The organism is Streptomyces sp. NPDC058751 (assembly GCF_042746485.1).
Lineage (GTDB): Bacteria > Actinomycetota > Actinomycetes > Streptomycetales > Streptomycetaceae > Streptomyces.
Map to the genome: position 1 here is coordinate 57,672 of NZ_JBHYPZ010000003.1, position 50,012 is coordinate 107,683.

Consider the following 50,012-nt stretch of genomic DNA (forward strand, 5'->3'; position numbering starts at 1 on the left):
CGCGAGCAGCGGCAGGACGGACCCGGCAGCCAGCTCCTCGTGCTCGACGAGGGACCTGCCCCGCCGCCGGGCGACGGACAGGGCCTGTTCGGCCTGCTTGTAGGCGGCGCGGGCGGCGATCGGCCCGGCGGGGGCCGACAGCCCGACGACGAGTTCGTCCTCGTCACCGCCGGTCCCGGCGGGCTGCTCGCGCGGGACGGCGCGCGCCGACTCCAGCCCCACGGCGTAGTCCCCGCAGGCCGCGACCGCGGCGCCGCCGTCCACGGCGAGCACGACGAGCCGCTCCCCGTCGGGCACGACGAGCACGGACTCGCCCGAACGCACGGCGGCGGACTCGACGACCTCCGCGAGGCCGCCCAGCGGATCTCCCTTGGCCGCGGGCGCGACGACGGCGGCCTTCGAGGGCACGGGGGCGCCCGCGCGCGCGTGGACGTCGGCGTGCACCCGGCCGGCCGACGCGGACACCGACTCGGCGATGATCAGCCGGAAGGGCGCGTCGAGCAGTTCCCCGTACAGGTCCCCGGCGACGGTCCGCGCGTGGTCGGGTTCGCCGGCGAGCAGCATCCCGAGCACGGCCGCGCCGATCCGCTGCTCGGCGGCGTGCAGCGACCGCGAGCGTTCGGTGGTGAGGGTCAGCAGGGCGATGGCCGAGTGCACGGCGTAGCGCTCGGCGGTGCCGAGGGCGCCCGCGGTGCCGACGGCGAGCGCGGCGCGCGGCCGGCGGCCCGTGCCGAGGGAGTGCAGTTCGACGCGGTCCTCCCCGCCCACCACGGAGCTCGCGGGGGCGGCCCGCTCGCGCAGCCGTTCCACGTCCGGGGTGAGCCGCGCCGCACGGCGTCCCGCCCAGTCCGGGGCGGCGGCGACGACGGAGCCGGACGCGTCGTAGAGGGCCGCCCATCCGTCGACCTGTCCGGCGAGCGCGGAGAGCAGTCCCTCGGGCCCCTCGCTCAGCGCCTGCTTGGTGAGCTCGCGCTGTGCGGCGAACCCGGCGGTGACGGCGCGGTACTGGTCCGCGGCGATGGCGGCGGACACGGCCTTGCTGATGGCGAGGAAGGGGGTGCGCCGGGGCACTTCGAGGAGCGGCAGTCCCTCCTCCTCGGCCGCGTCGACGAGCGCCTTCGGGATCTCGTCGTAGGTGACCCCGACGGCGAAGCCGATCCCGACGACCCCGGCGCCGGCCAGCCGTTTCACGTACCGCCGCATGACCTCGGGGTCGTCCGCGTCCAGTTTGAGCGCGGTGATCAGCAGCAGTTCCCCGCCCTCCATGTACGGGACGGGGTCGGCGAGCTCGCTGACGTGGGCCCAGCGGACGGGCACGTCCAGGCGGTCCTCGCCCGCACGCACCGTGAGCTTGAGCGCGGAGTGGTGGACGAGCGAGGCGAGCGTGGGAGGCATGGGGCCTTCCGGTCGGTGTGATCTCTGTGATCTTTTGTCCGCCGCGTATGAACGGCCTGTGTCGATTCTGCCTCACCGTACGGTCGCCTCGTGCGTTCACACTCGTACGCCCTGGCCGACGGGTCCGCATATCCATGCGTTCCCCCCGATACGCGCCAGCCGATACGTACCACTCGCCGGCTCCCCTGCGTCAGCTCCGCAGGTCCACCAGCAGCGGCGGGGCGTGCTCCCCCTTCACGCTGGTCAGCGACAGCACGGCGTGGCCGGGCGGGACCGCGTGGGCCAGTTCGGAGGCGGACCAGCGCTCCCGCTCGACCTGGCGCACGGTCACGGCGTCGGTGGTCACGGCCTTGCCGGTCACCAGCTTGCGCAGCGCGTGGATGGCGCGGGTCATGGGCTGGTCGGCGAAGACGGTGTGCTGGGCCACGTCGCGCGTCTCCACCCACTCGGTGCCCCAGGACTCGGCGAAGCGGCCGCCGTCCCAGGTCGTGACGCCGGAGAAGGCCATGCGGCAGCCGACCGCGCCGTACAGCGGCCCGTGCAGGGCCTCGGGGATGTCCCCGATGGTCCGCAGGGCGAGGACCACTCCGGCGTTGTGGGACCGCAGGCCCTGGATTCGCCGTACGGTCTCGGCGGTCAGGGCGCCGGTCGCGTCGTCGAGGACCAGGCAGGCGAAGTGCCCGCGCCGGTCGCCTCCGCGGACGACGGCGGCGAACTGGGCGAGCAGGAGCCGGGTGACGAGCTGGGACGCCTCTTCGTAGCCGCGTTCCGGCAGGTCGACGCGGACGCGCAGCGGATGGTGGGCCACCGCCCGCAGCGAGAACGGCCGGGCGCTCGTGCCCGAGCCGAAGAAGTCGGCGAAGAGGGGCCGGTCCAGCAGCGCGAGACGGTCGGCCAGGACCGGGCCGGGGTCGTTCGGGCCCCCGCTCTGCCGCAGCCGCGCCTCCAGTTCGCGGAGCATCGCGGGGTGGCCCCCGGCGGACAGCTCCCGCCGCAGGGGCTCCAGCAGCGCGGGCACGCCTTCGAGCAGCTCGCGCAGCACGGGGATCGTGGGGAACGTGCCGTGCACGGCGCGGTAGGGGCCGAGGAGCTGGGCCAGGGCCGTGGCGGCGCGCCGGACGTCGACGCCGTCGGCGCTCGCGACCAGCCCTTCCGCGAGGAAGGCCGCGGCTTCGTCGGGGTCGTCGCAGTCGGCGTACAGGTCCAGGTCGTGGACGGAGTCGGGGTCGCCGAGCTTCACGACGACGTCATACGACGCGTCGGGGCCGACCGGTGTCCCGGCGGCGGCCACGACGACGACGGCGCAGCGGGCGGTGAGGGCCTGCAGGCCGAGGGACTCGGCGACGGGCCCGACGAGGTGGCGCGTCTTGCCGGAACCCGCCGGTCCGACGGCGAGCAGCGAGGTGCCGAGTGCCGCCGGGCCGAGGGCCGCGCCCGCGCCGGAGTAGGCGAGCGGGGTGCGGTCCCGGGCGACCCACCGGCCGAGCCGCACCTGGGCGGCGAGCAGGTCGTGCGAGGCGGAGCGGACGGGCAGGTCGCGGTCTCCGGAGGGATGGGTCCAGGCCGCGGCGCCCCGGCGCAGCACGGTGTCGCCGAAGACGGCGAGCCGTCCGTCGCGCCTGGCCGTGGTCCAGGCGCGCAGGATCCTGGCGCAGTCGACGTCGTTGATGCGGTTGGTCAGCACTTCGGAGTGCAGCAGTTCCGCCGCCTCGTGCTGTCCGGCAGCCCTCAGTTCGGGCCATTCGGCCGGAGGGCCGGACGGCTGGGGCGGTCCGGCCGGGGACGCGGGCGCGGCGGGCGCCGCGGCCTGCCGGGAGGCGAACCGTTCCCTGGCGAGCGGCCACCATCCGCCCAGTCTGGCGAAGGGCAGCAGGACGAGCCCGGTGATCAGCGCGTAGAGGCCGTAGGTGACCGCCAGGGACTGGAAGACGTCGCCGCCGCCGGCGATCAGTGCCACCAGGGACAGCACCGGGTCGACGATCGGCAGGGGTTCCCATCCGACGCCGGGAAAGGCGTCCGGCCAGACGAACGTCAGGGTCAGCAGGGCCGCGAGGGCCGCGATGACGGCCCGGCGGGGCTGGGCGCGCCTGACGACGAGGTGATGGGCGATCTCGCGCCAGCTTCCGAGGCGTCCCATCGTGTAGACCAGCGCGGCGAAGAAGAGGCCGTCGTAGACGATGCGGGCCTCGCCGCCCTGCCAGGACTTCGGGGCGGTCGTCCCGCCCCACCACCAGTCCTCCGGCGTGAACAGTTTCAGCACGACCAGTTGGTAGGGGAAGTTCCCCCGGCGCCACAGGGACCAGACGACGAGTCCGAGCACCAGGGGGATCAGCAGGCCGACGATCGTCACGGAGGGCAGCCGCTCCCGCTCCTTCGGGGCCCGGGGGGCGGCGTATCCGTACCGCCAGATCCCCAGGGGCGCGTCGGGGCGCGGCTCGTTGAGCCAGTCCCGTACGGCGGGGCGGGAGGCCGGCGGGGTGGTGGGCACGGGCGGCGGGGCCGAGGGCCTGGGCGGAGCGCCACCGGGGACGGCCCCGGGGGGTGCGGCCGGACGAGGCACGGGGTCGGCATGCGTGCCACGTGCGTCGCGCGTACCGTCGAAGTCCATCGTGTGCGCCCCCCTGACCAGCCAGTCCGCCTGTCGCTCTCAGGCCAATCTAGTGGTCCCGCGGGGCGAGTTCACCGTTTACACGGCCGGGCCCGCGACGGGACGGGGCGCCGCGCGTCCGCTCCTCTATGTCCACCGCGGACAACGAATTCCTCCGACAACGCCCACATGGCGCATGCCGAGCCCCCCTCCTCGGCTCTAGCCTGCGAAGAAAAGAAGGCAAGCGTCCGAAAACCCCCCGCCCGGACCGCCCCGCATCCGCCGGGGACCGTCCGGTTCGCAAGATCATCAGGGAGCCCCTCATGACCGCAGTTCCGCAGGAGCGCCGCGTCGTCACCGCCATCCCCGGCCCGAAGTCGCAGGAGCTGCAGGCCCGGCGCCTCGCCGCGGTCGCGGCCGGTGTGGGTTCGACGCTCCCGGTCTTCACCGCGCGCGCCGGCGGCGGCATCATCGAGGACGTCGACGGCAACCGCCTCATCGACTTCGGCTCCGGCATCGCCGTGACGTCGGTCGGCGCGAGCGCCGAGGCGGTCGTGCGCCGGGCCTCCGCCCAGCTGCAGGACTTCACCCACACCTGCTTCATGGTCACGCCGTACGAGGGCTACGTCGCCGTCGCCGAGGCGCTCGCCGAGCTGACCCCGGGCGACCACGCCAAGAAGTCCGCCCTGTTCAACTCGGGTGCCGAGGCCGTCGAGAACGCCGTCAAGATCGCCCGCGCGTACACCAAGCGCCAGGCCGTCGTCGTCTTCGACCACGGCTACCACGGCCGTACGAACCTCACGATGGCGCTGACCGCCAAGAACATGCCGTACAAGAACGGCTTCGGTCCGTTCGCGCCCGAGGTCTACCGCGTGCCGGTCGCCTACGGCTACCGCTGGCTGACGGGCCCGGAGAACGCCGGCGCCGAGGCGTCCGCCCAGGCCATCGACATGATCAACAAGCAGATCGGCGCCGACAACGTCGCCGCGATCATCATCGAGCCGGTGCTCGGCGAGGGCGGCTTCATCGAGCCCGCGAAGGGCTTCCTGCCGGCGATCCGCCAGTTCGCCGCGGACAACGGCATCGTCTTCGTCGCGGACGAGATCCAGTCCGGCTTCTGCCGCACCGGCCAGTGGTTCGCCTGTGAGGACGAGGGCATCGTCCCGGACCTGATCACGACCGCCAAGGGCATCGCGGGCGGCCTGCCGCTCGCCGCCGTGACGGGCCGCGCCGAGATCATGGACGCCGCCCACGCGGGCGGCCTGGGCGGCACCTACGGCGGCAACCCGGTGGCCTGCGCCGGTGCGCTCGGCTCGATCGAGACGATGAAGGAGCTCGACCTCAACGCCAGGGCGAAGCACATCGAGTCGGTCATGAAGACCCGTCTCGGCGCCATGGCGGAGAAGTTCGAGATCATCGGCGAGGTCCGCGGACGCGGCGCCATGATCGCGATCGAGCTGGTCAAGGACCCGGCCACCAAGGAGCCGAACCCGGAGGCGGCCGGCGCGCTCGCCAAGGCCTGCCACCAGGAGGGCCTGCTGGTCCTGACCTGTGGCACCTACGGCAACGTCCTCCGCTTCCTGCCCCCGCTGGTCATCGGCGACGACCTCCTGAACGAGGGCCTCGACATCATCGAGCAGGCCTTCACCCGCATCTGACGCGCACACCGCCGCAGCACCGGAGTCCCGGTAACCGCCCACGGGCGGATTCCGCCGGACTCCGGTGCTGCGGCGTTCCCGTGGGGGCGTGTGAAGAAGGTGTGCGAGGTGCATGGCGGGACGCGAATCCGTCTGTCGGAGCCCCACCCCCTGCCGTAGGTTCTAACCGGATCAGGGACACACCCGTCCGCAGGGGACTGCGGGCTGCACCGGGCCGAGACCTCCCGGCTCCGCCCTGGCCGTGCCCTCGCGCACACACCCGGAGCTTGCGGCTCCGGTTCTCCTCACCGATCGGACGCCGCCCGCCCCAAACCCCCCGGGGCGCGCGGTATTCCGGTCCGGACGGCCGCCTCGGAACCACCCCCCCTGTTCCGAGGCGGCCGGCTCCTTCCTCCCGTCCCTCCCGCCGGCGCCGGACCATGGCAGTCTGTCCCCCATGTCCCGCACGCCCCTCCTGCTCGGCCTGCCCGCCCTGTGCTTCGCGCTCATCACCTGGCAGGTCGCGGCGGACGGCCCGCTCGTGGGCCTGGACGAGCGGCTGAGCGACGGCCTGGTCCACCCCGACCGGTTCTCCGAACTGCTCGCCGACCTGGGCAGTGTCCAGGTGGCGGTGCCGGTCCTCGCACTGGCGCTGCTCCCCGTCGCCCGGCGGAACCGCGCCGCCGGCCTGGACCGCTGGTGGCTGCCCCCGGCCGCCGCCGCGGTCCTGATGCTCCTCGTCCCCGCGGTGATCGTGCCCCTGAAGGAACTCGTCTCCCGGCCGGGCCCCCCGGTCATGGGGCCCGGTACCGGCTTCTATCCCTCGGGGCACACCGCCACCGCCTTCGTCGCGTACGGGGCGGCGGTCCTGCTCCTCCTCCCGCTGCTCCGCACCGCCGGAGCCCGGGGCGCGCTGCTGTTCGCCTGTGTGGCCCTGAACGCGTGCGTGGCCTTCGGTCTGGTGCGGCGCGGCTACCACTGGCCACTGGACGTCGTGGCCAGTTGGTGCCTCTGCGCGGTGCTGCTGTCCTGTCTGTGGCTCTTCCTCAGCCGAAGTACGCGTCGAAGTTCCGCGAGAACTCCCAGCCCCCGAACCGGTCCCAGTTGACCGACCACGTCATCAGACCGCGCAGGCCCGGCCAGGTGCCGTGGGTCGCGTACGAGCCGCAGTTGGTCCTCTTCGTCAGGCAGTCGAGGGTCTTGGTGACCTCGGCCGGGGACACGTAGCCGTTGCCCGCGTTGGTGGTGGCGGGCATGCCGACGGCTATCTGGTCGGGCCTCAGCGGCGGGAAGACGTTGTTCGCGTCGCCCGCGACCGGGAAGCCGGTCAGGAGCATGTCGGTCATCGCGATGTGGAAGTCGGCGCCGCCCATGGAGTGGTACTGGTTGTCGAGGCCCATGATCGACCCGGAGTTGTAGTCCTGGACGTGCAGGAGGGTCAGGTCGTCCCGCAGGGCGTGGATCACCGGGAGGTACGCCCCGGCGCGCGGGTCCTGGCCGCCCCACTTGCCGGTGCCGTAGTACTGGTAGCCGAGCTGGACGAAGAACGTCTCCGGGGCCATGCTCAGCACGAACTTCGAGCCGTACTTGGCCTTCAGGGTCTTCAGGGCCGAGATGAGGTTGACGATCACCGGGGTGGTCGGGCTCTTGAAGTTCGTGTCGCTCGCGTCGAGGGAGAGCGAGTGGCCCTCGAAGTCGATGTCCAGGCCGTCCAGGCCGTAGGTGTCGATGATCTTCGAGACCGAGGAGACGAAGGTGTCACGGGCGGCCGTGGTGCTCAGCTGGACCTGTCCGTTCTGGCCGCCGATCGAGATCAGCACCTTCTTGCCGGCCGCCTGCTTGGCCTTGATCGCCGCTTTGAAGTCGGCGTCGCTCTCGACCGTGGGGCACTCGGTGACCGGGCAGCGGTTGAAGCGGATGTCCCCCGAGGTGACCGAGGTCGGCTCGCCGAAGGCCAGGTCGATGACGTCCCAGCTGTCGGGCACGTCGGCCATGCGCGTGTAGCCGGCGCCGTTGGCGAAGCTCGCGTGGAGGTAGCCGACGAGCGCGTGCGCGGGCAGGTCGGAGGAGCCTCCGCCCCCGCCGCCGGATCCGGCCGAGGTGGTCGCGGTGACGGTCGCCGACTTCGCGGACTCGCCCGCGTCGTTCACCGCGGCGACCTGGAAGGAGTACGCGGTGGAGGCGGTGAGCCCGCTCACGGTGGCCGAGGTCCCGGTGACCGTCTGGACCTTCACCCCGTCGCGGTAGACGGCGTAGCCGGTCGCGCCGGACACCGCCGTCCAGGACAGGCCGACCGAGGAGGACGTGACCGTGCCGGTCCTCAGACCGGTGGGCGCGGCCGGCGGCTGCCCCGCGTCGGCTCCGGGACCTGTCAGCGACAGGTCGTCGGCCCAGTAGGCGCCGGTGCCGTACCAGCCGTGCGTGTAGATCGTGACCTGCCTGGTGGAGGCACCGGTGCGGAAGGTGGTGCTGAGCTTCTGCCAGTCCGCGGCGGACGGGGTCCAGGTGCTGACGTCGGTGGTGCCGGTGCCGGTCGCACCGAGGTAGACGTAGGCGCCGCGGACGTGGCCGGAGAGGGTGTACTGCGCGTCCGGCTTCACCGTCACGGTCTGCGAGCACTGCGCGTGGTCACTGCCGGCCGGGGTCGCCATCATCGCCGAACTACCGCTGTGAACAGGCGAGTTGACGGTCGTGGACGCCGTACAGGTCCAGTTGCCCAGGCCCGACTCGAAGCCGCCGTTCTTGACGAGGTCGACGTCCGCGGCCCGGGCGGCCGAGGAGAGCGCCACCAGGCCGGGCACGGCGAGGACGGTGGCCGCACAGGCTGCGAGCAGCCTTCGGCTGCGGTGTGCGAGGGGTCTGTCGTGTGGAGCGGGGGCCATGACTGCCTCCGGGCATGGGGGAGTTGGGGGAGAAAGCGCGCGCCCAACTTGGTCCAGACCAATTCGGTTGTCAAGTCCTCCGGCAGGCAACGGAGTTCGGACCGGGTCCGGGATCTCCTCCTCACCGGCGCCGGTCCCCGTCGCCGGCGAGGCCCGCCGCGGCCTCGTGCATGGCCAGTTCGAGCAGCGCCGGGTCGGTGAGCGTGCCCGAGCCGTCCGGCTCGACCAGCCAGCGGACCCCGCCGGCCACCCGTCCCGGGTAGGGCACCACGATCCAGGTGCCGGGGCCCGCCGTGCGCACCCCCGTGCCCAGCCACCTGGCGGCGGTGCCCGCGGGCACGAAGAAGCCCATCCGGGCGTCGCCGAAGTCGACGAGCACCGGGCCGGGCCGGTCGAGCACCCGGGTCAGCACGTCGAGGGTCGGATAGCCGAGCTCGGCCGGCAGGATCAGGACGTCCCAGACCTTTCCCGCCGGCAGCAGCGCGACCCCTCGGGGGCCGCGCTCCCACTCCCAGCGGCACGCCTCGGGGTCCGGAGCCACGGATGCCAGCCACTCGACCGCCGCCTTGGGCCCTGTCATGACGGAACCTCCCTCTCGTGTCGACGCGGGTCGCGTCACAGGGGGAGAGGGAGGTCCGGGCGGTTCATTACGCGGGTTCCGGAGAAGAATCGACAAGCATCCAACTCACCGGCCGCCGCTCCTCAAAGGGCGAACCTTGGCTGACGCGGCACTAGCTGTCGAAGCCGAGGCCCAGTCTGTCCATCGCCTTCAGCCACAGGTTGCGCCGGCCGCCGTGCGTGTCCGCCCGTGCCAGCGACCACTTGGTGAGCGCGATGCCGGTCCAGGCGAACGGCTCGGGCGGGAACGGCAGCGGCTTCCTGCGGACCATCTCCAGCTCGGTGCGTTCGGTGCGCTCCCCCGCCAGCAGGTCGAGCATCACCTCCGCGCCGAACCGGGTGGAGCCCACGCCGAGGCCCGTGTAGCCGGCCGCGTAGGCGACCTTGCCCTGGTGGGCGCTGCCGAAGAACGCCGAGAACCGGGAGCAGGTGTCGATGGCGCCGCCCCAGGCGTGGGAGAAGCGGACGCCCTCCAGCTGCGGGAAACAGGTGAAGAAGTGCCCGGCGAGCTTGGCGTAGGTCTCCGGGCGGTCGTCGTACTCGGCGCGCACCCGGCCGCCGTAGTGGTGGATCGCGTCGTAGCCGCCCCACAGGACGCGGTTGTCGGCGGAGAGCCGGAAGTAGTGGAACTGGTTCGCCGAGTCGCCGAGCCCCTGGCGGTTCTTCCAGCCGACGGAGGCGAGCTGTTCGGGGGTGAGCGGTTCGGTCATCAGCGCGTAGTCGTAGACCGGGACGGTGTACGGGCGGACGCGCCTGACCAGGCTGGGGAAGATGTTGGTGCCGAGGGCCACCCGACGGGCGCGGACCGAGCCGTACGGGGTGCGGACGGCCATGCCGGCGCCGTACGGCTTCAGGTCGAGGGCGGGCGTGTGCTCGTACACCCGCACCCCGAGCTCCACGCACGCGCGCTTGAGGCCCCAGGCCAGCTTCGCCGGGTGGAGCATGGCGACCCCGCGGCGGTCGTGCAGCCCCGCCAGGAAGGTCGGGGAGTCGACCTGTTCCCGTACCGCCGCGGCGTCGAGGAACTCGATGCCCTCGGCGAGGCCCCGCCGCTCCAGCTCCTGGTACCACTCGCGCAGTTCGGCCGCCTGATGCGGCTCGGTGGCGACGTCGATCTCGCCGCTGCGCTCGAAGTCGCAGTCGAGGGAGTAGCGGGCGACGGCCGCCTCGATCCCGTCGAGGTTGCGGGCGCCCAGCTCCTCCAGCTTCCCGATCTCGCCCGGCCAGCGGGCGAGCCCGTTGGCCAGGCCGTGCGTGAGGGAGGCGGCGCAGAAGCCGCCGTTGCGGCCCGAGGCGGCCCAGCCCACCTCGCGGCCCTCCACCAGGACGACGTCCCGCCCGGGGTCGCGCTCCTTGGCGATCAGCGCGGTCCACAGCCCGCTGTAGCCGCCGCCGACGACGAGCAGGTCGCAGGTCTCGGCACCGGTGAGCGCGGGCTCGGGGCGGGGCCTGCCGGGGTCGTCCAGCCAGTACGGGACCGGCTGGGCGTCGGAAAGGGATTTCGTCCACTGATTACCACGGGTCATGGCGCTTGGGGCCATGATTTCAACTCCCCACAAGGGTGACGGGTGTTATGCCTTCTGCCTGTTCCGGCGATTTCCGATGATCATTCCGGACAGGACGAACAGGACGGCGACGAGGAACATGGCCGTACCGATGACATTGATCTGGACGGGTGTTCCGCGCTGTGCCGAACCCCAGACGAACATGGGGAACGTGACGGTCGAGCCCGCGTTGAAATTGGTGATGATGAAATCGTCGAAGGAGAGCGCGAAGGCGAGCAGCGCGCCCGCGGCGATTCCGGGGGCGGCGATGGGCAGGGTGACCCGCAGGAAGGTCTGCGCCGGTCCTGCGTAGAGGTCCTGGGCGGCCTGTTCCAGCCTCGGGTCCATCGACATGACACGGGCCTTGACGGCCGTGACGACGAAGCTGAGGCAGAACATGATGTGGGCGATCAGGATCGTCCAGAAGCCGAGCTGGGCGCCCATGTTGAGGAACAGGGTGAGCAGCGAGGCGGCCATGACGACCTCGGGCATCGCCATCGGCAGGAAGATCAGCGAGTTCACGGCGCCGCGCGCGCGGAAGCGGTAGCGGACCAGCGCGAAGGCGATCATCGTGCCGAGGACGGTGGCCCCGAGCGTCGCCCAGACGGCGATCTGGAGGCTGAGCCCGAGCGAGCCGCACATGTCGGCGACGCCGCACGGGTCCTTCCAGGCGTCCGTGGAGAACCGCTGCCACTCGTAGTTGAAGCGCCCCTTCGGTTTGTTGAAGGAGAACACCGTGACGACGACGTTGGGCAGCAGCAGATAGGAGAGCGTCAGCAGTCCCGCGATGACGACGAGATGGCGCTTGAGCCAGTTGACGAAGGGCATTTAGACCAGGTCCTCCGTCCCGGACCGGCGGATGTAGACCGTGACCATGAGGAGGATCCCGGCCATGAGGATGAAGGAGAGGGCGGCGGCCGTCGGATAGTCCAGGATCCTCAGGAACTGGGTCTGGATGACGTTGCCGATCATGCGGGTGTCGGTCGAGCCGAGGAGTTCGGCGTTGACGTAGTCGCCGGACGCCGGGATGAAGGTCAGCAGCGTTCCGGAGACCACGCCCGGCATCGACAGCGGGAAGGTGACCTTGCGGAAGGTCGTCCAGGGTCTGGCGTACAGGTCGCCCGCGGCCTCGTGCAGCCGGCCGTCGATGCGTTCCAGCGAGGTGTAGAGCGGCAGGATCATGAACGGCAGGAAGTTGTACGTCAGACCGCACACGACGGCCAGTGGCGTCGCGAGGACGCGGTCGCCCGCGGTCCAGCCGAGCCAGGTGGTGACGTCGAGCACGTGCAGCGTGTTGAGCGCGCCGACGACCGGGCCGCTGTCGGCGAGGATCGTCTTCCAGGCCAGGGTGCGGATCAGGAAGCTGGTGAAGAAGGGCGCGATCACCAGGATCATGATCAGGTTGCGCCAGCGGCCCGCGCGGAAGGCGATCAGGTATGCCAGCGGGTAGCCGAGCAGCAGGCACAGGACCGTGGCGGCGGCCGCGTAGGAGACCGAGCGCAGGAACTGCGGCCAGTACTCCGTGAGCGCGTCCCAGTAGGTCGCGAAGTGCCAGGTGACCTTGTAGCCCTCCTCCAGGGAGCCCGTCTGCACGGACGTGGAGGCCTGGTAGATCATCGGCAGCGCGAAGAAGACGACCAGCCAGAGCAGGCCGGGCAGCAGCAGCCAGTACGGGACGAGGCGGCCCCGCTTCTTCGGCGGCTTCGGGTCGGCCGGCGGCGCGAGGGGTGGCGCTTCGGCCTCGGTGACGGTGGCCATCAGGCGGCCTCCTCCTCGGCCGTGTCGACACCGGCGTCGATGTCCTGGTTCGCGTCGAGGCCGAACGTGTGCGCCGGGCTCCAGTGCAGGACGACCTCCGCGCCGGGGACGAGCCGGGAGTCGCGCTCGATGTTCTGGGCGTAGACCTCGAACTCGGGGCAGACGGCGCTGTCGACGACGTACTGCGTGGAGACGCCGATGAAGCTGGAGTGGGCGATCCTGCCGGTGATCCGGTTGCGGCCGGCGGGTATCTCGCCCGCGTCGTCGGCGTGCGTGAGGGAGATCTTCTCCGGGCGGACGCCGACGAGGACCTTGCCGCCGGCCTGCGCAGGGGCCGAACATCGCGCCCGGGGCAGCACCAGCTTGCCGCCGCCCGCCTTCAGGACGACGTCCTCGCCGCTCCTGGTGTCCACCTCGGCCTCGATGAGGTTCGAGGTGCCGAGGAAGTTGGCGACGAACGTGGTCCGCGGGTTCTCGTACAGGTCGGCGGGCGAGCCGAGCTGCTCGACACGGCCCCCGTTCATCACGGCGACCGTGTCGGCCATGGTCATGGCCTCCTCCTGGTCGTGCGTGACGTGCACGAAGGTGATGCCGACCTCGGTCTGGATCCGCTTGAGCTCCAGCTGCATCTGGCGGCGCAGCTTGAGGTCGAGGGCACCGAGCGGCTCGTCCAGGAGCAGCACCTTGGGGTGGTTGATCAGCGCGCGGGCGACCGCGACGCGCTGCTGCTGGCCGCCGGAGAGCTGGTGGGGTTTCTTGCGCGCCTGCTCACCGAGCTGGACCAGGTCGAGCATCTCCTCGACCTGCTTCTTGACGCTCTTGATGCCGCGCCGGCGCAGGCCGAAGGCGACGTTCTCGAAGATGTCCAGGTGCGGGAAGAGCGCGTACGACTGGAAGACGGTGTTCACCGGACGCTTGTAGGGCGGCAGGTGCGTCACCTCCTGGTCGCCGAGGTGCACGGTGCCGGAGGAAGGTTCCTCCAGACCGGCGATCATGCGCAGGGTGGTCGTCTTGCCGCAGCCCGAGGCGCCGAGCAGGGCGAAGAAGGAGCCCTGCGGCACGGTCAGGTCGAGCGGGTGCACGGCGGTGAAGGAGCCGTAGGTCTTGCTGATCCCGGTGAGGCGGACGTCGCCGCTGTTCTCTGTCGTCATCATCGTCACGCCCCTGTGAGCTTCGCGAACTTCTCTTCACAGGCCGTCTCTTCCTTCTGGCTCAGCGCGCGGAAGGAGTGGGACCTGGCCTGCATGGCCTTGTCGGGAACGATCAGCGGGTTGTTCGCCGCGCCCTCGTCGATCTTGGCAAGGTAGGGCTTCACGCCTTCGACCGGAGTCGCGTAGTTGATGTACGCGGCGAGCGCGGCGGCCTGCTCCGGCTCGTAGTAGAAGTCGATCAGCCGCTCGGCGTTCGTCTTGTGACGCGCCTTGTTGGGGACCAGCAGGTTGTCGGTCGACGTCATGTAGCCGCTGTCCGGTATGACGAAGTCGATCTCCGGGCTGTCGTTCTTGAGCTGGACGACGTCGCCGGCCCAGGCGACACAGGCCGCGATGTCGCCCTTGGTGAGGTCGGAAGTGTAGTCGTTGCCCGTGAAGCGGCGGATCTGGCCCTTGTCGACGGCCTTCTGCAGCCGGGCGATCGCCGCGTCGAAATCGTCGTCGGTGAACTTCCCCGGGTCCTTGCCCATGTCGAGCATGGTCATGCCCATGGTGTCGCGCATCTCCGAGAGGAACGAGACGCGGCCCTTGAGCTTCGGGTTGTCGAGGAGGTCGGAGACCGACTTCACCTCGATGCCGTCGAGGGCCTTCCTGTTGAAGGCGATGACGGTGGGGATGCCCTGCCACGGGTAGGAGTAGGCGCGTCCCGGGTCCCAGTCCGGGTTGCGGAACTGCGGCGACAGGTTGGTGTAGGCGTGCGGAAGGTTGGACGGGTCCAGTTTCTGGACCCAGCCCAGCCGGATCACGCGGGCGGCCAGCCAGTCGGTGAGGACGATCAGGTCGCGGCCGGTGTCCTGGCCCGCGGCGAGCTGCGGCTTGATCTTGGCGAAGAACTCGCTGTTGTCGTTGATGTCCTCGGTGTACTTGACCGAGATGCCCGTCCGCTTGCGGAAGGTGTCCAGCGTCGGATGGTGCTTGCCGCTGTCGTCGAGGTCGATGTACTCGGTCCAGTTGGAGAAGCTGAGGGTCTTCTCCGTGGCCGAGTGGTCCTGGGCGGAGGTGCCGCCCTGGGTCCGGCCGGCAGCGGGGATCCCGCAGCCGGTCAGCGCCCCGAGTCCGCCGACGGCCAGCGCGCCGCCCGCCGAGGCGCGCAGCAGCGAACGGCGGGTGAGGGACGCCCTGCCGCTGCGGAGGCTGCGCCGCATGGCGGCCAGTTGTGCCGGGGACGGGCGTTCGGGCTCGTACTGCTCCATGCTCTGGTGCCCTTTCGGATGGATCGCGGCCGTGGTCGCGGCCTGGTCTGCCACAAGGTCGTAGCCGGTCCGCCGGCTACGACCGGTCCCCGAAGACGGTGCGGTGCCAGTCCTTCTCGGCGACCGCGGTGTTGTCGAACATGACGTGCTTGACCTGGGTGTATTCCTCGAAAGAGTAGGCGGACATGTCCTTGCCGAAGCCGGATGCCTTGTATCCGCCGTGCGGCATCTCGCTGATGATCGGGATGTGGTCGTTGACCCACACGCAGCCGGCCTTGATCTCGCGGGTCGCGCGGTTCGCCCGGTAGACGTCGCGGCTCCAGGCGGAGGCGGCCAGTCCGTACGGGGTGTCGTTGGCCAGCGCGATGCCCTCGTCGTCGGTGTCGAAGGGCAGCACCACGAGCACCGGGCCGAAGATCTCGGCCTGCACGATCTCGCTGTCCTGCGCGGCGTCCACGACGAGCGTGGGGGCGTAGTACGCGCCCTTCTCCAGCTCTCCCCCCGGGGCCTCGCCGCCGGTGACCACGCGCGCGTGGCCGCGGGCCCGGTCGACGAATCCGGCGACGCGGTCGCGCTGGGCGTGCGAGATCAGCGGTCCGAGGTCGGTGCCGGGCGCGAACGGGTCGCCCACCCGGACGCTCGCCATCAGGGCGGCGGTGCGCTCGACGAACGCCTCGTAGAGAGGCCGCTGCACGTACGCGCGCGTGGCGGCCGTGCAGTCCTGCCCGGTGTTGATGAGCGAACCGGCGACCGCGCCCTGCGCGGCGGCCTCCAGGTCCGCGTCGTCGAAGACGACGAAGGGCGCCTTGCCGCCGAGCTCCAGGTGGAGGCGCTTGACGGTCGAGGTGGCGATCTCGGCGACGCGCCTGCCGACGGCGGTCGAGCCGGTGAAGGACGTCATGGCGACGTCGGGGTGGCCGACGAGGTGCTCGCCCGCCTCCTTGCCGAGGCCCGTGACGATGTTGATCACACCGTCCGGGATGCCCGCGTGGGTGGCCGCCTCGGCGAACAGCAGGGAGGTCAGCGGGGTCGGCTCGGCGGGCTTCAGCACGATCGTGTTGCCGGCCGCGATCGCGGGGAGGATCTTCCAGGCGGCCATCTGGAGCGGGTAGTTCCAGGGCGCTATGGAGCCGACGACACCGATGGGCTCGCGGCGTACGTACGAGGTGTGGTCGCCGGAGTACTCACCGGCCGACTGGCCCTGCAGGTGCCGGGCGGCGCCCGCGAAGAACGCGGTGTTGTCGATGGTGCCCGGGACGTCGAACTCACGGGTGAGCTTGAGGGGCTTTCCGCACTGCAGCGACTCGGCCTGCGCGAACTCCTCGGCCCGGTCGGCGAGCACGGCGGCGAACCGGTGCAGCGCGTCGGACCGCTCCCCGGGGGTGGTGGCCGCCCAGCCGGGGAACGCCGCGCGGGCGGCCGCGACGGCGGCGTCCACGTCGGCGGTGCTCGCCAGCTCGTACGTGTACACCTCCTCGCCGGTGGCGGGGTTCACGACCGCGTGCGTACGGCCGGAGGTGCCCTTCGTCAGGCGGCCCCCGATGTACTGCGCGCCGTCCGCGAGGCGGTCCTGCGCCTGGAAGCGATGGCCCGGATTGTGCATGTCGCTCTCCTCCGCCGTCCTCCCGTCAAGACGAGGGTAGGCGTAGCTCCAGCTCGATTTGAGTGCCGATCCTGACAGAGCAAAAGGACTCCAACAAGTGATTCCGTTGTTGCCTTTTGGTTACGCGACGGAATCCTTTGACCAGGTGTCGAGTCCTCCCGGAAAAGGCGGGACGGTGTGTCAGTGGTGCGTGCCAAAGTGGCGTGCATGGTGAAGATCGATACACGCGAGGCGCTGGTCAGCGCGGTAGCCTCGGGGGCACCGGTGAAGTACCTGCACTTCTGGGGGCACCGCCCGAGGCCGGACGGCTCGGTGGGACCGAGCTGTCTCAGCCAGTGGTGGCCGTCGCCCTTCGTCGTCGAGGGAGTCGAGTACGCGACGGCGGAGCACTGGATGATGGCGTCCAAGGCGCGCCTCTTCCGTGACGCCGAGGCCGAGCGGCAGGCGGTCGCCGCGGAGAACCCCGCGCTCGCCAAGAAGGCCGGGCGGCTGGTGCGCGGCTTCGACGAGACCGTGTGGCAGCGCGAGCGGTTCGGGATCGTCGTCGAGGGCAGCGTCCACAAGTTCGCCGCCCACCCCGACCTGCGGGCGTTCCTGGTGGGCACGGGCGGGCGGGTGCTGGTCGAGGCGAGCCCCATGGACCGGGTCTGGGGCATCGGACTCTCCGCCACCGACCAGGGCGCCTACGACCCCCGCCGCTGGCGGGGCGAGAACCTGCTGGGCTTCGCCCTGATGGAGGCACGCGAGCGACTGCGCTAGCCGCTGGGCTCGGCAGCGGGGCGGCGGCTCCACGGGCGCCCTCGACGGTTCTCCGCGGGTGCCCTCGGCACCTCTCGGCACGTGCCCGGCAGCGCGACGGCCCGGATGCAGCGGCGGACGATCCGGCCGAGACTGTGCGCGTGACCGGCACCGATACGGAGCGGGACGACACCGCGCCCCCAGGCCCCCGCACCCCGAACCAGTCGCTGGCACTGACGGCGATGCTCTTCGCGGTGTCGATGACGTTCATCGACCAGACGATCGTGTCCATCGCGGCACCGGACATCGTCCGCGAACTGGGACTCTCGGCGTCCGGCATGCAGTGGGTGGTGAACGCCTACCTGCTGTCGCTGGCCGCCTTCTTCGCCCTCGGCGGACGACTGGCCGACCTGCTCGGACCACGCCGGATCGTGGTCACCGGCACCCTCGTGTTCGTCGTCTCGTCGGTGCTGTGCGGCTGTGTGCCCGAGGGGGACCTCGCCCAGCCCTGGCTGATCGTCTTCCGGGCGACCCAGGGCCTGGGGGCCGCCCTCCTCTTCCCCGCGGCGCTCGCCGTGGTCGTGGCCGTGTTCCCGGTGGAACGGCGTGGCCGGGCCCTGGCCCTCTTCTTCGGGCTGTCGGGAGCGCTGACGGCCGTCGGTCCGCTGCTGGGCGGCTGGCTCACGGCGTGGACCTGGCGAGCGATCTTCTGGGTCAACGTGCCCGTCGCCGTCGTGGCCCTCGTCCTGACCGTGCTGGCGCGCATTCCCGACCGGCGGCGCGACGAGTCGCTGGACGGCGTCGGGGCCGTGCTCATCGCAGTGGGCATGGGCCTGAGCGTGCTCGGATTCCAGCAGGCCGCGTCCTGGGGCTGGGACAGCGTGGCGACCTGGGCCTGCATCGTGGGCGGCCTCGTCGTCCTGGTCCTGTTCTGCCGCTACGAACGGGACCGGCGCCATCCGCTGGTCGACCTGACGGTCTTCCGGGACAAGGCGTTCACCGTGGACGCCCTGGTGCTCTTCTTCGCCATGCTGGCCTTCGTCCCGGTCTTCTTCTTCGCCTCGGTCTACGCCCAGGTCTCCCTCAGCGCCTCCCCCAACCAGGCGGCGCTCTACCTGCTGTACTTCTTCGCGGGCTTCGCGATCGCCTCCCAGTGGGGCGGCCGCATGCTGGACAAGAAGGGCGCGCGGCCGCCCATGAAGATCGGCACCGCCCTGGGCGCGGTCGGGTTCTACCTCTGGGCCGGCAAGCTGACCGACCTGTCGATGCACGACCAGTGGCCCTACGTCGCCCTCGCGGGCGCCGGCATCGGCTTCGTCCTGGCGCCCGCGTCCACCGACGCCGTCAACCGGTCCATCGGCGCCTCCTACGGCGAGGTCACCGGCATCACGCAGACCGTCCGCAACTACGCGGCGAGCGTGGGTCTCGCCGTCTTCGGGACCGTCCTGACGCACACGATGACGGACAGGGTCGTCTCGACGCTCACGTCCCACGGCTTGTCGTCGTCCGCGGCCCACGGCATCGCCGACGACATCGCCCAGGCCGTCACGGGCAACTCCGACGCACGGCAGCCCACGGGCACCGGCGCCACGGCGTCGACCATGCGCGACGTGATGGCGAGCGTGCGGACGGACTTCGCCGAGGCCAACCAGTACGTCTTCTACGGCATGGCGATCGCGCTCGCCGTCGGATTCCTCTGCGCCCTGCGCCACCCCGGGGGCCACGGGAGGGCGACGGCGCGGGACGATCCCCCGCCGGCCGGCTGACACCGCCGCCGGAGCGGTCCGCGGACGCGCCGGCCGCGGGTCCGGATCATCGCCGGTGTGTCACCAGGGAGGTGGAGAAGCCCTCGTCGCCGCCCGTGTCCCAGCCGTCGTCGTCCTCCGGGGCGTAGACGATGACCAGGACGAACACGGCGACGGCAAGGACCAGCCCGACGGCTCCGAGGATGACCCCGGCCAGCGCCTGCCCGGGGTTCGTGGCCTCGCCGCGACGGGCCTTGGCCCCGCCGATCAGCCCGAAGACCACCGCGAGGACGCCCAGCACGATCGCCAGCGGCCACAGGATGAACAGGATCGCCGCGAGGATGCCCAGCACGAGCCCGGCGGTTCCCATCCCGTTGCTCGGCATGGGCTGCCCCGCGGGCCAGAATCCGTAGCCCTGGCCCGGATAGGCGGTACCGGTGGGATGGCCGGGGTACTGCGGATAGCCGTATCCGTAGCCGTACGGGAGGCCGGGACCGCCGGGGGCGATCGGCGGCGGGGGAACGGGCTCGCCGGGGAAGGGCTGCGGGTAGGGGGTGCGGGCCGTCGGCGCGGCGAAGGGGCTGTCCCAGGGCCCGCCGGGGTGCGCGGGTCCGGGCGGGACCGGTGCGCCGGGCAGCGCGGTGATCGTCGGAAGCCCGTACGCCGCGGGAGGCGCGGCCCCTCCCCGCGCGGTCCCCGGGGGCGGGGAGGTCTCCTCGGGCGGGGCCCAGGGATCGAACCCGGACTCCCGGTCCGCGTCGCGCTTCCCGAAGGAGACCCGGGGGACGGGGGCGGCGAAGGGCGCGGCGCCCTGCGCGGGCACGGAACCCTGGGGTGCCTCCCCGAAGGCGCCGGCCGCCGGGGGCACCGCGTGTCCCGGTCCGGCGTCGAACGCGCCGTCCACCCACCGCGCGGCCTCCTCGGGCCCGGCGGCCGGTCCGGCGTCCCGGTCCGCGACGGGTGCCGGGCGCTCCGGACCCGCGGTGGGCGCGCGGTCCGCCCCGGGTATCGCGCCGGCCGCGGGACCGGGGTCCGGTGCGGCGCCCGCGCCGGACGGCCCGCTCCCCCCGGACGACGCGTCCCGCCGGGAGGCCCCTGTCCCCTCGGAGGCCGCGGCCTCCTCACCCGGCGGAGCCCACGCGCCCGCGTCGTGCGGGGCTTTTGGCCTCTGGGCGTCGTCGGACATGCGCGAGGTCCCCTCTCTCGTACGTTCCGTCATGCTACGGCCCGGGCCGCTTCCCGGATCTCTGTCGTACGACGCCTGGCCAGTTCCGCGCGGGCGCGCCGGACCCGCGGGAGGAAGGGCGCCTACGATGATCCCGGACCGTCGATCAGCCGATCACCCGCGTCCGGCCGGACACGGCCCGGGGCGCCGTTCCGGGGAGGAACCCGTTGACCGAGCACATCACCGCACGCGACGACGCCCGCGACCCGCGCGCCTTCATCGCCGGACTGCCCAAGGCCGAACTGCACGTCCACCACGTGGGCTCCGCCTCCCCGCGCATCGTGTCCGAACTCGCCGCCCGCCACCGCGACTCCCGGGTCCCGAGCGACCCCGAGGCGCTCGTGGACTACTTCACGTTCACGGACTTCGCCCACTTCATCGAGGTGTACCTGTCCGTCGTCGACCTCGTCCGCACGCCCGAGGACGTACGGCTGCTGACGTACGAGGTCGCCCGTGACATGGCCCGTCAGCAGGTGCGCTACGCCGAGCTGACGATCACTCCGTGGTCGTCCACCCGGCGCGGGATCGACGAGCGCGCCTTCATGGACGCGATCGAGGACGCCCGCAAGGCCGCCGAGGCCGAGCTCGGCGTCGTCCTGCGCTGGTGCTTCGACATCCCGGGCGAGGCCGGCCTGGAGTCCGCCGAGGAGACCGTGCGGCTCGCCACCGACGACCGGCTGCGGCCGGAGGGGCTCGTCTCCTTCGGGCTCGGCGGCCCCGAGATCGGTGTGCCGAGGCCCCAGTTCAAGCCCTACTTCGACCGCGCCCGCGCGGCGGGACTGCGGTCGGTGCCGCACGCCGGCGAGACGACGGGACCGGAGACGGTCTGGGACGCGCTGAACTTCCTCGGCGCCGAACGCATCGGCCACGGCACGAGTTCCGCGCAGGACCCGAAACTGCTCGCCCATCTCGCCGAGAACGGCATCGCGCTGGAGGTCTGCCCGACCTCGAACATCGCCACCCGCGCCGTCCGCACCCTCGAGGAGCACCCCGTCAAGGAGTTCGTGGCGGCCGGTGTGACCGTCACCGTCAACTCCGACGACCCGCCGATGTTCGGCACCGACCTCGACACCGAGTACGCGGTCACCGCCCGCCTCCTCGGCCTCGACGAGCCGGGCATCGCGGAGCTCGCCAAGAACGCGGTGCGCGCGTCGTTCCTCGGCGAGGCGGAGAAGGCCGCACTCGCCGCGGAGATCGACACGTACACGGCGGCCTGGCTCGCGCTCTGACCAGGTCACAATGGCCCCATGCGCACCGTGACCGCAGTCGCCCACCGCGGCGCCCCCTACCGCGCCCGTGAGAACACGATCGGCTCGCTGCGTTCCGCGCTCCACCTGGGCGCGGACGCGGTCGAGATCGACGTACGGCTGACGCGTGACCGCGTACCCGTCCTGCTGCACGACGCGACGCTCAAGCGTCTGTGGGGGCACGACCGGCCGCTGGGCTCGCTCTCCGGCGACGAGGTGCGCGGCCTCACGGCGGGCGGTGTGCCGACGCTGGCGGAGGCCCTCGGGGCGACGGGCGACAGCAGGGTCATGGTCGACCTGCCGGGAGCGGTGGACGTCGGGGTCGCGCGCGAGGTCGTGGACGTGGTGCGGGCGTGCGGGGCCGAGGAGCGGGTGTACTACTGCGCCGGGGCCCCCGCGATGCTCGCGGTGCGGGCCGCCGACGCGTCCGCGGAGATCGCGCTGACCTGGACGACCCTGGCGCCGCCGCGCCCCGGTCTGCTCGACGTCGTGCGCCCGCGCTGGCTCAACTACCGCTTCCCCCTGGTGAGCCGCGACCTCGCGGCCCGCGTCCACCGTGACGGCCTCCTGCTCTCCGTGTGGACCCCGGACACCCGCCGGTCCATGCGCCGGCTGATCGAGGCGGGGGTCGACTCGATCACGACCAACCGCGTCGACGCGCTGACCGCCCTGCGCGGGGACTGAGCCGACGGGCGACGGGCAGACCGCAAGTCACCTTTTCCAAAAGGGAGTTGGAGCGGCCGCCCCTTAGGGGCGACCCGGGCGCGGATACCGGGGACGAGGCCCTGCCTGATGATGATCCCGGGGCGTGCGCGCGGCCGGAGGATGAGCGGTGTCCCCTTCCGGCACAGCCCCCTCAGGAGCACCCGATGCCCGTACGCCGTACCGCAGTCGTCCTCGCCGCCGCCCTCGCCCTCGGTCTCGCGGCCGGACCGCTGGGCGCCCCGGCCTCCGCCTCCCCCGCACCGGTGGCGGCGCGGACGTCCGCCGGGCCCGACGCCGCCGCGCTGCGCGCCGCGCTCGCCGGGCTCCCGGACGCGGACGCGACGGCGGCGCTCGTACGGGTCGGGGGCGGTGACGGCACCTGGCGCGGCAGCGCCGGGGTGCACGACCTGGAGAGCGGACGCCCGGCCGATCCGGACGCCCGCTTCCGCGCCGGTTCCACCACGAAGGTCGTCACGGCGGCGGTCGTCCTCCAGCTCGCGGCCGAGGGCCGGATCGGGCTGGGGACTCCGGTGCAGGAGTACCTCCCCGGGCTGCTGCCGTCCTCCTTCGAGCCGGTCACCGTGCGGCAGTTGCTCAACCACACGAGCGGCATCCAGGCCGGGGACGGCTTCGGCGACACCTTCGAGGACGCGTACGCGCACCGCTTCGACACCCTCGCCCCGCGCGAGGTCGTGGCCTCCGCGGTGGCGAAGGGACCGGAGTTCGCGCCGGGCACCCGGCAGCACTACCTGAACATCAACTACACGGTCCTCGGCCTGCTGGTCGAGAAGGTGACCGGCCGCTCGTACGCGCACGAGGCGGCCCGGCGGATCCTCGGTCCGGCCGGGATGCGCCACACGTACTTCCCCGGCACCGACCCCCGCATCCGCGGACCGCACAACCACGGTTACGAGGCGGTGCCCCGGTCCGACGGCACGACCGCGTTCGTGGACGTCACCGACTGGAACCAGGCGGACCGCTGGGCCGCGGGTGACATGATCTCCACCACGTCGGACCTGGAGCGGCTGGTGACGCACCTGTTCCGGGGCGACCTGGTCCCGGCACGGCAGTTGGAGGAGATGTTCACCGTGCCCTCGGACATCAAGGGCGCCGACATGAGCGCGGGGCTCCAGCGCTTCGAGTACGGGGGCACGGTCTACTGGCTCAAGTCGGGTGCCCGGTACGGCTACAGCACCGTGATCGCGGCGACCCGGGACCTGTCGCGCACGCTCGTCTACTCGGTCGGCTCCACCGACGCCAAGGGCGAGGGGATGAACCCGGTGGCCCAGCGGATCGCCCTGGCGGCGCTCAAGTAGCCGGCACCGGAACGGGCGTCGGGCCGGGGCCGAGCGCTTCCAAACGCTTGATCTTCTTCCGGACGACGTACAGCGGGATCACCCCGAAGATCCCGAAGGACATGTCGACGACCGTCCACCAGAAGGGGATTCCGCGGACCGGTCCGCAGATCAGGGCCAGCGGGAGGATGCCGGCGCAGGCGATCATCCCGAACTCGACGACCCAGATGTTGCGGACCGGATCGCGGTACGGGCCGTAGAACGCGACCGCGATGACGAGGTGCGCGAACGCCAGCCAGTCCGTCCCGTAGAGCAGGAACGGGTAGTCGGCGTCGGCGGTGTCGAGACCGCGGCGCACGCGTTCGATCCAGTCCGCCAGGGCGGGCAGGTGCTCCGGCACGGACAGGGCCTTCAACAGGTCCTCGGTCCAGCGCAGTTCGTGCACCAGCGGGAAGGCCGTGGCGCCGCTGAGCACCAGGCTGACGACGAAGAAGGCAAGCCACGCACGGATGCCCCGGAGCAGGGCGGCTCTGTCGCTCATACCGGGAGCGTACGCCCCGACTTGAACGCGTTCAAAACCGCCCCGCCCGGGGCACCGGTGACTCAGGCGCCGCTCTCCCGCAGCATGTCCTCGCGCTCGACGAGCTTCACGCGCTCGCGGCCCTGCGGCTCACCCAGCGCCTTCTCCGCGGCGTCGAGCTTGTACCAGCCCTCCCACGTGGTGAAACGGACCTCGCGCTCGCCGAGGAAGGCGTCGACGGCCTCCGGCTCGGGCGAAGCGGGCGTGAGCAGACGGCCGTTGGCGTGGTCGTCGAGCAGGCTCGCGACCGTCTCGTTGGCGTCGCCCTTGGTGTGACCGATCAGACCGATGGGACCGCGCCGGATCCAGCCGGTGACGTAGGTGGACGCGAGGTGCTCGCCCGAGTCCTCCATCACCCGGCCGGCCACGTCCGGCACCGTGCCCGACTCGACGTCCCAGGGCAGCTTGGGCAGGCTGTCGGAGAGGTAGCCGACGGCACGGTAGACCGCGCCGAGGTCCCAGTCCTTGAACTCGCCGGTGCCCTTGACGTTCCCGGTGCCGTCGAGGGCGGTGCGCTCGGTGCGCAGGCCGACGACCTCGCCGTTCTCGCCGAGGATCTCGGTGGGCGACTCGAAGAAGTGCAGGAACAGCTTGTGCGGGCGGTCGCCGGTGTCGCGGATCGCCCAGTTCTCCAGGGTCTTGGCGACCATGTCGGCCTGCTTGTTGCCGCGCCGGGTGGCGATCGAGCCCTCGTCGTAGTCGATGTCCTCGGGGTCGACGATGACCTCGATGTTCGGCGAGTGGTCCAGCTCGCGCAGCTCCATCGGGCTGAACTTCGCCTGCGCCGGACCGCGGCGGCCGAAGACGTGGACCTCCAGGGCCTTGTTGGCCTTGAGCCCGTCGTACACGTTCGGCGGGATCTCGGTGGGCAGCAGCTCGTCCGCGGTCTTGGCGAGGATGCGGGCCACGTCCAGCGCGACGTTGCCGACGCCGAGGACGGCGACCTTCTCGGCCTCCAGCGGCCAGGTGCGCGGGACGTCCGGGTGGCCGTCGTACCAGGAGACGAAGTCCGCCGCGCCGTACGAGCCGTCGAGGTCGATGCCGGGGATGTCGAGAGCCCGGTCGGCCGTCGCGCCCGTGGAGAAGATCACCGCGTCGTAGAAGGCGCGCAGATCGTCCAGGCTGATGTCGCGCGGGTAGTCGACGTTGCCGAAGAGGCGGACCTGCGGCTTGTCGAGCACCTGGTGCAGGGCGGTGATGATGCCCTTGATCCGGGGATGGTCGGGGGCGACGCCGTAGCGGATGAGGCCGAACGGGGCCGGCATCCGCTCGAAGAGGTCGATGGACACACCGGGATCGGCGGCCACTGCGGATTTCAGCAGCGCGTCGGCGGCGTAGATTCCGGCGGGACCGGCTCCGACAATGGCTACCCGCAGAGGGCGAGGCATGATCAGGTTCCCTTCGAGCAGGGGCGGGGGACTCGACGGGAAGCCTAAACTGAGGCAAACCTAAGTCGGTAGGCGGGTCCAGACTATGACCTCATAAGGCTGACTTATGGGTGTTGAAGGACTGCTTTATGGGTGGTGTGCGGCCGGCACCGCGGGACGCCAACTGCCGCGCCCGGCACCGGGAGCCGGGACCGGCCCGGACATCGCGTCCCCTACCGCCCGGCCTGCCCGGACGGCGTGGGAACGGCCCCGGTCCGGGCGGCGGACGGCCTCGCCGCCTCGGGCGCCGACGTCCGCGCGGCCGACGGGACCCGGGTGGGGATCGCGGCGGTCGTCCGGGCCGTGGGCACGGTACCGGGAGCCGGCGTCCGGTGTGAAGATCCGCTCCCGCCGGGACGGGGGGTGACGCGCCCGGGCGAGACGGACGGAGTGGGCTCGGGCGACGGGCTGCCCGCGGACGGCGGTGCCAGCGGGACCACGGGGGACACGGGCGCCTCGGGCGCGGACGACCGGAGCGGCAGCACGACGAGAGCCCCGAGGGCACAGGCCGCCGCGGCCCCGGCCGCGGCACGCAGCAGCCGGCGGCGGGCCGCGCCCCGGCGGATCGCCTCGTAACGGCCGGGCGGCGGCGAGAGGTACGCGGACGGGGGCCGCATGATGACGGCGAGCGGGTCGTCGGGGTCGAGGTCCGGACCCTCGTCAGAGTGTGTGATCAAGGCTTCTCCTCAGGTGGGCGCGGAGCATTTCGCGGGCCGCGTGGAGATCGGCCTTGATCGTTCCTTCCTTGCGCCCGGTCAGCGCGGCCACCTCCCGGATCGGCATGTCAGCGTAGTAGTGCAGCAGGATCGGGACGCGCAGCCGTTCGGGCAGCGACTGCACAAGCAGGCGTACGGACGGATCGGCCTGCTCGTTCGGCGGGCCGACGGCCACCTCGGCGGTGGCCCGGTGCACGGCCCGGCGCTCCCGCTCCAGCTTGCGCCAGTGGTCCCGGACGAGGTTGGCCGCCGTGACGTAGAGGAATCCCCGCGGCTCGGCCACCGCGGTCCAGCGGGACCAGAGCCGGGTGAACGCCTCCGAGGCGATCTCGTGGGCCGTCCCGTCGTCGTCGACGAGACGGCGGCACCAGCCGGCGAGGCGCGGATAGAGGGCGGCGAACAGCTCGGACGCCGCCTTCTCGCGGGACCCTTTCAACATTCTCCATGGTCGTGACGGTGCCGGGAGCGGACGGATCCCGGGCCGCGGAGGTACGGTCCGTCGGCCCGGGATCCCGGCCGGCCTGGGGTCAGGGGTTCGCGGACGTCAGCGCCGCGAACACGATCACGTTGTCGCGGTAGCCGCTTCCGGAGCGGGGACCCCCGCAGGTGATGAGCCGCAGCTCCGGGCGGTCCACGTCGCCGTAGACGGCGTCCGCGGGGAAGTCGGCCCTGGCGACCGTACGGACCTCGGTGACGGCGAACACCGCCGCCCCTCCGTTCTCCAGGCGCACGACGATCCGGTCGCCGTGGCGCAGGCGCGCGAGGTGCCGGAAGACGCCGTCACCGTACGGGCCGACGGTGACGTGACCGAGGATCACGGACGGACCCTTCTGGCCCGGCGTCGGCGAGTGGCGGTACCAGCCGGCCCGGTCGTGTGCCGTGACCGGGGGCACCTGCGCGCCGCCGTCCGGGGCCAGTCCGAGCCGCATCAGCGGGGTGTCGACCCCGATGGCCGGTATCCGCAGCCCGACGGGCACCGAACGCGCCATCGCACGCGCCGGCTCCGCGGCGGACCGCGAGGCCGTGGACGTGCCGCCGGGCCGCGCGGCCGCGTGTGTGCCGTCGGGCCGCGGGTCCGCGGACGAGGTGGCCGGACGGCCGCCGCAGCCCACGAGCAGCGCGGCCGCCGCCGTGGTGACGAACGCGCGCCTGGAGAGGGACGTCATGCCCCGGTCGCCCGCCGGCGGCGTACGACGAGGACGCCCGCGCCCACGGCGAACACGGCGGCGGCGCTCCCGCCGACGAGTCCGGCCACCGGGTCCGAGGACGGCGTCGCGGCCGGTGCCACACCGGTGTCGGGCGCTCCGGCCGGCCGGACGGAGACCTGCCGCGAGGCCGGTGCCCGCGTCGGCGCGGCGCTGGGAACGGCGGAGGGCGCCCGGGTCGCGGCGGGGCTCGCGGGGGCCGGGGCCGTGGTGGGGCTCGCCGGGGCCGGGGCCGCGGTGGCGCCCGGGCGGGTCGAGGGGCGCGGGGAGGTCCCGTCGGCGAACGCGGGCACCGTGCCCACCAGCACGGCGGTGCACGCGAGTGCCGTGGCACTGAAGACGGTTCGGCGCATGGATCGCTCTCTTTCGTCGGTCCGCCCGCCGGTGGGAACGGCGGGCCGGTTACGGATCGAGCGGAGAGACGAGCGGGCGGCGGACGGGGTTGTAAAGAGCAGGCAAAGGCACTGGGGGCGGCTGGCTCCGGGGGCGGGCGGCTCCGGGGGCGGCCGGCTCCCGGCGCGTGCGGGCCGGGAGCCGGCTCACAGGCCGGCTGTCACGTTCCAGCGCTTGGCGAACTCCGCGCGTTCGGCGGAGGTGATGTCACGGGCGATCGCGAGGCGCTCCCGCATGGCCGCGTCCGGGAAGATCAGGGGGTCCTCGGCGAGGGCCGCGGTGTCCTCGTCCTTGGAGGAGGCGAGGACGTCCCGGGCGGCGGGGACCGGGCAGACGTAGTTGACCCAGGCGGCCAGCTCGGCGGCGACCTCGGGCTCGTAGTAGTGGTCGACGAGCTTCTCCGCGTTGGCCTTGTGCCGGGCCAGGTTCGGGATCATCAGCGACTCCGACCACAGTTCGGCGCCCTCCTCGGGGACGACGAAGCGGATGTCGGGGTCGTCGGCCTGGAGCTGGATCACGTCGCCGGAGTAGGCCTGGCAGGCCAAAACGTCCCCGCCGGCGAGGTCCTTGATGTAGTCGTTGCCGGTGAAGCGGCGGATCTGGCCGCGGCGCACCTGCCTCTCGACCAGGTCGCACATCCGGTGGAAGTCGTCGGCCCGCCATTTCGTGACGTCGACGCCGTCGGCCTGCATGAGCAGCGCGAACGCCTCGTCCAGCCCGGAGAGCAGGGTGACCCGGCCCTTGAGGTCGTCGGCCCACAGGTCGGACACGTGCCTGATCTCACGGCCGAGCGCGCGGCGGTTGTACGCGATGCCGGTGATCCCCGACTGCCAGGGCACCGAGGACCTGCGGCCGGGGTCGAAGGCGGGTGACCTCAGCAGCGGGTCGAGGTACCTGGCGACGTTCGGCTGCCGGGAGCGGTCCATCTCCTGGACCCAGCCGAGCCGGACGAAACGGGCGCACATCCAGTCGCTGACGACGATCAGGTCCCGGCCGGTCCGCTGGTGGTTCATCAGCGACGGACCGATCTTGCCGAAGAACTCGTCGTTGTCGTTGATCTCCTCGATGTAGTCGACGGAGATCCCGGTGCGCTTCCCGAAGGCCTCCAGCGTCGGCCGCCGGGTGGTGTCCTCGTCGTCGGTGTCGATGTACAGCGGCCAGTTCGCCCAGGTCAGCCGCTTCTCCGTGGCGGAGAGGTCGGCTCCGGCCCGGTCGCCCGGCGCCACGTACGCCGCCGGTACCCCGCACGCCGCGAGGGCTCCGAGCGCGGCCCCGCCGCCCACTGCGCGCAGCAGGGACCGACGGGACGGGGACGGGGTCTTCCGGTTCACGGGCACGCGCGAAGCATGCCGACCGGGACCCGGTCCGGACAATGGACGCCTCGTCGATCAGCCGCCCGCCGGCCCGACACCCTGTCGATCCGTCTCCGGGCGCTTCGTGGCCTCCGGACGCGTGACCGCCGGCCGTCCGCGGCCCGGCTCCCGGTCCGGCCCGGGCGCGGGCGGTGCGCACGGCGGGAACGCAACCCTCACCGACAGGCCGCCGCGCGGACGGGGCCACGCCTCGACCGTGCCGCCGTGGGCGGTGGCGACGGCCGTGACGATGGACAGGCCGAGCCCCAGTCCCTCACGGGGCCGGCCCTGCCCGTGCGGGCGCGTCCCGGTGTGCGCGCGGGTCCGCTCCGCGCCCAGCCTGCGGAAGGGCTGGAAGAGTCCGGCCACCTGGTCTCGCGGGATCACCGGGCCGGTGTTGTCGATCCGCAGGACCGGGCGCCCCGCCTCCCGTCCGGTCCACAGGCGCACCCAGCTCTCCCCGTCCACGCCGGTGTTGTGCCGTACGGCGTTGTCCGCGAGGTTGACCACCAGCCGCTCGATCAGCTGGGGATCGCCGAGTACGGGCGCGGAGCCGAGGTCGGCCCGTACGTGCGGCCCGCCGTCCTCGGACCCGTCGTCCGGCAGCAGTTCCCGCACCGTGTCGGCGAGGTCGACGAACTCCCTTCGCCGGAGCCCGCTCTGGCTGCGTGCGAGGGTCAACAGGGCGTCGATGAGACGCTCCTGCTCCTGTCCGGCGGCGCGGACGCGCAGGCACGCGGCCCGCAGGCTCTCCACCGACGCCCCGGGATCGGCGAGCGCGACGTCCACGATCGCCTGCTGGAGCGTGAGGGGGGTGCGCAGTTCGTGCGAGGCGTTGGCGACGAACCGCTTCTGCGCCTCGAACGCGCCCTCCAGCCGCCCCAGTACGTCGTCGAAGGTGTCCGCCATCGCCTTGAGTTCGTCCTCGGGACCCGGCACGGCCAGCCGCTGGCGGAGGTTGTCCGCGGAGATGCGCCGGGCGGCGGCGGTCATCGTGCGCAGCGGGGCGAGGACGCGCCCGGCCATGATCCAGCCCAGGGCCACGGAGGCGAGGGTCATGACGGCGAGCGCGATGCCCGCCTCGACGAGCAACTGGTGCAGCTGGTCGGCGCGCAGGGCTTCGGCGTACGTCGTGAGCGTCGGCGGATCCGGGTTGGCGAAGCCCTGTTCGGCGGGCAGCCCGGGGGCGAAGGACGAGGTGACCGACTTGGACGGCTGGGACCGTGACGCCAGGAGGTAGGTGAAGCCGAGCAGGGCCGCCCCCGCCGCCATGAACAGCGCGCTGTAGAGCAGGGTCAGGCGCCAGCGGATGCTGCGCGGGGCCAGCCGTCGGACACCCGCGAGGACCGGCCCCCACCGGGCACCGGGCTTCCGCCCCCGGAGGCCGCCCGGGGCCTCCCGCCCCCGGAGGTCTCCCGGGGCCCGTCGCTCGCGGACAGCCCGCGGGGTTCGCCACCGGTACCGGCCGTCCGGGTCCCGCCGCTCCCGGACGGTCCGCCGGAACCGTCGCAGGGGGTGGCCGTGCCGTGCGGGACGGGACGGCGTGTCGTCCGGGGCCGTGCGGTTCGCGCCCGCCGCTGCGTCCGTCATGCGATGCGGTACCCCGCCCGGTCCACCGTCGCGATCAGCGGCGGCTCCCCCAGTTTGCGGCGCAGCCGACTCACCGTGACCTTCACGGTCTGGCTGAAGGGGTCGGCCGCCTCGTCCCAGGCCCGTTCGAGGAGTTCCTCGGTGGAGACCACGGCGCCCTGCGCGGCCAGCAGGAGTTCGAGCACGGCGAACTCCTTGGGGCTCAGGGCGAGTCCCGAACCGGCGCGGGTCGCCTGCCGCCGCGCCGGGTCGAGCCGCAGTTCCCCGCGGACCAGGACGGGGGGCAGGGCGGGCTGCGCGCGTCGCGCCAGGGCCCGTATCCGCGCGACGAGTTCGGCGAACGCGAACGGCTTGGGCAGATAGTCGTCGGCACCGAGACCGAGTCCCGTGACCCGGTCGGCCACCGTGCCGGACGCGGTCAGCATCAGCACCCTCGCCCGGCTGCCGCCCGCCGCCAGCGTCCGGCACACCTGGTCGCCGTGGACCCCTGGCAGGTCGCGGTCGAGCACGACGACGTCGTACCCGTTGACGGTGGCGCGCTCCAGCGCGGTGGGCCCGTCCAGCGCGAGATCGACCGCCATGCCCTCGCGGCGCAGCCCGGCGGCCACGGTCTCGGCAAGCTCTTCGTGGTCCTCGACCACCAGCACACGCATGACGGTCAGTGTGGCGGCCCGACGGTTGCACGGGGATAAGCGCTTCCTGTGGGAGGACGCTCCCCGGTCCGGGTGCGCCCGCCGGCCCCGGACCCCCGGGCCGGGCGTCGGGTCCGCCTTGTCGTCCCGCGATAAGGACGGTCGTTCCCGTGCCGTAACCGCCCCCGGGATTGGCTGGAGCGCAGCACGGCACCACGGCACCCCGCCGCGACGGCCGGCCACGGCACGTGGCGGCACGACGGGGTGCCGGCGTGCTCCATCGCATCCGAACCGGCGGCACCGCCGCCCGCCCCATGGAGGAAGCCCATGCGCGCACCGGACACTCGGCCACGACGACTCGCCCTGGCCTGCGCCCTGATCTCGGCCGCCGCCCTCGGGACCGTCAGCGCCTCGACGGCTTCGGCCTCCTCGGCCGCCTCGGAGTCCGGCAGGACCACCGTGACCGACACGGCCACGGGGACCTCCGAGTCGCCCCGGATCACCCAGCACAACGGGACCGGCAAGCCGCCCAAGGGTTCCCTGCCGGCCGGCGGAGCCGTGCCGGCCATCGGGTACCGGCCCACCTCGCACGCCCCCGGTGACGTGAACACCGCCAACGACGCGTTCGCGGCCTGCATGCGTGACCACGGTCAGAAGTACTTCCCGGTGTTCCACGCCTCGAAGGACAAGCGGGGCCGCGTCCAGTTCGACGTGCGGATGAAGGCCGGACCCGGGTTCGACCCGACGTCCAAGAGCTACCGGAACGCGCAGAAGGCGTGCGCGCCGATCCTGAAGAAGGCCGGCATCACCTTCTCGACGGGCTCCGGGCTGCCTCCGATGACCTTGCCCGGCAAGCCCGGCAAGGGGTCCGGGGGGAGCTCGGCCGGCGGCTCCGGCGAACTGCCCGGTTTCCACACGGAGAAGGGTGAGCCGGGCACGCCCGGCCGGCCCACGCTCTCCCGGGTGACCGAGAGCGCCTGATCCGGCGCGAAGGGGGAGACGCGTGGCCCCGGACGGGAGTCGATCCCGTCCGGGGCCACGTGGTTCACACGGCCGGGGCGCGGCCGTCGGTGCTCAGCCGTCCAGCGACGTCATCACGTGCTTGATGCGCGTGTAGTCCTCGAAGCCGTAGCCCGACAGGTCCTTGCCGTAGCCGGACTTCTTGAAGCCGCCGTGCGGCATCTCGGCGACGAGCGGGATGTGGGTGTTGATCCACACGCAGCCGAAGTCGAGGGACCTGGACAGGCGCATCGCGCGGCCGTGGTCCTTCGTCCAGACCGAGGAGGCCAGCGCGTAGTCGACGCCGTTGGCCCACTCGACGGCCTGGGCCTCGTCCGAAAAGGACTGGACGGTGATGACCGGGCCGAAGACCTCGTTCTGGATGATCTCGTCGTCCTGCTTGAGGCCGGAGACGACGGTCGGGGCGTAGAAGTAGCCCTTGTCGCCGACCTGCTGGCCGCCCGCCTCGACCTTGGCGTGCGCGGGCAGGCGCTCGATGAACCCGGCGACCTGCTTGAGCTGGTTGGGGTTGTTCAGCGGGCCGTAGAGCACGTCCTCGTCGTCCGGCTGTCCGGTCCTGGTCTCGGCGGCGGCCTTGGCGAGCGCGGCGACGAACTCGTCGTGGATGGACGCCTGGACGAGGACGCGGGTGGCGGCCGTGCAGTCCTGGCCCGCGTTGAAGAAGCCCGCGACCGAGATGTCCTCGACGGCCTTGGCGATGTCGGTGTCCTCGAACACGACGACCGGCGCCTTGCCGCCCAGCTCCAGGTGGACGCGCTTGACGTCCTTGGAGGCGGACTCGGCGACGGAGATGCCCGCACGGACGGAGCCGGTGATGGACGCCATCGCCGGGGTCGGGTGCTCGACCATGGCGCGGCCCGTGTCGCGGTCGCCGCAGACGACGTTGAAGACGCCCTTGGGCAGGATGCCGCCGAGGATGTCGGCGATCAGGACGGTGGAGGCCGGGGTGGTGTCCGACGGCTTCAGGACGACCGTGTTGCCCGCCGCGAGGGCCGGGGCGAACTTCCACACCGCCATCATCATCGGGTAGTTCCACGGCGCGACCTGGGCGCAGACGCCGACGGGCTCGCGGCGGACGATCGAGGTCATGCCCTCCATGTACTCGCCGGCCGAGCGGCCCTCCAGCATGCGGGCCGCCCCCGCGAAGAAGCGGATCTGGTCGATCATCGGCGGGATTTCCTCGGACCGGGTCAGACCGATCGGCTTGCCGGTGTTCTCCACCTCGGCCGCGATCAGTTCCTCGGCCCGCTCCTCGAACGCGTCCGCGATCTTCAGGAGGGCCCTCTGGCGCTCGGCGGGGGTCTTGTCCCGCCACGCCGGGAAGGCCGCGGCGGCGGCCGCCATCGCGGCGTCCACGTCCGCCTGGCCGGAGAGCGGCGCGGTCGCGTACGCCTCGCCGGTCGCGGGGTTGACCACCTCCGTGGTCCGTCCATCGGCGGCATCGCGGAACTCTCCGTCGATGTAATTGCGCAGACGACGCAGCTCGGTGCTCACTGCCCGGCCCTCCTGTTCGGATGTCCAACGGCCCAGGTGTCCACTACCTGAGATGCCTTGCCCCACCCTAATCCGTGGCTCCACGTTTTCAACACCCCCGAACGGCCCAGGGCTGCGAAATCCGCAAGACACGTAGCCGTAAACAACGAATTTCATCGCTGAATCCTTGCGGAACTGTCGATACGTCGTGCACAGTGGGGTCGTGGCCAGTCGAAGCGCGGAACCCAGGGACTCCCGCGAGTCCAGGAACGGCAGTCCCCAGTTGGACACCGTCTCCCTCGCCATCATCGAGCAGCTCCAGCAGGACGGACGCCGCCCGTACGCCGCGATCGGCAAGGCCGTGGGCCTCTCCGAGGCCGCCGTGCGCCAGCGGGTCCAGAAGCTGCTCGACCAGGGCGTCATGCAGATCGTCGCCGTCACGGACCCGCTCACCGTGGGCTTCCGCAGACAGGCGATGGTCGGCATCACCGTCGAGGGCGACCTCGACCCGGTGGCCGAGGCACTGGCCGCCATGCCGGAGGTCGAGTACGTGGTGATGACCGCGGGCTCGTTCGACGTCCTCGCCGAGATCGTCTGCGAGGACGACGACCACCTGCTGGACGTCATCAACAAACGCATCCGCGCCCTGCCCGGGGTGCGCTCCACCGAGAGCTTCGTCTACCTGAAGCTCAAGAAGCAGACCTACATGTGGGGAACCCGATAGCCGTGAGCACCAAGGACCTCAGCAAGACCGCGTACGACCACCTGTGGATGCACTTCACCCGCATGTCCTCGTACGAGAACGCGCCCGTTCCCACCATCGTCCGTGGTGAGGGCACCTACATCTACGACGACAAGGGCAGGCGCTACCTCGACGGTCTCGCGGGCCTGTTCGTGGTCCAGGCCGGGCACGGCCGCCAGGAGCTGGCCGAGGTGGCCGCCAAGCAGGCCGCCGAGCTGGCCTTCTTCCCCGTGTGGTCCTACGCCCACCCCAAGGCCGTCGAGCTGGCCGAGCGCCTCGCCCACCACGCGCCCGGCGACCTGAACAAGGTCTTCTTCACCACCGGCGGCGGCGAGGCCGTCGAGACCGCGTGGAAGCTGGCCAAGCAGTACTTCAAGCTCAAGGGCAAGCACACCAAGTACAAGGTCATCTCGCGCGCGGTCGCCTACCACGGCACCCCGCAGGGCGCCCTGTCCATCACCGGCCTGCCGGCCCTCAAGGCCCCGTTCGAGCCGCTGGTCCCGGGTGCCCACAAGGTCCCGAACACCAACATCTACCGCGCCCCGATCCACGGCGACGACCCCGAGGCCTTCGGCCGCTGGGCCGCCGACCAGATCGAGCAGCAGATCCTCTTCGAGGGCCCCGACACCGTCGCCGCAGTCTTCCTGGAGCCCGTGCAGAACGCCGGCGGCTGCTTCCCGCCGCCGCCCGGCTACTTCCAGCGCGTGCGCGAGATCTGCGACCAGTACGACGTGCTGCTCGTCTCGGACGAGGTCATCTGCGCCTTCGGCCGCCTCGGCACCACCTTCGCCTGCGACAAGTTCGGCTACGTCCCGGACATGATCACCTGCGCCAAGGGCATGACCTCGGGCTACTCCCCGATCGGCGCGTGCATCGTCTCCGACCGCGTCGCCGAGCCGTTCTACAAGGGCGACAACACCTTCCTGCACGGCTACACCTTCGGCGGCCACCCGGTCTCCGCGGCCGTGGGCCTCGCCAACCTCGACCTGTTCGAGCGCGAGGGCCTCAACCAGCACGTGCTGGACAACGAGGGCAACTTCCTCAAGACCCTCCAGAAGCTGCACGACCTGCCGATCGTCGGCGACGTCCGCGGCAACGGCTTCTTCTACGGCATCGAGCTGGTGAAGGACAAGGCGACCAAGGAGTCCTTCAACGCCGAGGAGACCGAGCGCGTCCTGTACGGCTTCCTGTCGAAGGCGCTGTTCGAGAACGGCCTGTACTGCCGTGCCGACGACCGCGGCGACCCGGTCATCCAGCTCGCCCCGCCGCTGATCTCCGACCAGGGGACCTTCGACGAGATCGAGCAGATCCTGCGCGCGACGCTGACGGAGGCGTGGACCAAGCTCTGATCCGCACCCCCTCGGTCCCCGTCCGCGAGCCCGGCCCGTCGCTTTCCCCACGGCGGGTCCCGGGCTTCCGGCCGACCGATCGACACCGGCCCCGGTGGCGCCCGTTCGAGTGAGAATGGGCGGCCCGGGGCCGCGTGCTGTCCGGCCGCCGGGCCCCGACTCCCTAGCCTGCCCTGTGACCGATAGGCCCTGCCTTCGTTCCCCCGTCCGGGGGAACGAGCGAACTCGAAGAGCTCGCCGGGCACGGCACATCAGCTCGGAACGAGGTGTACGCGATGGTGGCCCCGCCTGACAACGACGTGCTCTGGGCGCGCGCCCTGCACGTCAAGCACAACGGCTCGCCCGCGCTCAGCGGTGTCTCGCTCGGCATCCGCGAGGGCGAGATCCTCGCCGTCTGCGGCCCGCGCGGCAGCGGCAAGACGACCCTCCTGCGGTGCCTGTCCGGCCAGCTCCTGCCCCAGCAGGGCGAGGTCTGGTTCAACAGCTCGCCCGTGCACACCATGCGCCTCCTCGCCCGCGAGCGGCTGCGCCGGGACCGGTTCGGCTGGATCGACCCGGCCCCGGCGCTGATTCCCGAGCTGAACGCCTGGGAGAACACCGCCCTCCCGCTGATGCTGCGCGGCTGGACCCGCCGGGCCGCCAAGACCGCCGCCCTGGAATGGCTGGAGCGCCTGGACATCGGCCACAGCGCCCGCAAACGCCCGCACGCCCTGCTCCAGGCCGAGCGGCAGCGCGTGGCCGTCGCCCGCGCCCTCGCCCCCACCCCCACCGTGCTGTTCGCCGACGAGCCGACGGCACCGCTGCACCGCGCCGACCAGACCCCGGTGCTGCGCACGCTCGCCTCGGCGGCCCGCTCGCACGGCATCACCGTCGTCCTCGCCACCCACGACCCGGACACCGCGGCCCTCGCCGACCGCACGGTGTCGCTGCTCGACGGCCGGCGCGTGAACACCGTCCACCTGCCCCCGGTCGCCGAGGCGGAAGGCCGGGCCGCGTGCTCGCTCTCCGTCTAGCCCGCGGGGGCCACCCCCTCGTCCAGCTCCGCCGGCTCCTGGTCGCCGCCGCCTCCGCGGGCACCGGGTTCCTGCTGCTGTGCACGCTGGGTTACGCGATGAGCCACCCGGACGCCTCGGCCGCCGGCGCGCTGCGCCTGGCCTGGTGCGTCGCCCCCCTCGCCGCCACGGTCTACTTCGCCGTCGCGGTCGCCCGCACCGACCCCGCCACCCGGCCCCGGCCCGGCCTGTCGGCCATCGGCCTCGGTCCGGGCCGCCTGATGGCGATCTCCGCCGCCACCACCGCCCTGTCCACGCTCCTCGGCTCGCTGCTCGCCCTGCTCCTCTTCCTCCATCTGCGCGGCGATCTGACCGGCGTCCCGTTCGGCGGCGCGGCGGCGGACTTCCTCGCCTCCGGCCAGTCCCTGCCGCTGCCCGCGGCCCTCACGCTGCTCGTCCTGGTGCCGGCCGCGGCCTCCGGCGCTGCCGCCCTGTCCCTGCGCCCCCGGGGCGGCGGACCGGTGCGCGCCGCGTGGCCGTACGGCATCACCTGGATGTCGGCGCGGCAGAACGCGGTCGCGAACGCTCCGCGGCCCGCCGTCCGCCGCGGCGGACGGGCCACGGACGGCGCTCCCGGCACACCCGCGGCGTTCACCGCGCCCTCCACCCCGGACCGAGAGCCCCCGGCCGGCACTGCCGGGGGTCTCACCGTGACCGGCACCGGCGACGGGTTCCGGGACGCGTCCGCCGTCGGCGGCGCCCTGCCCGCACCCGACCCGCGAGCGCCCGGAGCGGACGGCGCCGACGGTCCCGACTTCCACTGGACCGCCGAGGCGTACGCCTCCGGGGAACCGGGGAGGCGGACCGCGCAGGACCGTCCGGCCCCCGCCCACGACACGCCCTCCCCGTACGGGCGCGCGGACCTGCCGTACGTGGACACGGGCGCGGACGCGGCGTACCCGGCCGCGCGTCCCGGGTACGAGGGTGCCGCCGCGCCCGGGGCGCGCCCGGACCCGCGCCGGGCCGCCGCGGCCGGCTCCGACGGGCTGCCGCCCGCGCAGGACTGCCCGAGCGGGCTCCCCTGGGGCGCCGCCGCCCTGGCGGCCGGGCTGGCCGTGGAGACGTACGCGAGCCGTTCGGGACCCGCGCCCGCGCTCGCGCTGCCCGGCGGATTCGTCGGCGGTCCGGCCGGGGTGCTGCTCGGCTGGGTGCTGACGGCGGTGGGGCTGGCCCTCGCCGGACCCGCGATCACGTATCTGTGCGGATGGCTGCTCCAGGCCGTACGTCCGGGCACGCTGCGGCTGCTGGCCGGGCGGGTGCTCCAGGGCGAGGCGCGGCGCGTCGGACAGCCGCTGGGGGTGGTGTGCGCGGTGGCGTCGGGCGGGTTCGCCATGACGACGCTGTACACCGGCGCCCGGCCCGCCTTCGGTCCGCTGACCACCCTCGGCGCCCTGCTGGTCGCCGGGTGCACGCTGCTGACGCTGGCGACCGCCGCCGTCGAGGCGAGGCAGGCGCGGGCCGACACCACGGCGGCGCTGCTGCGGCTGGGGGCGCCCGCCGGGATGCTCCGCGTCGCGGCGGTCCTGCGGGCCGGAGCGCTGTTCGCCGTGTTCGTCCCGCTGACCTGGGCGGTCGCCGAGCTGGCCGCGCTTCCCCTGATCGACTGAGCGGTCCGTGGGCCGGCCGGGCGGACCGCCCGCGGACCTCCCGGCGTGAATCTCCGGAAAAAGATCCGTGCCGGGCGATGACTTCCGCGCGGCCCCCCGGTCTACCCCTGCGAACAGCACAACACCGACGGGAGAACCTCGCATGTACCAGCAGATGATCTTCGTGAACCTGCCCGTGTCCGACGTCGCCGCCTCGAAGAAGTTCTTCACGGAGCTCGGCTACACGATCAACCCCCAGTTCTCCGACGACAACTGCGCCTGCGTGGTGATCAGCGACACGATCATCACGATGCTGCTCGGCAGGCAGCGCTACGCGGACTTCACCGACAAGGAGATCGCGGACGCGACGAGGACCAGCGAGGTGCTGCTGTGTCTGAGCGCCGAGAGCCGCGAGAAGGTCGACGAGCTGGTCGACGCCGCCATCGCGGCGGGCGGCTCGGCGTCCGGCAAGACGCAGGACCAGGGCTTCATGTACGGGCGCGCCTTCGACGACCTGGACGGCCACACCTGGGAGGTCATGTGGATGGACCCGGCGGCGGTCCAGGGCTGACCCTCCCGTCCCTCGGTGTCCGGGGCCGGCGCGCGGTACGGGGGTCCGCGCGCCGGCCCCGGCCCGTTCGCCCGGGAGCCCGCGGGCGGCCCGCCCACCGGGTTCCGTTTCCGGGCCGCCGATCTGACGGACCGTACGCGCCGGACGGAGCGGTTTCCCGCCCGGGAACCGCCCGCGTCGCCGGTCCGGGGACGGGCGACGGAGGCACGGACCGCCCTCGCCGAGGGGGCCGATGACGCTCTGCAGGCGTTCAAACACCTGGGAGGTTAACAACTCGGCAAAGCCAATGGCGGGGTGGTGCCTACGGATTGACATCCCTTAGGCCGCGCTTATAAACCTGTGAAACTCCTGGGGGCGCTGTTGCTGGAACGATTTGCAGCAAATCCCCCAACACCCCCCGCAGTTGCGCAACCTGTGAAGGGCAATCGTGTCCATATCTCGACGCACCGCACGTTCCGTGCGAATCCTCGGCGTTGCCTCCGCCTCTGCCGCGCTCGCGCTCGGCGTCGCCGGCAACGCACTCGCCTGCAGCATCAAGGACTTCTCGGCTGCCGCCACTTGTGACGGCAACGGGAAGGGCATCATCACCGTGACCGACACGGACCCCTCCGGCAAGGAGGCCCTCGTCACGGTCTTCCTGGAGGAGAAGGGCGCCGACGTCCGGCAGGTCGGCACCGAGCAGAAGCTCGTCGGCACCAAGGACGGTGCCACCGTCTCCTTCTCGGAGGACTGGGTCCCCGGCGCCCAGTACCGGGTGCACATCGATGTTCCCAGCGTTGAGAAGGTCCGGAACAAGGACCTCCCGATCCTGACGACGAAGGGCCCGGCCTGCACCGCGTCGGAGTCCGAGTCGCCGGCCCCCTCGGCCAGCCCGAAGCCGTCGGAGTCCGCCCCCGCGGACGCCTCCTCGGACACCCCCGAGGACGCGACGGGCCCGTCCGAACCGGAGACCAGCGCCGCTCCGGCCACCCCGGGCGACAACCAGCCGTCCGCGGCCGCCGGTGAGTCCAACCTCGCCGAGACCGGTGCGAACTCCAACACCCCGATGATCGCGGGCATCGCCGGCGCGTTCGTCCTCGTCGGTGGCGGAGCGGTCTACTTCGGCATGCGCCGCCGCGGCGCCTCGAAGGCGAGCTGACCCGCGTCCTGAACGACCGTGTGGCCCGCCCCCGTCGAGGGGGCGGGCCACACGTCCGTCCGGACACCCCGCCCGGCCCTCGCGCCGTGCCGGTCCTTCGCGGGGATCACGCCCCGAGGACGACGACCTCGGCCGCGTCGAACTCCACCCCGACCACGTCCCCGGGCTCCGGCGCGTCCCGCAGCGCGCACGCCGCCTCCAGCCCCGGCGCCCCCTCCGGCTGAAGCCGTACGGCCACGTGCGTGCCCCGGAAGGTGCGTGCGGCGACCGTGCAGCGCAGCCCGTCCGCCGCGGCCACGAGCCGTACGCCGGCGGGCCGCACGAGGAGCGTTCCGGGTCCCCGGGCGGCGCCGTCGGGCACCGGGACCCTGCCCCAGGGGGTGTCGGCGGCGCTCGCGCCCACCGTCGCCCCGACCACGTTGTCGAAGCCGAGGAAGCGGGCCACGAAGGCGTCCGCGGGACGCTGCCAGACCTCCAGCGGCGTACCGGACTGGGCGATCCGCCCCTCGCGCATCACCACGACCCGGTCGGCGAGCGCGAAGGCCTCCCCCTGGTCGTGCGTGACGGCGAGCACGGTCGTGCCCAAGGCGCCGAAGAGCTCGCGGAGTTCGACGACGAGCCGTTCGCGCAGCGAGCGGTCGAGCTGGCCGAGCGGTTCGTCGAGCATCAGCAGCCGGGGGCTGGGCGCCAGGGCCCGGGCCAGCGCCACGCGCTGCTGCTCACCGCCGGAGAGCGAGGCGACGGCGCGGTCACGGGCTCCGGGCAGACCGACGAGGTCGAGCAACTCCCCCACCCGTGCGGCCTGTCCGCTCTTCGACGTGCCGTGCATCCGCAGCCCGAAGGCCACGTTGCCGCCGACGTCCCGCTGCGGGAACAGCTGGTGGTCCTGGAACATCAGGCCGACGCCCCGCTTGTGCGCGGGAACGCTCGCCTGGTCCCGTCCGTCCAGCACGACCCGGCCCGCGTCCAGCGGCTGGAGTCCGGCCACCGTCCGCAGCAGGGTGGACTTTCCGCTGCCGCTCGGTCCGAGCACGCAGACGATCTCGTGTTCGGCGACGTCGAGGTCGACGGCGTCGAGCACGGCCCGCCCGCCGAAGCGTACGGTCGCGCCCTCAAGGCTCAGCAGCATCTAGAACTCTCCGGTCCGGTCGGTCCGCACCCGCTCCAACAGCAGCAGCGACACCGCGCACACCACCATCAGGATGGTCGAAAGGGCCATCGCCTGGCCGTAGTTGAGCTCCCCCGCGCGTCCGAGCAGCCGGGCCACGGCGACCGGCAGCGTCGGGTTGTCGGGCCGGGCGATGAAGACGGTCGCCCCGAACTCCCCGAGGGAGACGGCGAAGGCGAAGCCTGCCGCGATCAGCAGGGCCCGCCGCACCATCGGCAGGTCGACCTCGCGCCACACCCGCCACGGGGAGGCCCCGAGGACGGCCGCGGCCTCCCGCAGCCGCCCGTCCACCGCGCGTAGCACGGGCAGCATGGTCCGTACGACGAAGGGGACGCCGACCAGCGCCTGCGCCAGCGGCACCAGGATCCAGCTCGCGCGCAGGTCGAGCGGCGGCTCGTCCAGGGCGATCAGGAACCCGAAGCCCACGGTCACCGCGGAGACGCCGAGCGGCAGCATCAGCAGCGCGTCGAAGCCGCGCATCAGCCGGCCGGCCCGCCGGGTGAGGGCGGCGGCGGCCAGGCCGCCGATCAGCACGGCGATGGCGGTGGCGGCGAGCGCGTACTCCAGGGAGTTGCCGACGGCCTCGATCGGGGCGACGAGGAAGACACCGCTGTCGCCGTCGGCCAGGGCCCGGTAGTAGCCGAGTCCCGGGGCGTCGAGGGACCGCTGGACGAGGACCGCGAGCGGCAGCACGAGCAGGACCGCGATGCTCACCAGCACACCGGCGAGGAGCGACCACTGTCCGGCGCCGCGCGGTCGGCGCGCGGTGGTTTCCGGGGCCACCAGACGCAGGGTGGTCTCCCGTCGGCGTACGGTCGCCGCGTGCACGGCGAGGATCGCGCCGACGGCCGTGAACTGGACGATCGTGAGCACCGCCGCCGTCGTGAGGTCGAAGATCTCGGAGGTCTGCCGGTAGATCTCGACCTCCAGGGTCGAGAAGGTGGGGCCGCCGAGGATCTGCACCGCGCCGAACGAGGTGAAGGTGAAGAGGAAGACCATGAGGGCGGCGGCGGCCACGGCGGGCCCGAGCGCGGGCAGCGTCACCCTGCGCCAGGCCGCGGGGCGCGAGGCCCCGAGCATGCGCGCGGCCTCCTCCTGGCGCGGGTCGAGCTGCGACCAGAGACCGCCGACGGTCCGTACGACGACGGCGTAGTTGAAGAAGACGTGCGCGAGCAGGATCGCCCACACGGTGGTGTCCAGGCGCAGGCCCCACAGCTCGTCGAGCAGCCCGCCCCGGCCGACCAGCGCGAGGAACGCCGTGCCGACGACCACGGTCGGCAGCACGAAGGGCACCGTCATCACGGCCCGCAGGATCTGTTTGCCCCGGAAGTCGAAGCGGGCGAAGACGTACGCGCCGGGGAGCGCGACCAGCAGCGTGAGCGCCGTCGAGGCGAGCGCCTGCCAGGTGGTGAACCACAGCACGTGCCGGATGTCGGACCTGGTCGCGACCTCCCAGATCCGGCCGAGCTGCCAGCCGCCGTCCCCGTGGAGCCCGCGCGAGACGATCGCGGCGACGGGCCAGGCGAAGAACACCGCGAAGAACGCGACGGGCAGCGCCATCAGGGCGAACCGCGCCGCGTTCCGCCCGCGGGGCCGGTGCGGAGCCCGGCCGGCGCGCTCGCGCCCGCCGGGTCCGCCGGTCCTCTCCGGCCCGCCGGCCTTCACCGGCCCTTCGGCTACTTCAGTACGAGCGAGGTCCACGACTTGACCCACTGATCACGGTCGGCGGCGATCTTCGCGGGCGCCAGGGTCTCGGGATCCTCGGCCTGCGGACCGTACTGCGTGAACTCGGCCGGCACCCGCGCGCCCTCGCGCACCGGGTAGACGAACATGTTGAGCGGCATGTCCTCCTGGAACTCCTCGGTGAGCAGGAAGTCCAGGAAGGCCTTGCCGCCCTTGGCGTTCCCGGCGTTGCTGAGCAGACCCGCGTACTCCACCTGCCGGAAGCAGGTGCCGTCCGCGACGCCGGTCGGGGCCGTCGTCGGCTTCGGGTCGCCGTAGATGACCTCGGCGGGCGGCGAGGAGGCGTACGAGACGACGAGCGGCCTGTCGGCCTTGGCCTTCTTGCCGCCCGCGGACCCCGAGAACTCCTCGTTGTACGCCTGCTCCCAGCCGTCGACGACCTTGACCCCGTTGGCCTTGAGCTTCTTCCAGTAGCCCTGCCAGTTCTCGTCGCCGTAGTGCGCGGCGGACCCGAGCAGGAAGCCGAGGCCGGGCGAGGAGGTGGCGGCGTTCTCGGTGACGAGGAGGTTCTTGTAGGCGGGCTTGACCAGGTCGTCGAAGGACTTCGGCGGCGCGATCTTGTGCTTGCTGAACCAGGCCTTGTCGTAGTTGACGCAGATGTCGCCCGTGTCGACGGGCGTGACCCGGTGCTTGTCCTGGTCGGCCCGGTACTCCGGCAGGACCTGGTCGGCGCCCTTGGCCTCGTACGGCTGGAAGAGACCGTTGTCGAGCGCGCGGGAGAGCAGGGTGTTGTCGACGCCGAAGAAGACGTCGCCCTGGGGGTTGTCCTTGGTCAGGACGGCCTTGTTCACGGCCTGCCCGGCGTCGCCGTCCTTGAGGACGCGGACCTTGTAGCCGGACCGCTTCTCGAAGTCCGCGAGCACGTTCTTCGACACGAGCCACGAGTCGTGGCTGACGAGCGTGACCGTCTTCGGGTCGCCGGAGCCGGCGGTGTCGGACGAGCCGCACGCGGACAGCGCGGGCAGCGCGACGAGACCGAGCCCGACGGCCGTGACCGCGAGTCGTCTGCCCCTGCTGGTGGTGGTGATCACTGATTCCTCCTGGGTGACCAGGAAGAGACGCGGCCCTGCCCGGGACCTCTGACGGTTCCCGGGCAGGGCGCAACAGCTTGAGTGGCGACCGAACTTCCTACCCAGAATGACCTGGGCAAGGTTCAGAGGGTCTGCGGTCTGTCCCGCACTCTCAGCGCTGTGGCGCTCCCCTGTCGGAATATGAAGATGTCGGACGGTGAGTGCCGGCCCGTGACAACGCCGGACTGCGGCGGTGACGGGACGGACCGGCTCGCTTCAGACTACCGCTCGGTCGCGGCGAGCTGACCACACGCTCCGTCGATCTCCTGGCCCCGGGTGTCCCGGACGGTGACCGTGACGCCGTGGGCCGCGATCGCCTCGACGAACGCCTTCTCGTCCTCGGGCCGCGACGCGGTCCACTTCGAGCCCGGGGTCGGGTTCAGCGGGATGAGGTTGACGTGCACGGGCTTGCCCTTGAGCATCCGCCCGAGCCGGTCACCACGCCACGCCTGGTCGTTGATGTCGCGGATCAGCGCGTACTCGATGGACAGACGCCGCCCGGACCTGTCCGCGTACCCCCAGCCGGCGTCCAGCACCTCGCGCACCTTCCACCGCGTGTTCACGGGGACGAGGGTGTCGCGCAGCTCGTCGTCCGGGGCGTGCAGGGAGATCGCGAGCCGGCACTTGAAGCCCTCGTCCGCGAACCGGTTGATGGCGGGGACCAGCCCGACCGTCGACACCGTGATCCCGCGCTGGGAGAGGCCGAGGCCGTCCGGCTCGGGGTCGGTCAGGGCCCGGATCGCTCCGACCACCCGCTTGTAGTTGGCGAGCGGCTCGCCCATCCCCATGAAGACGATGTTGCTGAGCCGCGCCGGACCACCGGGGATCTCGCCGTCACGCAGCGCCCGCATGCCGTCGACGATCTGGTGCACGATCTCGCCGGTCGACAGGTTCCGGTCGAGGCCGGCCTGTCCGGTGGCGCAGAACGGGCAGTTCATCCCGCAGCCCGCCTGCGAGCTGATGCACATGGTCACCCGGTCCGGGTAGCGCATCAGCACGGACTCGACGAGCGTGCCGTCGAAGAGCCGCCACAGGGTCTTGCGGGTGGTGTCCTGGTCGGTCGACAGGTGCCGTACGACCGTCATCAGCTCGGGAAGCAGCGCCTCCTGGAGCTTGCCGCGCGAGGCGGCCGGGATGTCCGTCCACTCGGCGGGGTCGTGCGCGTACCGGGCGAAGTAGTGCTGCGAGAGCTGCTTGGCGCGGAACGGCTTCTCACCGATCGCGGCGACCGCCTCCTTGCGCTCGGCGGGCGTGAGATCGGCGAGGTGCCGCGGCGGCTTCTTGGCTCCGCGCGGCGCGACAAAGGTGAGTTCTCCGGGTGCAGGCATAACACCTTCAGTGTGGCAGATCATCTGCGGGTCCCCAGGCCAGAGCGGGGTTGGGGCGGTCACCCCTGAGCGGTCTCTGTCAGCTTCTGTCGACCTCGCACGGCCCAGGGACGGCCCAGGAATGATCTTGGACGGGACCCCTGACCAGCCACGAACGAGGGCAGGGAAGAGTCAGGGACGGACGCGGGGCATCAACACCCACGACCGCCCCCGATTCACTGACGATCAACGACTGATCGGAATCTCGTAGACGATCTCGCAGTGAGCAACGGGAACCACGATGTCCGCCGTCTCGACGGGCCGTCCGTCGTCGCTGTAGTACGTCCGCCGGATGTGCGTGACCAGCGCGGCCTTCTGGATGCCGAGCAGCGACGCCTCCTCGGCGGTCGCCGTCCGCGGTTCCGGCTGCTCCACGGCGTGGCTGACGGTGACCCCGATCGCGGCCATGCGGTTCACGACACCGGCTCCGGCATGCGGGCCTCCCTCGGGGAGGATGACAAGAGAGCCTGCGGTGAGGTCGTACGGCTCCCAGCTCGTCGACAGCTGCACCGGCCTGCCGTCGGCCAGGAACTCATACGTCGTCCGGACACACAGCTCACCCTCGCCGATTCCGAGCCGCGCAGCGATGTCGGCGGGCGCCGGCACCTTGGCGTCGGTCCGGCTCTCCCAGTCCCCCGCCCTGCCGATGTCCCGCATGTCGGCCCGGAACGGCGACCCGTCGCGCCGCTCCCGCGCCGCCGACCGCACCACTCGCACCCGCTGCCGGGGTTCGGCGACGTACGTACCCGACCCGGCGCGCCCCTCCAGCAACCCCTGGGAGATCAGCAACTCCTGCGCCCGGCGCACCACGTTCTCGCCCACGCCGCACTCCTGGCCGATCTGGGCGCGAGAGGGCAGACGGTCACCCGGCTCCCATACGTGCTCCGCGATCCGGCGCCGGAGTTCGTCGGCGATGCGGAGGTAGGGCGGCTGCTCAGGCATATGGAAAATCTAGTCCACTAGCCCTAATCTAGTTAACTAGCTTCACTGAAAGTGATCGCCGGTGACGGAGGCTGCCCTGTGCCCGCTTCGGAAGTTAGCGCGGCGGCCATCGCCGCACGGCTGTCCGCCCTCGGGCTTCCCACGCGAGTGGAGGAACACCACCGTCACACGTCGGTCGAAGCGGAGGTGCCGGACGGGCTCTCCGCGGAGTCATGGCGGGAGGTCCTGGACGTGGTGGCCGAGGCCGATCGGTTCGGACTCCTCGCCCCCAGCTTGAACGGCCGCACCCTCTGGGCGGTCGTACGCAGAACGGTCCCCACGACGGGCGATGTCGGGGGACCGAGCTATCAGCGATAGGAGCTGAACAGCGTGCTCAACCGTATCCGCCGAGCCGTCGCCCTCACCAGAGCGCGGCACTCGTCGCACTCGTCCAAGGGCAGGCACCGCCGCGGCTTAACGGCCGTCCACCCGTCGACCGCTTCCGCTTTCTCGGCGTCCGCTGACGCGATGACGGTCATCCTGAATCGGGCCTCCACCGACGAGGACCACCGTCACTCGCTCGCGACCGATGACGTCGCACTCGTCCGCCCGTACTTGCTGGCCTGGGAGAAGCGCGTCCGGACGCGCCCGGTGGTCGTGGCTCCCCATCTGCCGATCCATGCATGGCCGGCCCTCGCGGGGATCCACTGATGCCCTCGATGTCCTCAAGGCCGTCTCGCCGACACCTCCGCATCGCGGACGCCCCGGCCGCTCCCTACCGCTCGACCGCCTGCCGCATCGGCACACACCCCGCCTGCACGGATCCCTCCCTGGCCTCGACCCCGACCGACCTTCCCCTGATCTACGAAGCGTGCGACTGCCCGTGCCACCCAACAGCCGACCGAACCCCTCCCCCGGAGGCGGAGCGATGAGCACATGGGCTCCCGGCGGTGCGTTGGTCGGCAATGTCGAGGTCACCGCGGCCACCGTGCAGCGCGGCGACGTCATCCAACTCGGTGGTCGGGCCTGCCGGGTGAGAGACCTCTTCCAGCTCCCCCAGGGGGCCAAGCAACTGGTCTTCGAGTCGGGCGAGCTGCTGACCATCCACGCACGCACCCGGCTCCTCGCCGTGCGGTCGCTGAGAAGGAGGTGACCTGGTCCGTGCCCTCTCGCCATCACGACATCGCCGACGACCTCCGTCGCCAGATCACGACCGGCCTCATCAAGCCTGGTGAACGTCTTCCGTCCGAAACCGACTTGGCCGACCGGTACAAGGTCAGCACCCTGACTCTGCGCACCGCCCTCGCCGCACTCCAAGGGGAAGGCCTCGTCGAGAAGATCCATGGCAAGGGCAACTTCGTCCGCCGCCCCCTTCGCAAGATCACGTACGTCGGCGGCTGGGGAACCCTGGACCCGTGGACCGCTGCCGAAGCCGCCCTGCGCGTCACTGTTCGCACCACCACGGTCCAAGCGCACGGACATCTCACGGCCTTGCTCAACGTGCCCATGGGCAGTCCCGTCGCCGAGTTCTCGTGCCTCAGCTTCGAAGAAGCGTCACCGCACGGACTGGCCCGCATCTACATCCCGCGCGACTTGGTGCCGGCCGGAATGCTCGACGACGAATCCGTACACGGGGAAGAGATCAAGAGATTCGCCGTTCTGGGTCCTGCGCCGGCCGCTGTCCGGGAGACGGTATGCGCCCGTCCAGCGACACCGGACGAAGCATCGGCCCTTCGGATCGGCTCCACCGTGCCGGTCCTCGCCATCACGCGCACCGCGACCGACTCCACTGGACGTGTTGTCGAGGCCGCGCTGCTGGCCTTCCCGGGTGACCGCATCGACGCGGTCTTCACCACCCACCACGTGATCGACGAGAGGCAGACGCAAGGATGACCGCACAAGACGAACTGCGACTCCTCCCATGGTTAGGCCCCGGCGGAAACCCCTGCTACCTGAGCACCGACGACCGGGACGGCTTCATGTCCCGCCTGGCGGACAACATCGAGGCGGTCCAACTCGGCACGGCCGCCGAACTGCTGGAGCGAGCCTCCGAAACACTCGACGACCAGGATGCAGCCCCGGAAGAAAAGCAACGGCTGGCGAAGGAACTGACCTGGGCCCTCCGAGACGTCCTCCGCGTCGCAATCAGCCGCGGTCAACTGCTGGCAGTGAAGGAACCACACGGCATCTAAAGACGCGCCCGCGCAACGACGCCTGCCGATAACACTTCTCCCTTCTACACGGGGAGGGGAGCCCGAAGACCACCCCGGGCTCCCCTCCCCGTCGCGCTGTGTTGACCCGGTGCAGACACATCGCACACCGAGACAGAGACGAACCCTTTTGCACCCGCCTGAACCTCAGCCGCCGAAAGTCAGCCACGACGGCGGGCGCGCCTGGCAACCAGGGGCGCGTGGCCTCGCTGCACCCCCACCAGGCTCAGCCACGTCATCACCCGTCGACCAGCGCATGCCTCGACGGCCGATCCGGAACGACGGCGCCTAATCCATCGGCTTGGGAAACTGAGGAGGCCGAGGCTTACTGGGGGCTGGCCTGGGGCGGAAGGACCTTACGGGCGTCGAGCGGCCCGGAACCGACTGCGCACCCCAGCATGATCCACAGAAGTTTCCAGCGGCACATGCCCAACACGGGTGTGCCGCCGGCCAGCATTCCCTTGCACGCGACGCATATCAAGGCCCCAGCCTGGGAGTACAGCTGCAGCACCAAGGATGCCGCGTCAGTTCGGTTGCTCACCCTGTTTGACATCGGCTTCACCGTTCAGCCGCTTCACCAGGTCTAGAACGAGGTCTGCGTCCTCCTCTGACAAGGCGTTGAGGTACGGGGCAAAGTGACGCTCCCGCTCCGAGCGGAGGTTGGGATACCGGGAGACACCATAGAACTCACGGGCAATCATCCCTGCAACCTGCTCTTCCGTCGCACCGAAGAGCCTCGCGATCCCCGGGATATCCTTCGGCGGCGGCGGATTGTACAGGTCAGTGTGCTCAAGCTGTACATGACGCCACCAAGATGCACTGCGTGTGCCACCAGATTGATCACACATCTGTTCGTATGTGATGTACTTGAAAAGATGCTGCACACGGCTCGTGAATGGGGTCTCAGTCATGGCTGCACCATACGGGTCCGGCAAGGCCTGACCTGCCTCAACAAAGTGATCACCTTCATCGCTGCGCATGTGCCCTTAGTTTGGGAAACTAAGGGCATCTACGGCTTGCTCCGGGGGCTGACCTGCGACTGAGTGGTGTCGGCGCCTGCTGCGAGGTCGGCCGGGTCCCCAATGTTCCCCGTGGCTTCCCACGCGATCTGGCACGGGTCTGGCACGACCTCTTCGTCCCGAACTCTCGGCTGGGCAGCCAATGAAGTTCATCGGGCTGGTCAATCAGCCGTAGACGGCCGCTGAGAGTCAGCTGCGGTTGATGGGGTTGCTGTACTTCTCTGCTGTATAGCTTTGGCGGCCCGGCGCGCGACGGCGAGGTTGTTACGGCTGGTAAGGGTGTCGGGGTGGGTGTCGCCCAGGAC

45 protein-coding genes, 1 pseudogene and 1 riboswitch (1 of these 47 only partly in view) are annotated in these 50,012 nt (G+C 71.8%); of the genes and pseudogenes, 19 read left to right on the forward strand and 27 right to left on the reverse strand.

Going from position 1 to position 50,012, the window contains the following annotated elements; genetic code table 11:
- Window positions 1-1,395, reverse strand: partial view of a PucR family transcriptional regulator gene (locus tag ACFW6B_RS03970; protein ID WP_386591762.1) — the 5' portion only. Its footprint begins 273 nt before the window's first position; only the first 1,395 of its 1,668 coding nucleotides appear in the window; the start codon lies at window positions 1,393-1,395; its stop codon lies off the left edge, out of view.
- 190 nt (window positions 1,396-1,585) lie between these two features.
- Window positions 1,586-4,003 carry an ATP/GTP-binding protein gene (locus ACFW6B_RS03975; RefSeq protein WP_386591763.1) on the reverse strand — a complete coding sequence of 806 codons (2,418 nt, stop codon included), beginning with the start codon at window positions 4,001-4,003 and terminating at the stop codon, window positions 1,586-1,588.
- 302 nt (window positions 4,004-4,305) lie between these two features.
- Here ACFW6B_RS03975 and gabT point away from each other — a divergent pair, with 302 nt between their 5' ends.
- Both gabT and ACFW6B_RS03985 read left to right on the forward strand, forming a co-directional pair.
- Window positions 4,306-5,640: a 4-aminobutyrate--2-oxoglutarate transaminase gene (gene gabT / locus ACFW6B_RS03980; protein WP_386591765.1), complete on the forward strand. Its 1,335-nt coding sequence runs from the start codon at window positions 4,306-4,308 to the stop codon at window positions 5,638-5,640.
- 436 nt (window positions 5,641-6,076) lie between these two features.
- Window positions 6,077-6,727, forward strand: coding sequence for a phosphatase PAP2 family protein (locus ACFW6B_RS03985; RefSeq protein ID WP_386591766.1), 651 nt, complete (start codon window positions 6,077-6,079; stop codon window positions 6,725-6,727).
- Here the strand turns inward: ACFW6B_RS03985 and ACFW6B_RS03990 are convergent.
- The 8 genes from ACFW6B_RS03990 to ACFW6B_RS04025 form a co-directional block, all read right to left on the reverse strand.
- Complete coding sequence (locus ACFW6B_RS03990; RefSeq protein ID WP_386591767.1) at window positions 6,666-8,501, reverse strand: chitinase; 1,836 nt, start codon at window positions 8,499-8,501, stop codon at window positions 6,666-6,668. The two genes, ACFW6B_RS03985 and ACFW6B_RS03990, sit on opposite strands and share 62 nt — an antisense overlap.
- Window positions 8,502-8,622: 121 nt before the next feature.
- Entirely contained in the window at window positions 8,623-9,081 is a 459-nt protein-coding gene (locus tag ACFW6B_RS03995; protein WP_386591768.1) for a hypothetical protein, read from the reverse strand.
- Between the two features lie 151 nt (window positions 9,082-9,232).
- Window positions 9,233-10,660: an NAD(P)/FAD-dependent oxidoreductase gene (locus ACFW6B_RS04000; RefSeq protein WP_386591769.1), complete on the reverse strand. Its 1,428-nt coding sequence runs from the start codon at window positions 10,658-10,660 to the stop codon at window positions 9,233-9,235.
- 30 nt (window positions 10,661-10,690) lie between these two features.
- Complete coding sequence (locus ACFW6B_RS04005) at window positions 10,691-11,491, reverse strand: ABC transporter permease (RefSeq protein ID WP_386591770.1); 801 nt, start codon at window positions 11,489-11,491, stop codon at window positions 10,691-10,693.
- Window positions 11,492-12,421: an ABC transporter permease gene (locus ACFW6B_RS04010; protein ID WP_386591772.1), complete on the reverse strand. Its 930-nt coding sequence runs from the start codon at window positions 12,419-12,421 to the stop codon at window positions 11,492-11,494.
- Window positions 12,421-13,572: an ABC transporter ATP-binding protein gene (locus tag ACFW6B_RS04015; protein WP_386592172.1), complete on the reverse strand. Its 1,152-nt coding sequence runs from the start codon at window positions 13,570-13,572 to the stop codon at window positions 12,421-12,423. The genes ACFW6B_RS04010 and ACFW6B_RS04015 overlap by 1 nt, the downstream gene beginning before the upstream one ends.
- A 5-nt stretch (window positions 13,573-13,577) precedes the next feature.
- Window positions 13,578-14,825, reverse strand: coding sequence for a spermidine/putrescine ABC transporter substrate-binding protein (locus tag ACFW6B_RS04020; RefSeq protein WP_386591773.1), 1,248 nt, complete (start codon window positions 14,823-14,825; stop codon window positions 13,578-13,580).
- 76 nt (window positions 14,826-14,901) lie between these two features.
- Window positions 14,902-16,428 carry a gamma-aminobutyraldehyde dehydrogenase gene (locus ACFW6B_RS04025; RefSeq protein WP_386591774.1) on the reverse strand — a complete coding sequence of 509 codons (1,527 nt, stop codon included), beginning with the start codon at window positions 16,426-16,428 and terminating at the stop codon, window positions 14,902-14,904.
- A 207-nt stretch (window positions 16,429-16,635) separates the two neighbouring features.
- Here ACFW6B_RS04025 and ACFW6B_RS04030 point away from each other — a divergent pair, with 207 nt between their 5' ends.
- Window positions 16,636-17,187: an NADAR family protein gene (locus tag ACFW6B_RS04030; RefSeq protein WP_386591775.1), complete on the forward strand. Its 552-nt coding sequence runs from the start codon at window positions 16,636-16,638 to the stop codon at window positions 17,185-17,187.
- A 221-nt stretch (window positions 17,188-17,408) separates the two neighbouring features.
- A complete protein-coding gene (locus ACFW6B_RS04035) occupies window positions 17,409-18,932 on the forward strand; it encodes an MFS transporter (protein ID WP_386592174.1) in 1,524 nt (507 codons plus the stop codon).
- Between the two features lie 46 nt (window positions 18,933-18,978).
- On the opposite strand, the gene ACFW6B_RS04040 is transcribed toward ACFW6B_RS04035, so the two are convergent.
- Window positions 18,979-20,097 carry a DUF4190 domain-containing protein gene (locus ACFW6B_RS04040; protein ID WP_386591776.1) on the reverse strand — a complete coding sequence of 373 codons (1,119 nt, stop codon included), beginning with the start codon at window positions 20,095-20,097 and terminating at the stop codon, window positions 18,979-18,981.
- Window positions 20,098-20,172: 75 nt separating this feature from the next.
- Here ACFW6B_RS04040 and ACFW6B_RS04045 point away from each other — a divergent pair.
- From ACFW6B_RS04045 to ACFW6B_RS04055, 3 genes and pseudogenes are all read left to right on the forward strand, one after another.
- A pseudogene (locus ACFW6B_RS04045) lies at window positions 20,173-21,365 on the forward strand (adenosine deaminase).
- An 18-nt stretch (window positions 21,366-21,383) separates the two neighbouring features.
- On the forward strand, window positions 21,384-22,067 hold the full coding sequence (locus tag ACFW6B_RS04050) for a glycerophosphodiester phosphodiesterase (protein WP_386591777.1): 684 nt from the start codon (window positions 21,384-21,386) through the stop codon (window positions 22,065-22,067).
- Window positions 22,068-22,252: 185 nt separating this feature from the next.
- On the forward strand, window positions 22,253-23,404 hold the full coding sequence (locus ACFW6B_RS04055) for a serine hydrolase domain-containing protein (RefSeq protein WP_386591778.1): 1,152 nt from the start codon (window positions 22,253-22,255) through the stop codon (window positions 23,402-23,404).
- Here the strand turns inward: ACFW6B_RS04055 and ACFW6B_RS04060 are convergent.
- From ACFW6B_RS04060 to ACFW6B_RS04100, 9 genes are all read right to left on the reverse strand, one after another.
- Complete coding sequence (locus tag ACFW6B_RS04060) at window positions 23,397-23,924, reverse strand: hypothetical protein (RefSeq protein ID WP_386591779.1); 528 nt, start codon at window positions 23,922-23,924, stop codon at window positions 23,397-23,399. The genes ACFW6B_RS04055 and ACFW6B_RS04060 overlap by 8 nt on opposite strands.
- 62 nt (window positions 23,925-23,986) lie before the next feature.
- Complete coding sequence (locus tag ACFW6B_RS04065) at window positions 23,987-25,351, reverse strand: FAD-dependent oxidoreductase (protein ID WP_386591780.1); 1,365 nt, start codon at window positions 25,349-25,351, stop codon at window positions 23,987-23,989.
- A gap of 212 nt (window positions 25,352-25,563) precedes the next feature.
- Window positions 25,564-26,067 (reverse strand): hypothetical protein, encoded by a 504-nt coding sequence (locus ACFW6B_RS04070; RefSeq protein WP_386591781.1) that lies wholly within the window; start codon window positions 26,065-26,067, stop codon window positions 25,564-25,566.
- Window positions 26,051-26,542: an RNA polymerase sigma factor gene (locus tag ACFW6B_RS04075; protein WP_386592175.1), complete on the reverse strand. Its 492-nt coding sequence runs from the start codon at window positions 26,540-26,542 to the stop codon at window positions 26,051-26,053. Before ACFW6B_RS04075 ends, ACFW6B_RS04070 begins: the two co-directional genes overlap by 17 nt.
- 91 nt (window positions 26,543-26,633) lie before the next feature.
- Window positions 26,634-27,272, reverse strand: a complete 639-nt coding sequence (locus tag ACFW6B_RS04080) for a class F sortase (protein ID WP_386591782.1) — start codon at window positions 27,270-27,272, stop codon at window positions 26,634-26,636.
- Window positions 27,269-27,664 carry a sortase-dependent protein gene (locus ACFW6B_RS04085; protein ID WP_386591783.1) on the reverse strand — a complete coding sequence of 132 codons (396 nt, stop codon included), beginning with the start codon at window positions 27,662-27,664 and terminating at the stop codon, window positions 27,269-27,271. The genes ACFW6B_RS04080 and ACFW6B_RS04085 overlap by 4 nt, the downstream gene beginning before the upstream one ends.
- A 186-nt stretch (window positions 27,665-27,850) precedes the next feature.
- Window positions 27,851-29,041: a PotD/PotF family extracellular solute-binding protein gene (locus tag ACFW6B_RS04090; RefSeq protein ID WP_386591784.1), complete on the reverse strand. Its 1,191-nt coding sequence runs from the start codon at window positions 29,039-29,041 to the stop codon at window positions 27,851-27,853.
- 51 nt (window positions 29,042-29,092) lie between these two features.
- Window positions 29,093-30,646: a sensor histidine kinase gene (locus ACFW6B_RS04095; protein WP_386591785.1), complete on the reverse strand. Its 1,554-nt coding sequence runs from the start codon at window positions 30,644-30,646 to the stop codon at window positions 29,093-29,095.
- The gene (locus tag ACFW6B_RS04100; RefSeq protein ID WP_386591786.1) at window positions 30,643-31,299 is read right to left on the reverse strand and encodes a response regulator transcription factor; all 657 of its coding nucleotides are present in this window, start codon (window positions 31,297-31,299) and stop codon (window positions 30,643-30,645) included. The genes ACFW6B_RS04095 and ACFW6B_RS04100 overlap by 4 nt, the downstream gene beginning before the upstream one ends.
- 306 nt (window positions 31,300-31,605) lie before the next feature.
- Between ACFW6B_RS04100 and ACFW6B_RS04105 the strand changes: the two genes are divergently transcribed.
- Complete coding sequence (locus ACFW6B_RS04105; protein WP_386591787.1) at window positions 31,606-32,259, forward strand: hypothetical protein; 654 nt, start codon at window positions 31,606-31,608, stop codon at window positions 32,257-32,259.
- A 93-nt stretch (window positions 32,260-32,352) separates the two neighbouring features.
- On the opposite strand, the gene ACFW6B_RS04110 is transcribed toward ACFW6B_RS04105, so the two are convergent.
- Window positions 32,353-33,792: a gamma-aminobutyraldehyde dehydrogenase gene (locus ACFW6B_RS04110; protein WP_386591788.1), complete on the reverse strand. Its 1,440-nt coding sequence runs from the start codon at window positions 33,790-33,792 to the stop codon at window positions 32,353-32,355.
- A 187-nt stretch (window positions 33,793-33,979) separates the two neighbouring features.
- Here ACFW6B_RS04110 and ACFW6B_RS04115 point away from each other — a divergent pair, with 187 nt between their 5' ends.
- The 6 genes from ACFW6B_RS04115 to ACFW6B_RS04140 all read left to right on the forward strand — a co-directional run bounded on the left by ACFW6B_RS04115 (window position 33,980) and on the right by ACFW6B_RS04140 (window position 40,209).
- Entirely contained in the window at window positions 33,980-34,495 is a 516-nt protein-coding gene (locus tag ACFW6B_RS04115) for an Lrp/AsnC family transcriptional regulator (RefSeq protein WP_386591789.1), read from the forward strand.
- Window positions 34,496-34,497: 2 nt separating this feature from the next.
- The gene (locus tag ACFW6B_RS04120) at window positions 34,498-35,862 is read left to right on the forward strand and encodes an aspartate aminotransferase family protein (protein WP_386591790.1); all 1,365 of its coding nucleotides are present in this window, start codon (window positions 34,498-34,500) and stop codon (window positions 35,860-35,862) included.
- A 275-nt stretch (window positions 35,863-36,137) separates the two neighbouring features.
- Window positions 36,138-36,875 (forward strand): ABC transporter ATP-binding protein, encoded by a 738-nt coding sequence (locus ACFW6B_RS04125; protein ID WP_386591791.1) that lies wholly within the window; start codon window positions 36,138-36,140, stop codon window positions 36,873-36,875.
- A complete protein-coding gene (locus tag ACFW6B_RS04130) occupies window positions 36,857-38,521 on the forward strand; it encodes a hypothetical protein (protein WP_386591792.1) in 1,665 nt (554 codons plus the stop codon). Before ACFW6B_RS04125 ends, ACFW6B_RS04130 begins: the two co-directional genes overlap by 19 nt.
- A 142-nt stretch (window positions 38,522-38,663) precedes the next feature.
- Window positions 38,664-39,071, forward strand: a complete 408-nt coding sequence (locus ACFW6B_RS04135) for a VOC family protein (protein ID WP_386591794.1) — start codon at window positions 38,664-38,666, stop codon at window positions 39,069-39,071.
- Between the two features lie 457 nt (window positions 39,072-39,528).
- A complete protein-coding gene (locus tag ACFW6B_RS04140) occupies window positions 39,529-40,209 on the forward strand; it encodes an LAETG motif-containing sortase-dependent surface protein (RefSeq protein ID WP_386591795.1) in 681 nt (226 codons plus the stop codon).
- Between the two features lie 106 nt (window positions 40,210-40,315).
- Here the strand turns inward: ACFW6B_RS04140 and ACFW6B_RS04145 are convergent, their stop codons facing one another.
- The 5 genes from ACFW6B_RS04145 to ACFW6B_RS04165 all read right to left on the reverse strand — a co-directional run bounded on the left by ACFW6B_RS04145 (window position 40,316) and on the right by ACFW6B_RS04165 (window position 46,499).
- Window positions 40,316-41,338 (reverse strand): ABC transporter ATP-binding protein, encoded by a 1,023-nt coding sequence (locus tag ACFW6B_RS04145; protein WP_386591796.1) that lies wholly within the window; start codon window positions 41,336-41,338, stop codon window positions 40,316-40,318.
- A complete protein-coding gene (locus tag ACFW6B_RS04150) occupies window positions 41,339-43,078 on the reverse strand; it encodes an ABC transporter permease (protein WP_386591797.1) in 1,740 nt (579 codons plus the stop codon).
- Window positions 43,054-44,151, reverse strand: coding sequence for a thiamine ABC transporter substrate binding subunit (locus tag ACFW6B_RS04155; RefSeq protein WP_386591798.1), 1,098 nt, complete (start codon window positions 44,149-44,151; stop codon window positions 43,054-43,056). Before ACFW6B_RS04155 ends, ACFW6B_RS04150 begins: the two co-directional genes overlap by 25 nt.
- A gap of 76 nt (window positions 44,152-44,227) precedes the next feature.
- Window positions 44,228-44,333, reverse strand: a riboswitch (TPP riboswitch).
- Between the two features lie 78 nt (window positions 44,334-44,411).
- Entirely contained in the window at window positions 44,412-45,518 is a 1,107-nt protein-coding gene (gene rlmN, locus ACFW6B_RS04160; protein WP_386591799.1) for a 23S rRNA (adenine(2503)-C(2))-methyltransferase RlmN, read from the reverse strand.
- 225 nt (window positions 45,519-45,743) lie between these two features.
- Window positions 45,744-46,499, reverse strand: coding sequence for a GntR family transcriptional regulator (locus ACFW6B_RS04165; protein ID WP_386591800.1), 756 nt, complete (start codon window positions 46,497-46,499; stop codon window positions 45,744-45,746).
- Window positions 46,500-46,577: 78 nt separating this feature from the next.
- Between ACFW6B_RS04165 and ACFW6B_RS04170 the strand changes: the two genes are divergently transcribed.
- The 5 genes from ACFW6B_RS04170 to ACFW6B_RS04190 all read left to right on the forward strand — a co-directional run bounded on the left by ACFW6B_RS04170 (window position 46,578) and on the right by ACFW6B_RS04190 (window position 48,670).
- Complete coding sequence (locus ACFW6B_RS04170) at window positions 46,578-46,856, forward strand: hypothetical protein (protein ID WP_386591801.1); 279 nt, start codon at window positions 46,578-46,580, stop codon at window positions 46,854-46,856.
- A gap of 150 nt (window positions 46,857-47,006) precedes the next feature.
- Window positions 47,007-47,189 carry a hypothetical protein gene (locus ACFW6B_RS04175; protein WP_386591802.1) on the forward strand — a complete coding sequence of 61 codons (183 nt, stop codon included), beginning with the start codon at window positions 47,007-47,009 and terminating at the stop codon, window positions 47,187-47,189.
- Window positions 47,190-47,406: 217 nt separating this feature from the next.
- Window positions 47,407-47,631, forward strand: coding sequence for a hypothetical protein (locus tag ACFW6B_RS04180; protein ID WP_386591803.1), 225 nt, complete (start codon window positions 47,407-47,409; stop codon window positions 47,629-47,631).
- The gene (locus ACFW6B_RS04185) at window positions 47,628-48,371 is read left to right on the forward strand and encodes a GntR family transcriptional regulator (RefSeq protein WP_386591804.1); all 744 of its coding nucleotides are present in this window, start codon (window positions 47,628-47,630) and stop codon (window positions 48,369-48,371) included. Before ACFW6B_RS04180 ends, ACFW6B_RS04185 begins: the two co-directional genes overlap by 4 nt.
- Window positions 48,368-48,670 (forward strand): hypothetical protein, encoded by a 303-nt coding sequence (locus tag ACFW6B_RS04190; protein ID WP_386591805.1) that lies wholly within the window; start codon window positions 48,368-48,370, stop codon window positions 48,668-48,670. The genes ACFW6B_RS04185 and ACFW6B_RS04190 overlap by 4 nt, the downstream gene beginning before the upstream one ends.
- Window positions 48,671-49,212: 542 nt before the next feature.
- On the opposite strand, the gene ACFW6B_RS04195 is transcribed toward ACFW6B_RS04190, so the two are convergent.
- Window positions 49,213-49,668: a hypothetical protein gene (locus ACFW6B_RS04195; RefSeq protein ID WP_386591806.1), complete on the reverse strand. Its 456-nt coding sequence runs from the start codon at window positions 49,666-49,668 to the stop codon at window positions 49,213-49,215.
- Window positions 49,669-50,012 lie beyond the last annotated feature (344 nt).

Coding starts and splice junctions, on each gene's coding strand:
- ACFW6B_RS04065 (WP_386591780.1), bottom strand. CDS start 25,351: ATGCCTCGCCCTCTGCGGGTAGCCATTGTCGGAGCCGGTCCCGCCGGA.
- ACFW6B_RS04025 (WP_386591774.1), bottom strand. CDS start 16,428: ATGCACAATCCGGGCCATCGCTTCCAGGCGCAGGACCGCCTCGCGGAC.
- ACFW6B_RS04105 (WP_386591787.1), top strand. CDS start 31,606: ATGCGCGCACCGGACACTCGGCCACGACGACTCGCCCTGGCCTGCGCC.
- ACFW6B_RS04015 (WP_386592172.1), bottom strand. CDS start 13,572: ATGACGACAGAGAACAGCGGCGACGTCCGCCTCACCGGGATCAGCAAG.
- ACFW6B_RS04085 (WP_386591783.1), bottom strand. CDS start 27,664: ATGCGCCGAACCGTCTTCAGTGCCACGGCACTCGCGTGCACCGCCGTG.
- ACFW6B_RS04100 (WP_386591786.1), bottom strand. CDS start 31,299: ATGCGTGTGCTGGTGGTCGAGGACCACGAAGAGCTTGCCGAGACCGTG.
- ACFW6B_RS04180 (WP_386591803.1), top strand. CDS start 47,407: ATGAGCACATGGGCTCCCGGCGGTGCGTTGGTCGGCAATGTCGAGGTC.
- ACFW6B_RS04040 (WP_386591776.1), bottom strand. CDS start 20,097: ATGTCCGACGACGCCCAGAGGCCAAAAGCCCCGCACGACGCGGGCGCG.
- ACFW6B_RS03975 (WP_386591763.1), bottom strand. CDS start 4,003: ATGGACTTCGACGGTACGCGCGACGCACGTGGCACGCATGCCGACCCC.
- ACFW6B_RS04010 (WP_386591772.1), bottom strand. CDS start 12,421: ATGGCCACCGTCACCGAGGCCGAAGCGCCACCCCTCGCGCCGCCGGCC.
- ACFW6B_RS04165 (WP_386591800.1), bottom strand. CDS start 46,499: ATGCCTGAGCAGCCGCCCTACCTCCGCATCGCCGACGAACTCCGGCGC.
- ACFW6B_RS04125 (WP_386591791.1), top strand. CDS start 36,138: ATGGTGGCCCCGCCTGACAACGACGTGCTCTGGGCGCGCGCCCTGCAC.
- ACFW6B_RS04060 (WP_386591779.1), bottom strand. CDS start 23,924: ATGAGCGACAGAGCCGCCCTGCTCCGGGGCATCCGTGCGTGGCTTGCC.
- rlmN (WP_386591799.1), bottom strand. CDS start 45,518: ATGCCTGCACCCGGAGAACTCACCTTTGTCGCGCCGCGCGGAGCCAAG.
- ACFW6B_RS04195 (WP_386591806.1), bottom strand. CDS start 49,668: ATGCGCAGCGATGAAGGTGATCACTTTGTTGAGGCAGGTCAGGCCTTG.
- ACFW6B_RS04095 (WP_386591785.1), bottom strand. CDS start 30,646: ATGACGGACGCAGCGGCGGGCGCGAACCGCACGGCCCCGGACGACACG.
- ACFW6B_RS04080 (WP_386591782.1), bottom strand. CDS start 27,272: ATGACGTCCCTCTCCAGGCGCGCGTTCGTCACCACGGCGGCGGCCGCG.
- ACFW6B_RS03990 (WP_386591767.1), bottom strand. CDS start 8,501: ATGGCCCCCGCTCCACACGACAGACCCCTCGCACACCGCAGCCGAAGG.
- ACFW6B_RS04035 (WP_386592174.1), top strand. CDS start 17,409: ATGCTCTTCGCGGTGTCGATGACGTTCATCGACCAGACGATCGTGTCC.
- ACFW6B_RS04175 (WP_386591802.1), top strand. CDS start 47,007: ATGACGGTCATCCTGAATCGGGCCTCCACCGACGAGGACCACCGTCAC.
- ACFW6B_RS04055 (WP_386591778.1), top strand. CDS start 22,253: ATGCCCGTACGCCGTACCGCAGTCGTCCTCGCCGCCGCCCTCGCCCTC.
- ACFW6B_RS04190 (WP_386591805.1), top strand. CDS start 48,368: ATGACCGCACAAGACGAACTGCGACTCCTCCCATGGTTAGGCCCCGGC.
- ACFW6B_RS04030 (WP_386591775.1), top strand. CDS start 16,636: ATGGTGAAGATCGATACACGCGAGGCGCTGGTCAGCGCGGTAGCCTCG.
- ACFW6B_RS04020 (WP_386591773.1), bottom strand. CDS start 14,825: ATGGAGCAGTACGAGCCCGAACGCCCGTCCCCGGCACAACTGGCCGCC.
- gabT (WP_386591765.1), top strand. CDS start 4,306: ATGACCGCAGTTCCGCAGGAGCGCCGCGTCGTCACCGCCATCCCCGGC.
- ACFW6B_RS04135 (WP_386591794.1), top strand. CDS start 38,664: ATGTACCAGCAGATGATCTTCGTGAACCTGCCCGTGTCCGACGTCGCC.
- ACFW6B_RS03995 (WP_386591768.1), bottom strand. CDS start 9,081: ATGACAGGGCCCAAGGCGGCGGTCGAGTGGCTGGCATCCGTGGCTCCG.
- ACFW6B_RS04145 (WP_386591796.1), bottom strand. CDS start 41,338: ATGCTGCTGAGCCTTGAGGGCGCGACCGTACGCTTCGGCGGGCGGGCC.
- ACFW6B_RS04050 (WP_386591777.1), top strand. CDS start 21,384: ATGCGCACCGTGACCGCAGTCGCCCACCGCGGCGCCCCCTACCGCGCC.
- ACFW6B_RS03985 (WP_386591766.1), top strand. CDS start 6,077: ATGTCCCGCACGCCCCTCCTGCTCGGCCTGCCCGCCCTGTGCTTCGCG.
- ACFW6B_RS04005 (WP_386591770.1), bottom strand. CDS start 11,491: ATGCCCTTCGTCAACTGGCTCAAGCGCCATCTCGTCGTCATCGCGGGA.
- ACFW6B_RS04000 (WP_386591769.1), bottom strand. CDS start 10,660: ATGGCCCCAAGCGCCATGACCCGTGGTAATCAGTGGACGAAATCCCTT.